The organism is Xanthomonas sp. NCPPB 1132 (assembly GCF_056629235.1).
This window is the reverse complement of the sequence record NZ_CM152819.1, coordinates 360,731-416,872: the sequence shown is the minus strand read 5'-3', so window position 1 is coordinate 416,872 and position 56,142 is coordinate 360,731. Positions and strand designations below refer to the sequence as shown.

Annotated in this window: 50 protein-coding genes, 1 tRNA gene and 2 riboswitches (1 of these 53 running past the window's edge); of the genes, 16 read left to right on the top strand and 35 right to left on the bottom strand. The window is 69.5% G+C overall.

The features are described from left to right. Positions 1-501, top strand: the 3' portion of a protein-coding gene (locus AC1G9L_RS01790; protein ID WP_481070145.1) for a cytochrome b. The gene continues 69 nt to the left of window position 1, outside the view; only the last 501 of its 570 coding nucleotides appear in the window; its start codon lies off the left edge, out of view; its stop codon occupies positions 499-501. A gap of 383 nt (positions 502-884) precedes the next feature. After that, the gene (gene fhuE, locus AC1G9L_RS01785) at positions 885-3,050 is read left to right on the top strand and encodes a ferric-rhodotorulic acid/ferric-coprogen receptor FhuE (RefSeq protein ID WP_481070144.1); all 2,166 of its coding nucleotides are present in this window, start codon (positions 885-887) and stop codon (positions 3,048-3,050) included. Between the two features lie 61 nt (positions 3,051-3,111). On the opposite strand, the gene AC1G9L_RS01780 is transcribed toward fhuE, so the two are convergent. The 5 genes from AC1G9L_RS01780 to AC1G9L_RS01760 all read right to left on the bottom strand — a co-directional run bounded on the left by AC1G9L_RS01780 (position 3,112) and on the right by AC1G9L_RS01760 (position 8,552). Continuing rightward, on the bottom strand, positions 3,112-4,806 hold the full coding sequence (locus tag AC1G9L_RS01780) for a diguanylate cyclase (RefSeq protein ID WP_481070142.1): 1,695 nt from the start codon (positions 4,804-4,806) through the stop codon (positions 3,112-3,114). A 103-nt stretch (positions 4,807-4,909) separates the two neighbouring features. Then, on the bottom strand, positions 4,910-5,512 hold the full coding sequence (locus AC1G9L_RS01775; protein ID WP_209244973.1) for a response regulator: 603 nt from the start codon (positions 5,510-5,512) through the stop codon (positions 4,910-4,912). Positions 5,513-5,564: 52 nt separating this feature from the next. Next, positions 5,565-6,767, bottom strand: a complete 1,203-nt coding sequence (locus AC1G9L_RS01770; protein WP_481070140.1) for a sensor histidine kinase — start codon at positions 6,765-6,767, stop codon at positions 5,565-5,567. A gap of 100 nt (positions 6,768-6,867) precedes the next feature. After that, a complete protein-coding gene (locus AC1G9L_RS01765) occupies positions 6,868-7,653 on the bottom strand; it encodes an ABC transporter permease (RefSeq protein ID WP_481070138.1) in 786 nt (261 codons plus the stop codon). After that, on the bottom strand, positions 7,650-8,552 hold the full coding sequence (locus AC1G9L_RS01760) for an ABC transporter ATP-binding protein (protein WP_481070136.1): 903 nt from the start codon (positions 8,550-8,552) through the stop codon (positions 7,650-7,652). The genes AC1G9L_RS01765 and AC1G9L_RS01760 overlap by 4 nt, the downstream gene beginning before the upstream one ends. A gap of 252 nt (positions 8,553-8,804) precedes the next feature. Between AC1G9L_RS01760 and AC1G9L_RS01755 the strand changes: the two genes are divergently transcribed. From AC1G9L_RS01755 to AC1G9L_RS01735, 5 genes are all read left to right on the top strand, one after another. Further along, positions 8,805-10,052, top strand: coding sequence for an efflux RND transporter periplasmic adaptor subunit (locus AC1G9L_RS01755; protein WP_019800780.1), 1,248 nt, complete (start codon positions 8,805-8,807; stop codon positions 10,050-10,052). A gap of 1,043 nt (positions 10,053-11,095) precedes the next feature. Next, positions 11,096-11,785 (top strand): ABC transporter ATP-binding protein, encoded by a 690-nt coding sequence (locus tag AC1G9L_RS01750; RefSeq protein WP_010340093.1) that lies wholly within the window; start codon positions 11,096-11,098, stop codon positions 11,783-11,785. 13 nt (positions 11,786-11,798) lie between these two features. Further along, positions 11,799-12,956: an ABC transporter permease gene (locus AC1G9L_RS01745; protein WP_481070134.1), complete on the top strand. Its 1,158-nt coding sequence runs from the start codon at positions 11,799-11,801 to the stop codon at positions 12,954-12,956. A 64-nt stretch (positions 12,957-13,020) separates the two neighbouring features. After that, the gene (locus tag AC1G9L_RS01740; protein ID WP_019802429.1) at positions 13,021-14,331 is read left to right on the top strand and encodes an ABC transporter permease; all 1,311 of its coding nucleotides are present in this window, start codon (positions 13,021-13,023) and stop codon (positions 14,329-14,331) included. Positions 14,332-14,481: 150 nt separating this feature from the next. Continuing rightward, on the top strand, positions 14,482-15,624 hold the full coding sequence (locus AC1G9L_RS01735) for an alpha/beta fold hydrolase (RefSeq protein ID WP_019802430.1): 1,143 nt from the start codon (positions 14,482-14,484) through the stop codon (positions 15,622-15,624). A gap of 88 nt (positions 15,625-15,712) precedes the next feature. Here the strand turns inward: AC1G9L_RS01735 and rarD are convergent, their stop codons facing one another. Both rarD and yedA read right to left on the bottom strand, forming a co-directional pair. Then, on the bottom strand, positions 15,713-16,630 hold the full coding sequence (gene rarD / locus AC1G9L_RS01730) for an EamA family transporter RarD (protein ID WP_019802431.1): 918 nt from the start codon (positions 16,628-16,630) through the stop codon (positions 15,713-15,715). Then, the gene (gene yedA / locus AC1G9L_RS01725; RefSeq protein ID WP_481070132.1) at positions 16,627-17,523 is read right to left on the bottom strand and encodes a drug/metabolite exporter YedA; all 897 of its coding nucleotides are present in this window, start codon (positions 17,521-17,523) and stop codon (positions 16,627-16,629) included. The genes rarD and yedA overlap by 4 nt, the downstream gene beginning before the upstream one ends. Before the next feature lie 123 nt (positions 17,524-17,646). On the opposite strand from yedA, the gene AC1G9L_RS01720 reads away from it, so the two are divergent. Further along, positions 17,647-18,057 carry a Rap1a/Tai family immunity protein gene (locus AC1G9L_RS01720; protein ID WP_481070130.1) on the top strand — a complete coding sequence of 137 codons (411 nt, stop codon included), beginning with the start codon at positions 17,647-17,649 and terminating at the stop codon, positions 18,055-18,057. Positions 18,058-18,488: 431 nt separating this feature from the next. Further along, positions 18,489-19,097, top strand: coding sequence for a hypothetical protein (locus tag AC1G9L_RS01715; RefSeq protein WP_019800116.1), 609 nt, complete (start codon positions 18,489-18,491; stop codon positions 19,095-19,097). 312 nt (positions 19,098-19,409) lie between these two features. On the opposite strand, the gene AC1G9L_RS01710 is transcribed toward AC1G9L_RS01715, so the two are convergent. The 3 genes from AC1G9L_RS01710 to AC1G9L_RS01700 all read right to left on the bottom strand — a co-directional run bounded on the left by AC1G9L_RS01710 (position 19,410) and on the right by AC1G9L_RS01700 (position 22,197). Then, positions 19,410-19,577 (bottom strand): peptidase, encoded by a 168-nt coding sequence (locus tag AC1G9L_RS01710; protein WP_481070982.1) that lies wholly within the window; start codon positions 19,575-19,577, stop codon positions 19,410-19,412. A gap of 107 nt (positions 19,578-19,684) precedes the next feature. Next, positions 19,685-20,617 carry an MBL fold metallo-hydrolase gene (locus AC1G9L_RS01705; protein ID WP_019800118.1) on the bottom strand — a complete coding sequence of 311 codons (933 nt, stop codon included), beginning with the start codon at positions 20,615-20,617 and terminating at the stop codon, positions 19,685-19,687. Positions 20,618-20,904: 287 nt separating this feature from the next. Beyond that, positions 20,905-22,197, bottom strand: coding sequence for a tryptophan--tRNA ligase (locus AC1G9L_RS01700; RefSeq protein ID WP_019801418.1), 1,293 nt, complete (start codon positions 22,195-22,197; stop codon positions 20,905-20,907). Between the two features lie 108 nt (positions 22,198-22,305). Between AC1G9L_RS01700 and AC1G9L_RS01695 the strand changes: the two genes are divergently transcribed. Continuing rightward, entirely contained in the window at positions 22,306-23,226 is a 921-nt protein-coding gene (locus AC1G9L_RS01695; protein ID WP_481070128.1) for a hypothetical protein, read from the top strand. Positions 23,227-23,295: 69 nt separating this feature from the next. On the opposite strand, the gene AC1G9L_RS01690 is transcribed toward AC1G9L_RS01695, so the two are convergent. The 4 genes from AC1G9L_RS01690 to rocF all read right to left on the bottom strand — a co-directional run bounded on the left by AC1G9L_RS01690 (position 23,296) and on the right by rocF (position 25,102). Then, the gene (locus AC1G9L_RS01690; RefSeq protein WP_010341025.1) at positions 23,296-23,511 is read right to left on the bottom strand and encodes a CsbD family protein; all 216 of its coding nucleotides are present in this window, start codon (positions 23,509-23,511) and stop codon (positions 23,296-23,298) included. Between the two features lie 184 nt (positions 23,512-23,695). Beyond that, positions 23,696-23,830 (bottom strand): entericidin A/B family lipoprotein, encoded by a 135-nt coding sequence (locus AC1G9L_RS01685; protein WP_010341024.1) that lies wholly within the window; start codon positions 23,828-23,830, stop codon positions 23,696-23,698. Positions 23,831-23,883: 53 nt separating this feature from the next. Beyond that, the gene (locus tag AC1G9L_RS01680) at positions 23,884-24,036 is read right to left on the bottom strand and encodes an entericidin A/B family lipoprotein (protein WP_010341023.1); all 153 of its coding nucleotides are present in this window, start codon (positions 24,034-24,036) and stop codon (positions 23,884-23,886) included. A 142-nt stretch (positions 24,037-24,178) separates the two neighbouring features. Then, positions 24,179-25,102, bottom strand: coding sequence for an arginase (rocF, locus tag AC1G9L_RS01675; RefSeq protein ID WP_371180573.1), 924 nt, complete (start codon positions 25,100-25,102; stop codon positions 24,179-24,181). A 161-nt stretch (positions 25,103-25,263) separates the two neighbouring features. Here rocF and AC1G9L_RS01670 point away from each other — a divergent pair, with 161 nt between their 5' ends. Then, a complete protein-coding gene (locus tag AC1G9L_RS01670) occupies positions 25,264-25,611 on the top strand; it encodes a hypothetical protein (protein WP_481070981.1) in 348 nt (115 codons plus the stop codon). Positions 25,612-25,834: 223 nt separating this feature from the next. Here the strand turns inward: AC1G9L_RS01670 and AC1G9L_RS01665 are convergent. The 4 genes from AC1G9L_RS01665 to birA all read right to left on the bottom strand — a co-directional run bounded on the left by AC1G9L_RS01665 (position 25,835) and on the right by birA (position 28,703). After that, a tRNA-Thr gene (locus AC1G9L_RS01665) sits at positions 25,835-25,910 on the bottom strand. A gap of 102 nt (positions 25,911-26,012) precedes the next feature. Then, complete coding sequence (locus tag AC1G9L_RS01660; protein WP_481070127.1) at positions 26,013-26,867, bottom strand: SPOR domain-containing protein; 855 nt, start codon at positions 26,865-26,867, stop codon at positions 26,013-26,015. A 136-nt stretch (positions 26,868-27,003) separates the two neighbouring features. Next, positions 27,004-27,741 carry a type III pantothenate kinase gene (locus AC1G9L_RS01655; protein ID WP_481070125.1) on the bottom strand — a complete coding sequence of 246 codons (738 nt, stop codon included), beginning with the start codon at positions 27,739-27,741 and terminating at the stop codon, positions 27,004-27,006. Next, positions 27,738-28,703: a bifunctional biotin--[acetyl-CoA-carboxylase] ligase/biotin operon repressor BirA gene (birA, locus tag AC1G9L_RS01650; protein WP_481070979.1), complete on the bottom strand. Its 966-nt coding sequence runs from the start codon at positions 28,701-28,703 to the stop codon at positions 27,738-27,740. The genes AC1G9L_RS01655 and birA overlap by 4 nt, the downstream gene beginning before the upstream one ends. A gap of 155 nt (positions 28,704-28,858) precedes the next feature. Here birA and AC1G9L_RS01645 point away from each other — a divergent pair, with 155 nt between their 5' ends. Together AC1G9L_RS01645 and AC1G9L_RS01640 are read left to right on the top strand one after the other, a co-directional pair. Next, the gene (locus AC1G9L_RS01645) at positions 28,859-29,140 is read left to right on the top strand and encodes a hypothetical protein (RefSeq protein ID WP_029561834.1); all 282 of its coding nucleotides are present in this window, start codon (positions 28,859-28,861) and stop codon (positions 29,138-29,140) included. After that, positions 29,107-29,895: a M90 family metallopeptidase gene (locus AC1G9L_RS01640; protein ID WP_481070123.1), complete on the top strand. Its 789-nt coding sequence runs from the start codon at positions 29,107-29,109 to the stop codon at positions 29,893-29,895. Before AC1G9L_RS01645 ends, AC1G9L_RS01640 begins: the two co-directional genes overlap by 34 nt. A gap of 180 nt (positions 29,896-30,075) precedes the next feature. Here AC1G9L_RS01640 and AC1G9L_RS01635 read toward each other — a convergent pair whose 3' ends face one another. The 6 genes from AC1G9L_RS01635 to dusA all read right to left on the bottom strand — a co-directional run bounded on the left by AC1G9L_RS01635 (position 30,076) and on the right by dusA (position 37,115). Next, entirely contained in the window at positions 30,076-31,266 is a 1,191-nt protein-coding gene (locus tag AC1G9L_RS01635) for a DUF1501 domain-containing protein (protein ID WP_019801662.1), read from the bottom strand. Between the two features lie 29 nt (positions 31,267-31,295). Further along, positions 31,296-32,879, bottom strand: a complete 1,584-nt coding sequence (locus AC1G9L_RS01630; RefSeq protein WP_481070121.1) for a DUF1800 domain-containing protein — start codon at positions 32,877-32,879, stop codon at positions 31,296-31,298. 210 nt (positions 32,880-33,089) lie between these two features. Continuing rightward, positions 33,090-34,460 carry an ATP-binding protein gene (locus AC1G9L_RS01625; RefSeq protein WP_481070977.1) on the bottom strand — a complete coding sequence of 457 codons (1,371 nt, stop codon included), beginning with the start codon at positions 34,458-34,460 and terminating at the stop codon, positions 33,090-33,092. 82 nt (positions 34,461-34,542) lie between these two features. After that, positions 34,543-35,226 (bottom strand): response regulator transcription factor, encoded by a 684-nt coding sequence (locus AC1G9L_RS01620; RefSeq protein WP_003469280.1) that lies wholly within the window; start codon positions 35,224-35,226, stop codon positions 34,543-34,545. 72 nt (positions 35,227-35,298) lie between these two features. Next, positions 35,299-35,691 (bottom strand): PepSY domain-containing protein, encoded by a 393-nt coding sequence (locus AC1G9L_RS01615; protein ID WP_481070120.1) that lies wholly within the window; start codon positions 35,689-35,691, stop codon positions 35,299-35,301. 404 nt (positions 35,692-36,095) lie between these two features. Continuing rightward, positions 36,096-37,115, bottom strand: a complete 1,020-nt coding sequence (dusA, locus tag AC1G9L_RS01610) for a tRNA dihydrouridine(20/20a) synthase DusA (protein ID WP_481070118.1) — start codon at positions 37,113-37,115, stop codon at positions 36,096-36,098. Between the two features lie 143 nt (positions 37,116-37,258). After that, positions 37,259-37,512, top strand: a riboswitch (cobalamin riboswitch). 211 nt (positions 37,513-37,723) lie between these two features. Here dusA and metE point away from each other — a divergent pair. Then, positions 37,724-40,015: a 5-methyltetrahydropteroyltriglutamate--homocysteine S-methyltransferase gene (metE, locus tag AC1G9L_RS01605; protein WP_481070116.1), complete on the top strand. Its 2,292-nt coding sequence runs from the start codon at positions 37,724-37,726 to the stop codon at positions 40,013-40,015. A gap of 238 nt (positions 40,016-40,253) precedes the next feature. Further along, positions 40,254-42,251 carry a choice-of-anchor X domain-containing protein gene (locus AC1G9L_RS01600; RefSeq protein ID WP_481070114.1) on the top strand — a complete coding sequence of 666 codons (1,998 nt, stop codon included), beginning with the start codon at positions 40,254-40,256 and terminating at the stop codon, positions 42,249-42,251. Positions 42,252-42,510: 259 nt separating this feature from the next. Here the strand turns inward: AC1G9L_RS01600 and purU are convergent, their stop codons facing one another. The 7 genes from purU to AC1G9L_RS01565 form a co-directional block, all read right to left on the bottom strand. Further along, positions 42,511-43,362: a formyltetrahydrofolate deformylase gene (gene purU / locus AC1G9L_RS01595; RefSeq protein ID WP_019799808.1), complete on the bottom strand. Its 852-nt coding sequence runs from the start codon at positions 43,360-43,362 to the stop codon at positions 42,511-42,513. Between the two features lie 129 nt (positions 43,363-43,491). Then, positions 43,492-43,932, bottom strand: a complete 441-nt coding sequence (locus AC1G9L_RS01590) for an XVIPCD domain-containing protein (RefSeq protein ID WP_019799809.1) — start codon at positions 43,930-43,932, stop codon at positions 43,492-43,494. Between the two features lie 123 nt (positions 43,933-44,055). Then, positions 44,056-44,934 (bottom strand): NAD(P)-dependent oxidoreductase, encoded by an 879-nt coding sequence (locus tag AC1G9L_RS01585; protein ID WP_481070112.1) that lies wholly within the window; start codon positions 44,932-44,934, stop codon positions 44,056-44,058. Positions 44,935-44,988: 54 nt separating this feature from the next. Then, a complete protein-coding gene (locus tag AC1G9L_RS01580; RefSeq protein ID WP_481070110.1) occupies positions 44,989-46,086 on the bottom strand; it encodes an NADH:flavin oxidoreductase/NADH oxidase in 1,098 nt (365 codons plus the stop codon). Positions 46,087-46,173: 87 nt separating this feature from the next. Continuing rightward, a complete protein-coding gene (locus AC1G9L_RS01575) occupies positions 46,174-47,055 on the bottom strand; it encodes an NAD-dependent protein deacetylase (protein WP_019802307.1) in 882 nt (293 codons plus the stop codon). A 197-nt stretch (positions 47,056-47,252) separates the two neighbouring features. Further along, entirely contained in the window at positions 47,253-47,633 is a 381-nt protein-coding gene (locus AC1G9L_RS01570; protein WP_019802306.1) for a VOC family protein, read from the bottom strand. A gap of 32 nt (positions 47,634-47,665) precedes the next feature. After that, the gene (locus AC1G9L_RS01565; protein ID WP_019802305.1) at positions 47,666-48,919 is read right to left on the bottom strand and encodes an MFS transporter; all 1,254 of its coding nucleotides are present in this window, start codon (positions 48,917-48,919) and stop codon (positions 47,666-47,668) included. A 99-nt stretch (positions 48,920-49,018) separates the two neighbouring features. Here AC1G9L_RS01565 and AC1G9L_RS01560 point away from each other — a divergent pair, with 99 nt between their 5' ends. Next, entirely contained in the window at positions 49,019-49,924 is a 906-nt protein-coding gene (locus AC1G9L_RS01560) for a LysR family transcriptional regulator (RefSeq protein WP_152236671.1), read from the top strand. A gap of 1,042 nt (positions 49,925-50,966) precedes the next feature. On the opposite strand, the gene AC1G9L_RS01555 is transcribed toward AC1G9L_RS01560, so the two are convergent. From AC1G9L_RS01555 to AC1G9L_RS01540, 4 genes are all read right to left on the bottom strand, one after another. After that, complete coding sequence (locus tag AC1G9L_RS01555) at positions 50,967-51,299, bottom strand: thioredoxin fold domain-containing protein (RefSeq protein WP_019799884.1); 333 nt, start codon at positions 51,297-51,299, stop codon at positions 50,967-50,969. 74 nt (positions 51,300-51,373) lie between these two features. Then, a complete protein-coding gene (locus tag AC1G9L_RS01550) occupies positions 51,374-51,952 on the bottom strand; it encodes a flavodoxin (RefSeq protein WP_019799883.1) in 579 nt (192 codons plus the stop codon). 97 nt (positions 51,953-52,049) lie between these two features. Next, complete coding sequence (locus tag AC1G9L_RS01545) at positions 52,050-53,090, bottom strand: ribonucleotide-diphosphate reductase subunit beta (protein WP_010340146.1); 1,041 nt, start codon at positions 53,088-53,090, stop codon at positions 52,050-52,052. A 107-nt stretch (positions 53,091-53,197) separates the two neighbouring features. Beyond that, positions 53,198-55,612: a ribonucleoside-diphosphate reductase subunit alpha gene (locus AC1G9L_RS01540; RefSeq protein ID WP_017908331.1), complete on the bottom strand. Its 2,415-nt coding sequence runs from the start codon at positions 55,610-55,612 to the stop codon at positions 53,198-53,200. Positions 55,613-55,792: 180 nt separating this feature from the next. After that, positions 55,793-56,011: riboswitch (cobalamin riboswitch) on the bottom strand. Positions 56,012-56,142 lie beyond the last annotated feature (131 nt).

Here is a 56,142-nt window from a genome sequence, read left to right as displayed (position 1 = left end):
ATGATCCTGACCATGCTGTTCGTCGGCGTGGGCATGGTCGCCTCGGTGTCGCAGCGGCCCTGGCTGCTGAACCTGCACCGCCCGCTCGGCATCGCCATCGGGCTGCTGGTGCTGGTGCGCCTGGGCAACCGCCTGCTGCACCGGCCGCCGCCGCTGCCGGCCGACCTGCCCCGCTGGCAAAGGGCCGCCGCGCACGCCTCGCACTGGCTGCTGTACACGCTGATGCTGGCGATGCCGCTGCTGGGCTGGTCGATGCTCTCGGCCGGCGGCTACCCGATCGTGCTGTGGCCGGGCGTGCAGTTGCCGCCGATCGCCCCGCACAGCCCGGCGCTGTACGCCTGGCTGCGCAGCGCGCATGGCTGGCTGGCCTACCTGCTGTTCGCCACGGTGCTGATGCATCTGTGCGCAGCGCTGTTCCATGCCTGGGTGCGCCGCGATGGCGTGTTCTCGAGCATGGCGCGCGGCGCGACGACGCCTGCAGCGCCGCGCGACCAGGCGTAGTCCACCCCCGACACGACACGCGGGACGCAGCGCGTGCGTCCCGCGCGGCGCACGCTCGCGCCGTCACGCGCAGGTCGATCGGCCAGTGCGGTGCGGCCTGTCTTCCGGGCGACGCTACGCATTTGTGTCGCCCGCGACATGGCCCCAGCCGCGGTCCGCCGTTACACTTGTCGGCGGACGGGCGCGCTCGTCCGCCCCTGTTCTTCCCGCGCACCGGTCGTTCCCCTGGGAATCCGGCGCCGCGGCCGCGCCAGCCAGTGCCGTTGTTCCGCAGCCCGCCACGCCGGCCTGCGAGTCCGCGCGCCAAGCCAGCTCACCCTCGATCGTCGTCCGGCGCCGCATTCGCGCCGGCGATGGCCCTGCCTGCTGCCTTGGAGTCCGCGATGTCCCGTGTTGCCCCCGCCTGCCGTTTCCCACGCCGTTCGGCCCTGGCCGTCGCCTGTCTGCTGGCCGCCGCGCCGGCGTTCGCCGCGACACCGGCCGCGTCCGCCGCCGACGGCGCGGACGATGCCGAGCGCGATGTCACCACCCTCGACAAGATCAGCGTCAAGGGCGAGCGCGCCGAGGGCTACAGCGTGCGCAAGACCAGCGCCGGCACCCGCTTCGAACTGGCGCCGCGGGAGATCCCGCAGTCGGTGAGCATCATCAGCCACCAGCGCATCGAGGATCAGGGCCTGGACGACATCATCGATGTGCTGGAGAACACCACCGGCGTGTCCAGCACGCGCTCGGACAGCGAGCGCTTCGAGTTCTACGCGCGCGGCTTCTACATCGACAACTACCAGTTCGACGGCATCCCCACCACGATGGTGCAGAACTGGAGCTACGGCGATTCGGCGCTGGACCTGGCCCTGTACGACCGCGTCGAGGTGGTGCGCGGCGCCACCGGCCTGCTCACCGGCGCCGGCAATCCTTCGGCCTCGGTCAACCTGATCCGCAAGCACGCCGACAGCGCCGAACTGACCGGCAGCGTCACCGTCAGCGCCGGCAGTTGGGGCCGCACCCGCTCCACGGTCGACGTCACCACCCCGCTCAACGCCAGCGGCACGGTGCGCGCCCGGGTGATCAGCAGCTACCTGGACACCGATTCGTACGTGCAGCGCTACAGCCAGCGCAAGTCGCTGGGCTATGCGGTGATCGATGCCGACCTGACCCCGGACACGCAGCTGAGCGTGGGCTACGACTACCAGAACAAGCAGTCCGACGGCGTCACCTGGGGCGGTTTCCCGCTGTGGTACGCCGACGGCAGCCGCACCGACTATCCGCGCTGGTTCAACCCGGCGGCGGACTGGACGTTCTGGGACACCACCAGCAAGCGCGCCTTCGCCACCCTGCAGCATGCCTTCGGCAATGGCTGGCAGCTCAAGCTCAACGCCACCCACGACCAGACCGACGTCACCGACAAGCTGTTCTACCCGTACTACACCATCTACGGCTTCGACCGGCAGACCGGCGCCGGCGTGGTGCCGTACTCGGGTTACTACATCACCGGGCGCAAGGTCGACGGCCTGGACGCCTACGCCGAAGGCCCGTTCCAACTGGGCGGGCGCGAGCACGAACTGATGGCCGGCATCAGTTACAACCGCCGCCGCTACGTGAACACCGGCGCCTTCGACTTCCCCGGGCCGCTGCCGAGCTATCTCGGCTGGACCGGCGCCTATCCGGAACCGGCGTGGTCGCCGCTCAGCGAGTTCAGCCGTGGCACCGTCACCCAGAAGGCCGGCTATGCGGCGGCACGGCTGTCGCTGGCCGATCCGCTGAAGCTGATCCTGGGCGCGCGCTATACCGACTGGAAGGTGGACGGCAGCGAGAGCGGGGTGGGCTACGTGCTGCACCAGGAGAAGACCACGCCCTATGCCGGCCTGGTGTACACGCTCGACGACGTCTGGTCGGTCTACGCCAGCTACACCGACATCTTCCAGCCGCAGACCGCGCGCACCGCCAGCGGCGCCTACCTGGACCCGGTGATCGGCAAGAGCTACGAGGTTGGGGTCAAGGGCGCCTGGTTCGACGACCGCCTCAACGCCGCGCTGTCGGTGTTCCGCATCGACCAGGACAACGTCGCCCAGGCCACCAGCGGGTTCGTGCAGGGCACCACCGAGACCGCCTATGTCGCCGCGCAAGGCACGGTCAGCCGCGGTTTCGAGCTCGAACTCAACGGCGAGCTGGCGCCCGGCTGGAACGCCACCTTCGGCGCCTCGCGCTACGTGGCCAAGGACGTCGCCGGCGCCGACATCAACAGCCAGCTGCCGCAGACCACGCTCAAGCTCTACAGCAGCTACACGCCACGCAGCCTGAGCGAACTGACCTTCGGCGGCGGCGTCAATTGGCAGAACCGCATCTATTACGTCGACCCCACCTATGGTCGCTTCGCGCAGAGCGGCTACGCGCTGGTCAGCGCCTTCGCGCGCTACCGCCTGTCGCCGGCATTCTCGGTGCAGCTCAATCTCAACAACCTGCTGGACAAACGCTACTACGCGCAGATCTACGGCTACGGCGCCTGGGGCGAACCGCGCAACGGCACGCTGAGCTTCAGCTGGTCGTTCTGAACCGGCAGTCCACACCGCACGCATGCCGAGACACGGCATGCGTGGGAGGGAGACAGGCGCCTCAGGCCTCGACGATGCGCAGCGGCACGTCGTCAGCGGCGACGACGCGGTTACGGCCGCCGCGCTTTCCGCGGTACAGCGCCGCATCGGCGCTGCGCAGCAGTTCTTCGGTGCTGCGGCCGTGGTCCGGATAGGCGGCCACGCCGATCGACACGGTCACCGGCGGCAGCGCCTGGCCCTGGTGCTGCACCTGCAGCGCCGCCACCGCGGCGCGGATCTGTTCGGCACGGCGCTGCGCCACGTCGGCAGCGGCGCCGGGCAGGATCACCGTGAACTCCTCGCCGCCGTAGCGGCAGGCGATGTCCTCCGGCCGCACCGCCCCGGCCAGCAACTGGCCGAACGCCGCCAGCAAGGCATCGCCACCGGCGTGGCCGAGGCGGTCGTTGAGCGCCTTGAAGTGGTCCAGGTCCAGCATCATCAGCGCCAGCGGCTGCTCGCGCCGCTCGCAGCGCGCCAGTTCGCGCACCAGCGATTCTTCCAGGTAGCGGCGGTTGTACAGCCCGGTCAACGGATCGCGGATCGACTGCGTGCGCAGGCGCTGGCGCAACTGCAGGTTGTGCAGCGCCATCGCCAGCTGTTCGGCCACCACCTCGACCAGGGGCAGGCGCTCGAGAAGGGTCGGATCGCGGCTGGACAGATGGATCAGCCCCAGCGGCTCGCCCTGCACCACCATCGGCACGCAGGTGCCATGCCGCGCCGCGCCGGCGGCGTGGACGCAGGCCGGCGCCGCGCCGGGCCGCTGGATCTGGGTGGCGCGGCTGCGCAGACCTTCGCAGCCGCTCAGCGACAGCGCCGGCATGCACAGCGCCTCTTCGCCCCAATGCGCCACGCAGACCGCCTGCTCACCTGCCGCATCGGTGCAGTACACGCTGCAGCCGGCATCGCCGAGCAGGCGTTCCAGCGCCTGCCGCGCGACCTCCACCGCCTCGTCCTGCTGCACGCAACTCTGCAGCCCGCGGCTGCAGCGGTTGAGCGTGCGCAGATCCTGTTCGGTGCGCTGCATCTGCTGCACGGTGCCCACCAGCAGCGCATTGGCATGGTGGCCACGCAACTCGGCCTGGCTGCGCCGGCCGATCTCGCGGCGCAGCAGCAGGTACAGGCACAGCGTCATCGCACAGACGGCGGGAATGCCGACCACCGCCAGCCGGCGCAGCAGGTCGGCGTTGGCGGCGGTGGAGCGGGCGCTGCTCGCCAGCGTCGCGCGCTCGCTGCGCACCATGCTGTCGGTGTTGCGCCGGATCGCCTGCGACAGCACGCGGCCCTGGCGCGCGCGCTCCGGGTCCGGCCTGAGCATGCCCGGGCCGCCGCCGCGCTCGAAACGGGCCACGGCCCGCGCGCTGTCGCGCATGCGCGTCTGCACCTGCGCCTGGACCAGGCGCAGGCGCTGCTGCTGGGCGGGGTCGTGCCGTACCAGTGCTGCCAGCTGCTCCAGCCGCGCCGGCAGCGTCTGCTGGCAGCCGCGGAAATCGGCCAGATGCTCGCGGCTGCCCAGCAGCAGGAAACCGCGCAGGGAGGCATCGCAGTCGGCGAGGTTGAGCTGCAGGCCGTTGATGCCGGCAATCACCTGGTGGCTGCGTTGCACCTCGGCGGCATCGTCGAGGAAGCGCTCGCTGCCCACCAGCACGCCGCCGCTGATGCCCAACAGCAGCAGCAGGGCCAGCGGCACGCCATAGCGGTTGATCGTGGTGGAGGGCATGGCGTCGACGAGTGGAAGGGAGGTAGGCCGCGCGCGCCACCAACTGCGCTGCGCAGTCAAGCGCAGGGAGCCATGCAAATTCCAGGCCACACGGCGCGGCGCGTCATAGCCAGCCCTTCTGCCGGGCCAGCCGCGCCGCCTCGATGCGGTTGCCGACCCCAAGCTTGCCGATCGCCTCGGACAGGTAATTGCGCACCGTGCCCGACGACAGCCCCAGTTGCGTGGCGATGTCGCCGGCCGAGGCGCCCTCGCCGGCCAGGCGCAGCACCTGGCGCTCGCGGTCGTTGAGCGGGTCGGCTTCGGACCACGCTTCCAGCGCCAGTTCCGGATCGATCGCGCGGCCGCCGCGGTGCACCTGGCGGATCGCCTCGATCAGCCGCTGCGGCGGTGCGTCCTTGAGCAGGTAGCCGCCGACCCCGGCATCCAGCGCGCGCCGCAGGAAGCCGGGACGGGCGAAGGTGGTGACGATGATGACGCGCACCGGCAGTTGCTGCCGCTGGATGCGCTGGGCCAGCTCCAGCCCGCTGAGGCCGGGCATCTCGATATCGGTGACCAGCAGGTCGGGGGAATGCGCCTGCAGCGCGCGCCACGCGGCCTCGCCGTCGGCCGCGCTGGCGACCAAATCCAGGTCCGCTTCCAGGCCCAGCAGTGCGCCCAGCGCACCGCGCACCATCGCCTGGTCCTCCGCCAGCACTAAACGAATCACGGCACCCCCCGGTCCTTGTCGGCCCATTGTAGTGCCCGGGCCGGGCCGGCGCTCAGCCCAGCGCGGCGTCCTGGTCCGCCGGCGCGGGTACCCGCGGTGCCGCTGCGGGTTCCGGCACCACGGTCGCCTCGACCCGCGGCAACGGCGCGGCGGCGACCAGGCAGGTGCCCAGGCCGCGCTCGGAGGCGATGCGCAGGCTGCCGCCCACCGCCTCCAGCCGCTCGCGCATGCTGCTCAGCCCGGTGCCCGGCTGCAGCGCGCCGCCGCGCCCGTCGTCGCGCAGTTCCAGCAGGGCCTGGCCGCGCTCGCACCACAGCCGCAACTGCGCGTGGCTGGCACGGGCGTGGCGCTGGATGTTGGTAGCGGCCTCGCGCAGCACCAGCGCGAACACCGTCTCCAGCTGCGGGCACGGCGGCAAGGCCTCGACCTGATAGCGGAAGCTCACCCCCGACGATTCCAGCAGCAGCTTGGCGGCGGCGATCTCCGCGGCCAGCTGCGCGGCGCGGATACCGCTGACCGCGCGCCGTACCTGGCCCAGCGCCTCGCGCGCGACCTGGCCCACTTCCTCCATCTCGCGCTGCGCCGCGGCGGCGTCGTGGGCGAGCAGGCGCGTGGCCAGGTCCGACTTCAGCGCCACCAGCGACAGGGTGTGGCCGAGCAGGTCGTGCAGGTCGCGGCCGATGCGCTCGCGCTCGGCCACCGCCGCCAGGCGCCGCACTTCCTCGTGGCTCAGGCGCAGTTGCGCCTCGCCGCGCGCACGGCGCTCGAAGCTGATGTTCATCAGCCCCACCGACAGGCCGACCACCACCGCGCTGACCATGTACAGCGGCGACCAGCCGCGCAGCGTCCAGGCCAGCGCGAACAGGGCCAGCACCAGCAGCATCGCCGCCACCGCCCGCACCGGCGACAGGCAGAACGCCAGGAAGGCGCAGGCATAGATGATGTAGCACTGCGCGCCCGGGTTGTACGGCAGCAGCACGAACGCCAGCGCGGCCATGCCCGCCACGCACCACGGCAGGTAGCGCCGGTGGAGGTAATAGGCCACGTAGTACAGGGCCAGAAACACCAGGTAGCTGGCCAGCGTCGGCGGGAACCAGTTGCGGAAGTAGTACGGCTCGTACAGCGGAGTGACGAACAGCCAGATCGACCACACCAGCGACAGCCACACGAACCAGTGGGTGCTGGACTTGGCCGAGCTCCAGCCGATGCGGCGGGCGATCAGCGAGTCGGGCGAGGCGTGCAGCAAGGCGATCACGTCGGGCTCCCAGGGCGGCACGGCCGCCGCGGCGCATAGCTTAGCGAAGGCGCCGGCGCGCGGAACCGCGCGGCGACGCCGGGATCGGCGCGGCGCGCCATCAGCCGCGGCGCAGGCGCCGCTGCGCCAGTGCGTAGAACGCCACGGTCACCGCCAGCAGCGCGGCGACATGGCCGGCACTGCCGTGGCCGTCGCCCTGGCCGACCACGCGCAGCGCCAGCTGGCCCAGGTGATAGGACGGCCACAGCGGCGCCAACGTGGTCAGCCATGCCGGCAGCAACTGCAGCGGGATCCACAGCCCGGACAGGAACGCCATCGGCAGATAGATCAGGTTGACCAGCGCCGGCGCGCCGTTGCCGCCGGCATAGGCGCCCAGCGCCAGCCCGATCGCGCAGAACGGCAGCGTGCCCAGCACGTCGACCAGCAGCAACCCGATACGCTGCGCCGGCGTCAGCATCACCCCGCCGAGCACGGCGGCCAGCGCCTGCAGCAATACGCCGATCGCCAGCGCGAACGCCATCGCCAGCGCAGTGCGCGCCAGCAGCAGCGCCAGCGGCGGCACCGGCATCGCCCGCTTCAGTGCCAGCAGGCCGCGCTCGCGGTCCAGGGCCAGGCCGACGCCGAACCCGAACAGCGCCGGCGCCATCACCCCGAACACGCTGTAGCTGGCCATCAGGTACACCGCCGCGTCGTGGCGTCCATGATTGAGCAGCACGCCGAACAGCAGATAGAACAGCGGCGGGAACAGCAGCGTCGGCAAGGCGAACGACGGCGTGCGCAGCCAGCGCAGCACCTCGTAGCGGATCTCGCGCAGCAGCAGCGCGCCCTGGTCGCGCACCGACCAGGCGGCTGCCGGCGAAGCAACGGAAAGATCGATCGGGTTCATGTGGCCTCCGCACGGGTGATGGCGAGAAAGGCGTCGGCGAGGCCGGCGCGGCGGACTTCCAGCGCCGTCAGCGCCGGATCGCTGGCGAGCAGCCGCGCCACCACCGGCTCGGCAGGCTCGGCGACCACCTCTAGCACACCGTCGCGGCTCTCGGCGTGGCGCACCTGCGGCCACAGCGCCACCTGCGCCGCCGGCAGCGCGCTGCGGCAGCGGATGGTGCATTGTTCGAAGCGCGCACGCAGTTCGGCGACGCTGCCCTCGGCGATCAGCGTGCCGCGCTGCAGCACCGCCACCCGGTCGGCCAGCGCCTCGGCCTCTTCCAGATAGTGCGTGGTCAGCAGCACCGCGCAGCCGTCGGCGACCAGCTCGCGGATCGCCCGCCACAGGCCCTGCCGCGCCTCGATGTCCAGGCCGGTGCTGGGCTCGTCCAGGAACAGCACCCGCGGCCGCCCGCAGATCGCCATCGCGAACTGCACGCGCCGCTGCTGGCCGCCGGACAACTGGCCGTAGCGGCGCGCCATCAACCCGTCCAGCCCGGCCAGCGCCACGCAGTCGGCGACGCTGCGCGGCTGCGGGTAGTAGCCGCGCGCCTGCAGCAGCAGTTCGCCCACGCGCAGCGTCTCCGGCAGTCCGGCGGTCTGCAGCATCGCGCCGGCCTGGCGGCGCGCGGCCAGCGCCCGCGGATCCTGCCCACACAGGCGCACGCTGCCGGCGTCGGGCGTCTGCAGCCCGAGCAGCAGGCCCACCGCGGTGCTCTTGCCGGCACCGTTGGCGCCCAGCAACGCCAGCAACCGGCCGCGGCGCAACTGCAGGTCGACGCCGTCGAGCGCGACCAGCGCCCCATAGCGCTTGTGGACACCGCTGAGCTGCGCCAGCGGCAACGCATCATGGTCAGGCATGGACAATTCCAGTGGTGGCAGGGAGTGCCTAGGCTGCGCCGTGGCGGGGAGGCCGCCCAGTGCGGCGCGTCAACTGCATCGAATGACATCTGTCACTGGCAGCCCCGGCACGATTGCCGCATGCTGCGATCCACGCCGAGGGGCGGCGTTTCTTCCCGTTGCAGCGCACCGCAGAAAGTGACTTCCGGCCATGCCCACGGCGGCCGGTGGCTCGCACACTGCAGCGCGCCGACCGTTTCGTTCAAGGACACGATGAGTACTTCCTCCGACCTGCTCAAGGAACTCCGTATCGACCGCAAGGCGCCGCCGAGCGAGCCGCCGTCGCGGCGCGGGCTGTGGATCGCGTTGGTGCTGCTGGTGGTGCTGCTCGCCCTGGGCGCCGGCGGCTGGTGGCTGTTCGGCCGCAGCAAGCCGCTGGAGGTGCGTACCGCCGCGGTGGTGGCGATCGCCCCCGGCAGCAGCAGCGCCTCGGTGCTGGACGCCAGTGGCTACGTGGTGGCGCGGCGCATGGCCACGGTGTCGGCCAAGATCACCGGCAAGGTCCGCGAGGTGCGCATCGAGGAAGGCATGCGCGTGGAGGCAGGCCAGGTGATGGCGACGCTGGACCCGATCGACGCCAATGCGCAGCGGGTGCTGTCGGCCTCGCAACTGGACGCGGCACGCAGCCTGGTCGCCAACATGCAGGCGCAGGTGCGCCAGGCCGATGCCGACGCGCAGCGGCTGCAGACCCTGGCCGGCCAGCAACTGGTCTCGCGGTCGCAGTACGAGCAGGCGGTGGCGCAGCGCGACGCCCTGCGCGCGCAGTTGCAGAACGCACAGCGCAACGTGGCGGTGGCCGGCAACCAGTTGTCGATCTCCGATCTCAACGTCGACAACACCATCGTGCGTGCGCCGTTCTCCGGCGTGGTCACCGCCAAGGCGGCGCAGCCGGGCGAGATCGTCTCGCCGCTGTCGGCCGGCGGCGGCTTCACCCGCACCGGCATCGGCACCATCGTCGACATGGATTCGCTGGAGATCGAGGTCGAGGTGGGCGAGTCCTACATCGGCCGGGTCAAACCGGGCATGCCGGTGGAGGCCACGCTCAACGCGTATCCGGACTGGAAGATCCCGGCCGAGGTGATCGCGATCATCCCCTCCGCCGACCGCGGCAAGGCGACGGTGAAGGTGCGCGTGGCGCTGAAGCAAAAGGACGCGCGGATCGTGCCGGAGATGGGCGTACGGGTCAGTTTCCTCGAGGCACCGCAACCGCAGGCGCAGCACACGCCGCAGGGCGTGCGGGTACCGGGCGCGGCGATCGTCAAGCGCGCCGGCCAGGACGTGGCGTTCGCGGTCAAGGACGACAACACGGTCGAGCAGCGCGCGCTGAAGACCGGCATCGCCCTGGGCGACGACCGCCAGGTGCTGTCCGGCCTGGCCGCGGGCGACACGGTGGTGCTGGATCCGCCGGAGGCCTTGCATGCGGGCATGCAGGTGAAGACCGCGGAGGCCGCTGCGCAGTAGTGCACGACGGTGTACTGCGCACTGCGCCAGCGCCTCGACGTCGCAGCTGTCCGATGTAGTCAGTTTCAGCTGCGCCTGCCGCAGCCGAATCGCTCAAGCTCCAGTTTTTACATTTGTTGTTGCAGTGCTTGCTTCTGCTTTTCCGATCCCCTCGGTGCAGTTGCATGGGGGAACAAGTGCCAAAGTGACGCTGTTGCTTCTGCTGTTGCTTCCGCCGTTGCTTCACCGCCGTTGCTGTTGTTTTTGCTTTTGACTTACCGGGTTCCCTTCCGCAGCGGCGGATGGACCGGGGAAAAACCCGAAGGGCGGCGCACATGGATGTGCGCCGTTCGCGGCAGGGGCAGGATGCCCCTTCCGCGAATCCCCGGTGCATCCGCGGACCCGGAGCGCGCAGCGCGGAGGGCGCAAGGCAGGGCGCGCTTTCTTTTGGTTACCTTTTCTTTGCGCGAGCAAAGAAAAGTAACTCGCCCGAAAGGGCGAAAGCCTTTGCTGTTGCTTCAATCTTGAGTGTCAAACGAGAAGATCTGTAGGAGCGGCGTTAGCCGCGACAAACGTAATTGGTCATGGCTGTCGCGGCTGAAGCCGCTCCTACAATCCAGCGGTCGTCACCGTAGCAGCAAGTGCAAGAGCAAAGCTTTCGCCTTGCGGCGAGTTACTTTTCTTTGCTTGTGCAAAGAAAAGTAACCAAAAGAAAGCACACCCTGCCTACGCGCCCTCCGCGCTAACGCGCTCCGGGTCCGCGTCCAGCCCGGGGATCCGCGGAAGGGGCATCCTGCCCCTGCCGCGGACGGCGTACATCCATGTACGCCGCCCTTCGGGGTTTTTCCCCGCGCTGGCCGCCGCTTCGGAAGGGAACCCGGCAAGTCAAAAGCAAGAACAACGGCAACGGCAGAAACAACAGCAAAAGCAACAACCACTGCAGCTGCACTTGCAACAGCAACAGCAACAGCAACAGAAAAAGCAAAAGCAAAAGCAACGGTAATTACATCGCCGCTATCGGCGACCGCATCGCCTCCATCTCGTCCACCGCCAGGAACACCACCATGTCCACCCTCGTCACCCTGCGCAACGTCACCAAGACCTACCAGCGCGGCCCCGAGAAAGTCCAGGTCCTGCACGGCATCGACCTGGATATCGCCCGCGGCGACTTCGTCGCCCTGATGGGCCCGTCCGGCTCCGGCAAGACCACCCTGCTCAACCTGATCGGCGGGCTGGATTCGCCCAGCGGCGGCGAGATCGAGATCGAAGGCCAGCGCATCGACCGCATGAGCGGCGGCCAGCTCGCCACCTGGCGCAGCCACCACGTCGGCTTCGTGTTCCAGTTCTACAACCTGATGCCGATGCTCACCGCACAGAAGAACGTCGAACTGCCGCTGCTGCTGACCTCGCTCGGCGCCGCCCAGCGCAAGCGCAATGCCGAAATCGCACTGACCCTGGTCGGCCTGGCCGAGCGACGCAACCACAAGCCCAGCGAACTGTCCGGCGGCCAGCAACAGCGCGTGGCCATCGCCCGCGCCATCGTCTCCGACCCCACCTTCCTGATCTGCGACGAACCCACCGGCGACCTCGACCGGCGCTCGGCCGAGGACGTGCTGGGCCTGTTGCAGGAACTCAACCGCAGCCACGGCAAGACCATCGTCATGGTCACCCACGACCCCAAGGCCGCCGAGTACGCCACCCACACCGTGCACCTGGACAAGGGCGAGCTGGCCGACGCGCCGGCCGCGCACTGAGCGAGGCGATGCCATGAAGTATTTCTCGTTGATCTGGGCGCAACTGTTCCGCAGCAAGACGCGGACGCTGCTGACCCTGTTCTCGGTGATCGTCGCCTTCCTGCTGTTCGGCCTGCTCGACTCGGTGCGTGTGGCGTTCACCGCCGGCGGCTCGGTGGAAGGGGTCAACCGCCTGGTGGTGGCCTCGCGGCTGTCGATCACCCAGTCGCTGCCGGTGCGCCTGGAGTCGCAGATCCGCAGCGTGCCGGGCGTGCGCGACGTGACCTATGCGATGTGGTTCGGCGGCATCTACAAGGATCCCAAGGATTTCTTCCCCAACTTCTCGGTGGCGCCGAACTTCTTCGACGTGTACAGCGAATACGTGGTGCCGCCGGAGCAGCTCAAGGCCTTCCGCGACACCCGCACCGGTGCGGCGGTGGGCGAGGCGCTGGCGAAGAAGAACGGCTGGAAGGTCGGCGACGTGATCCCGCTGCAGGCCACCATCTTCCCGCGCGGCGGCAGCAACGACTGGCCGCTGGAGCTGAAGGCGATCTTCAAGGCCAAGGACCGCGCCAACGTGCAGGCCGAGAACCAGTTGATGATGAACTGGAAGTACTTCGACGAGAGCAACGACTACATCAAGGGCAAGGTCAGCTGGTACACGGTGCGGCTGGACAATCCCGAACACGCTTCGCGCGTGGCGCAGGCGATCGATGCGCTGTCGGCCAACTCCGACCACGAGACCAAGTCGCAGACCGAGTCGGCGTTCCAGCAGGCCTTCGTCAAACAGTTCGCCGACATCGGCCTGATCGTCACCTCGATCATGGGCGCGGTGTTCTTCACTCTGGTGCTGCTGACCGGCAACACCATGGCGCAGGCGGTGCGCGAGCGCATCCCGGAGCTGGCCACGCTCAAGACCCTGGGCTTCCAGGACCGCACGGTGCTGGCCCTGGTGATCGTGGAGTCGGTATTGCTGATCGTGCTCGGCGGCCTGCTCGGCATGGCGCTGGCGGCGGCGGCGATCCCGGTGCTGGCCAGCGCCAGCCGCGGCGCGCTGCCGGTGCACGCGGTGCCGGCGCAGACCTGGCTGATCGGCGCGGCGCTGATGCTGGTCATCGGCGTGGTGGTCGGCCTGCTGCCGGCGCTGCGCGCGCAGCGGCTGAAGATCGTCGACGCCCTGGCCGGGCGCTGAGCCCGCCCCCTCTCTCCAGCACAGCGATGCCACGGACGGCGACGCAGACCCGAGGAACAACGCAATGAAGATGCAATGGTTATGGAATGTCCTGGCGATCGCGGCGCTGGCGATCGGCCTGGGAATCTGGATCGCCCTGCCCTGGTTCATGGTCCTGGCGCTGGTGGCGGTACTCGCCGTGCTGCTGCTGGTCACCCGCAGCGGCCGGCTGTCGCTGGCGGCCGCGCGCATCGGCATCGCCAGCCTGCCGCAACGCTGGGGTGCCAGTTCGGTGATCGTGGTCGGCATCGCCGGCGTGGTCGGCGTGCTGGTGGCGATGCTGGCGATGGGCCAGGGCTTCCAGGCGACCCTGGACAGCACCGGCGACGACACCACCGCCATCGTCCTGCGCGGCGGCTCCCAGGCCGAGACCAACTCGGTCATCACCCGCGACCAGGTGCCGCTGATCGCCAGCCTGGCCGGCGTGGCGCGCGGCGCCGACAACCGCCCGCTGGTCTCGCCGGAACTGTCGCAGGTGGTGAACCTGCAGTCCAGGTCCGACGGCAGCGACGTCAACGCGCAGTTCCGCGGCGTCGGCGAGCAGGGCTGGGCGGTGCACGACAAGGTCAAGCTCCTGCAGGGTCGTCGCTTCAAGCCGGGCCTGCGCGAGATCGTGGTCGGCAAGGGCGCGCAGTCGCAGTTCCGCGGCCTGCAGCTCGGCCAGACCCTGACCCTGGGCAACCAGGCCTGGACCGTGGTCGGCGTGTTCGCCAGCGGCGACGCGCACGACTCGGAACTGTGGACCGACACCCAGACCCTGGCCACCACCTACAACCGCAGCGCCTACCAGTCGATCAGCGTGCGGACCCAGGGCAAGGACGGCTTCCGCCAGTTCAAGGCGGCGATGGACGCCGACCCGCGGCTGAAGCTGGACGTGTTCACCACCCGCGAGTACTACCGCAAGCAAGGCGGCAACCTCAGCAAGGTGCTGGAGGTCCTGGGCACCTTCATCGGCACCATCATGGCGATCGGTGCGGTGTTCGGCGCGCTCAACACCATGTACGCGGCGGTCGCCACCCGCGCCCGCGAGATCGCCACCATGCGTGCGCTGGGCTTCCGCGGGCTGCCGGTGGTGGTGGCGGTGATGCTGGAGACCATGCTGCTGGCGCTGCTCGGCGGCGTGCTCGGCGGGCTGATCGCCTGGGCGATCTTCAACGGCTACAGCGTCTCCACCCTGGGCAGCAACTTCAGCCAGGTGGTGTTCCAGTTCAAGGTGTCCCCGCCGCTGCTGTGGACCGGGCTGAAGTGGGCGCTGGGCATCGGCCTGGTCGGCGGCCTGTTCCCGGCGCTGCGTGCCGCGCGCCTGCCGATCACCACCGCCCTGCGCGCGCTGTAGCGCCAGGGCTGAACGCGCCGGGCCGGGCCCCCTGTCCCGGCCCGGCCCAATGGCCGCTGACGCGTCATCGTTTCGTCATCGAAACGCGGTAGAACAGCGGCCGCCGAGGCGCTAGCCTGCGCGGCCATTTGGTTCCACGCCGCCACGTCCATGTCCTCGCGCCTGCGCCTGCTGCTCGTCCTCTGCGCCAGCCTGTGGCTGAGCGCCTGCTCCTCCACCTCGCTGAGCGACCGCCTGGTCGCGCCGGGCGGCGTGTCGCCGCTGATGGACGAGGAGCGCATCCAGAGCCTGCTGGCGACCCTGCCCAACCGCAGCGGCCACGTGGTGGTGCCCGGCGGCATTCCGATCTTCTGGCGCGCCATCGACCCGGGCGACTACCACATGCGCTACCGCTACGAGCATGCCGGCCGCGATGCCAGCGGCCACGAGCACGCCGACTTCGCCATGGACGTGGCCACCCCGGCGCCGACCACGCACATGGCCCCGCGCGGCACCGTGGTGCTGCTGCACGGCTGGATGATGGACGGCGACTCGCTGCTGCCGTGGTCGCTGGACCTGGCCCAGGCCGGCTACCGCAGCATCAGCATCGACCTGCGCAACCACGGCCGCTCCGGCGGCGGCCCGGCCGGCTACGGCACCCGCGAGTCCGACGACGTGGTTGCGGTGATCCGCGCCCTGCGCGCCAGCGGCGAGGTGCAGGGCCCGGTGTACCTGTTCGGCGTGTCCTACGGCGCGGCCACCGCGCTGTTCGCCGCGCAGAAGCTCGGCGACCAGGTCGACGGCGTGGTCGCGATGGAATCCTTCGCCAACGCCGGCCGCGGCATCCGCGACATGATCCCGCACATGCTCGCCAGCCGCCCGCGCGGCTGGATGGCCAGCGCGGCGATGGACCTGGCGCGCTGGCGCTACGGCGGGCAGAACCTGGACGCGGTCATCGCCAACGCCAACCAGCGCCTGGCGCTGAACCTGGACCAGGTCGACGTCACCGCCGCCGCGCGCGCCGCACCGGCCTGCGTGCTGCTGCTGCACGGCAGTGCCGACCAGCACATCCCGGTGGCGCACGGCCGCCTGCTGGCGCTGGACGCCCCGCGCGCGCACTACCTGGAGATGCCCGGCGAGAACCACCTGAGCCTGCCGATGCGGCTGGACCTGCTGGCGCCGACCGTGGAGGACTGGTTCGCCGACCTGCAGTCGCCGAGCCACGGCGGCCGCTGCCCGCAGCCGCTGCCGCCACGCGCGGATCCCGAGCTGCAGCTGACCGGTGAGCCGGCCGCGAGCGGTAGCCGCGGATGAGCCGGGATTGGGGAGTCGGGATTGGGGATTGGTAACGGCGGGCTGCGCTGACGCCTGCGATGTTCCTGCTCTTGCGAATCCCCAATCCCTAATTCCGAATCCCCGCTCGCCGCCACACGCCCGACCGCCACAGACTCTCGCCGGCAAACAACAACAACCCGATCCAAATGGCGGCAAAGCCGATCGCCTTGCCCGCGTCGAACGGCTCGCGGAAGAACCAGACGCCCAGCAGCAGTTGCAGGCTCGGCGCGATGTATTGCAGCAGCCCCACCAGCGACAGCGGGATGCGTCGCACACCGTAGGCGAAGCCGATCAGCGGCACCGCGGTCACCACGCCGCCGAACGCCAGCAGCAGGTCGTTACGCCAGCCCCAGCCGCCGACGAAGCCGCCGCCGTGGCCGGCCTCGCCCCACAGCACGAAGCCCAGCGCCGGCAGGAACAGGTACAGGCTTTCCACGCCAAGCCCGGCCACCGCATCCACCTGCACCAGCTTGCGCAACAGGCCGTACAGCCCGAACGAGCCGGCCAGGACCAGCGCGATCCACGGCAGCGTGCCGGCATCGACGGTCAGCCAGGCCACGCCGAGCGCGGCGCAGGCCACTGCCAGCCATTGCAGCGGACGCAGCCGCTCGCGCAGCACCAGCACCCCGAGCAGCACGTTGACCAGCGGATTGATGAAGTAGCCCAGGCTGGTCTCGATCACGTGGCCGGCATTGACCGCCCAGATGTACAGGCCCCAGTTGAAGGCGATCGCCACGCTGCTCAGCGCCAGCGTGGCCAGCGCGCGCGGCTGCGCGGCAATGCGCCGCCACCACTGCAGGCGCGCGCTGTACACCAGCCAGGCCACCACCAGCAGCGTGCTCCAGACGATGCGGTGGGCGATGATGTGCGGCGACGGCACCGCCTGCAGCAGGTGCCAGTACACCGGCACCACGCCCCACAGCGCGAAGGTCGCCGCGGTGATCCACAGGCCGCGCCGGGCCTCCTGCTCGGCGGCCGCGGTCATCGCCGGGTCCTCGCCACGGTGATCACCACCACGCCGGCCAGGATCACTGCCATCGCGCCGAAATCGCTGGCGCTGAAGCGTTCGCTGCCGAGCCAACTGCCCAGCGCCACCGCGATCACCGGATTGACGTAGGCATAGCTGCCGGCCAGCGCCGGGCGCACGTTCTGCAGCAGCCACACGTAGGCAGTGAAGGCGACGATCGAGCCGAACACGCACAGGTAGGCCACCGCCAGCATGCCCTGCGCGCTCGGCAGGGTGTGCAGGCGCTCGCCGCTGAGCAGGCCGATCGCCACCAGCATCACCCCGCCGCACAGCATCTGCCCGGCGGCGGCCATGAACGGCATCGGCAGGTCGCGCCCGCGCGACCACACCGAACCGAACGCCCAGCCGACCGGCGCGATCAACAGCAGCACCAGCCCAAGCGGGCTGGCATTGAGGCTGCTGCCGGCGTTGAGCCACACCACCCCGGCGAAGCCGACCACGATGCCCAGCCATTCGCCACGGCTGGCATGGTGGCCGCGCAGCGTGCCGAACAGCGCCATCCACAGCGGCACCGAGGCCACCGCCACCGCCGCCAGCCCCGAGGACACCTGACGCTCGGCCAGCACCACCAGGCCATTGCCGCAAACCAGCATCAGCGCACCGAGCATGGCCAGCGGCCGCCACTGCGCGCGCGTGGGCGCGGCCACGCCGCGCCAGCGCAGCACCGCGTACAGCACGCTGCCGGCGATCACGAAGCGGGTGCCGGAGACCACGCTCAGCGGCGGCGCGCCGCCTTCCAGAGCGAAGCGGATCGCCAGATAGGTCGAGCCCCAGACGACATAGACCAGGAACAGGGCGAGAACGACGAAGCCGCCGCGCGCAGGCGCGGCAGCGACAGGAGCGGACGACATCGGACGGCGCCAGAGACAGCGGGGGGCGCTATTCTAGAGCACCTGCTCCGCGCTCAAGCCGCTTCACCCGCGCGTTTCGCGCCGCCGCGGCGTGCGGACCACTCGTCGAGAAAGGAGTCGTGGATGGCATCACACCGCACCTGGCTCGCGCTGCCATTGCTGGCGGCACTCAGCAGCAACAGCGCGGCACGCCCGCCTGCCGGACCCTGGGAATTGAACGGACATCAGTTGCTGGAAGCCCCGCTGGACGGCTCACTGGCCGCCGACCTGGGTCCGCAGCAACCGCAGGAACTGCGGGTCATGGTGTCCTCGCGCACGGCGGCCGCGTACATGCTCGGCATCGCGGCCGGCAGCGAGGGCGCGCGATGGTGCCGACCGGCCGGCCAGTCCGGCCCACCGGATGTCCAGGCGCTGGTCGCCGATCTCGTCGCGCTGCCCGACGCCCGCCTGGACGAACGCGCCAGCGATCTGGTCGTGCAGGCCCTGGCAAAACGGTACCCCTGCAAATCCGCGCCGCGCCGCGCCTCGCGCTGAGAGCGCCCGGCTACTGCAGGTCGCGTCGGTGCGACGAGGTCGCGATTCACCGCGGCTGGCGCGGTGTCCGCGCCGGGTGCCGAACGCGCATCCACTGTGGCATCGGCGCGACCAGGAGCGGCGCTTGCGCTCCACCAGCACTACCAAGCCGGTGTTGCAGGCCAGCATGGGCATGCCGAGTCGCTTCGGGGGCCGCTCCTGTGCGCAGCCGTGCCGCGCCGCGCTGCAGCCGAGGAAACGGGATCGGCCTCGCGCAGCGAGTGTGCTGTGCAATGCAGTTCTGGCCCTGACGTCTTCACCGATGAAGGAACGTCCATGACAGCGCGGTCGGCACCTACTGCCGCGCTCCACCGCGCCGCGAAATACCTAAGAGACGGTTCAGCCGGACGGGCGTATCTGTACGCGTACACACCCGCTCGCCGAGCACCGCCATGGCCATCGCTACCGCACTGTCGCCGCTCGGCACCGTCAATCCTTATGGCACCTCGCCCTATGGCTTCTCTGCAACGGGCACCTCGGGCGATTCGACCCCGGCCGGCAACCCCATCGTGTCCAGCAACGATCCGGCGGCGGTGCAACAGGCCGTGGAGTTGTCCGGCGACGCCTCGGTGATCCTCAGCCTCGGCGGGCTCACCGGGAGCACCGCAGCGGACACGGGCCTGACCTACAACGCCGCCGGGCTGTTCAACAGCATCGTCAGCGCCGGCCCCACCGATGCGGCCTCGACCAGCGGCACCTCTGGCTCCAGCACCGATCCTTCGACGTCGACGACCGGCACCGGCACGTCGACCTCGACGACCACCTCGCCGTATCCCACCCTCGACCAGGCCACGCAGACTTACGACCAGGGCCTGCTCGGCACCATCACCGCGCCGCCGTCGACCCCCGGCCTGTACAACGCCTCTGGCGTCTTCAGCAGCCAGGGCCTGACGCCGCAGCTGTCGTCGCTGCTGCAGTCCAATCCCGACCTCAGCGGCACGGTGACCGGCGATCTGCTCAATCAAGGCATCGTCGGCGGGCTGATCGATACCACCGCCTGAGCAGTGGCCGCCCCGCAGTACCTACTTACATCTGCCCGGTGAGCGGCACTTCTCATCACCGCCCTCGCAGGACATTGCGTCGTCCCCACGTAGGAGCGGCTTCAGCCGCGACAGGCCTTACCGGTAATGCCCGTCGCGGCTGAAGCCGCTCCTACGGGAATGGCCTTTCAGCGCGCTCGGCGATGCCTTTGTGCCGTGACACCATCGCAACCGTGCGCACCGGCCATCGCCAACAGGCGCTGATCCTGCGCAACCGACTTGGGGTGGCGGCACGTCGTGCCGCAGATCCGGCATCGTCTTCCTGCCAATCGCTCAGCCCGGCAGCGCCGGACCGCAGCCCTCCGAAGAATCGCACGCCGCCGGCAACGCATGCCGCTCCAGCGCATCCGCGTCGCTTTCGGCATCGCCGGCCAGCGCATCGTTGGCCGCCTGTGCCGCACCTCCCATGAACAGGGAAGCGGACAGCAGCAACATGCGCATCGGGTTCACGGTCACGACCTGGCAACAAGCGGGCCGAACAGTGTAGAGAATGGCGTCGCACCGAGACAGCGCTGCGTGGCGTTCGTGTGCGCCACGCGAGGCGTCGTTCAGCGCGCGGGACGCTCCAGCCAGCAGGCCAGCCCCTGCGCATTGAGCTCGATGTCCATGTGCAGCACGCGCTCCACGCCGGCATCGTCCAACGGGCAGCCATGCAGCCGCGCCCGCTCCAGATACAGCGCGGTCAGTGCGGCGACCAGACAACGATGACGGTCGGAGCGACCGTCGCAGCCACGCGCGATCGCCACCATCGCCTCCAACTGTTCCAGCAGTTCCGCCGCCAGCGCCTCGGCCCCCTCGACAGGACCGTAATGGCTGAGATACAGCGTCTGCGGCGCGTAGCCGAGCATGCGCTGGATCGAGGCCTGCATCGCCTCCGGTTCGAACTGCACCGGCGACGAGGTCGGGATCGCGAACGCGCCGCGCGCGCTGTCCAGTTCGCGGTAGGACAGGCCGAAGGTGTCGCCACTGAACCAGCTGCGGCTGCGCGCGTCCCACACGCACAGGTGATGGCGGGCGTGCCCCGGAGTGTCGATGCACAGCAGCTCACGCCCGGCCAGCGACAGGCGATGGCTGTCCTCGGCCACGACCACGCGCTCTGCCGGCACCGGCACGATGCTGCCGTAGCTGCGCGCCATCTCCGCCTCGCCATACACTGCGGTGGCGCCGGCGATCAGCCGCGCCGGATCGATCATGTGCGGCGCGCCGCGCGGATGCACCAGCAGGCGCGCATTCGGCAAGTGCTGCAGCAGCGCACCGGCGCCACCGGCATGGTCCAGATGCACGTGGGTGAGGATCAACCAGTCCACCTCGCCCGGCGCCAGACCCGCGTGCGCCAGCGCGTCCAGCAGCACCGGCACGGCATGGCTGGTGCCGCAGTCGACGAAGGCGCCGCGCCCGTTCTCCACGATCAGGTAGGCGGCATCGAACTGCGCGCGCTGGAAGCCGGTATCGACGAGATGGATACTGGGATCGCGTGGCATGGCGCAAAGGCGTGGCGGGCGAGGCTCCATTCTAGGCGGTATGGAGAACGCTGCCAGTGCTGCCGGCAAGGGCCGGACGGAGAATGGACGACAGAACCTCCCTGACGACCGCCGGAGCCCAGTGTGGGAGGGACTTCAGTCCCGACTGCATGCGGCCGGCAAACACACGCGCTTCAGATGTCGCAACAGAACGCGTCATTGTCTATAGGAGCGGCTTCAGCCGCGACGCTTCAACGGCAAAGCGTCGCGGCTGAAGCCGCTCCTACGACGGACCGCCGCGCGAGCGCTCAGCCCGCCTCGCGCAGCCGCGCCAGCGCCGCCAGCACCGTCTCGGCCGGTGCTTCCAGGGTCACCGGCGCCGCCTGCAGCGCGTCGGCCTGTGCGGCCTGCTTGAGCGCAGCGATGGTCTGCCCGGCATCGCGCGGCGAGGCGAAACCGCCGCTCTGCAACAGCAGCACGCCCTCGCCATCGAGCAGCTTGAAGTAGAACTGGCCATCGGCCTCGCGGTACTGCTTGAAGCTCGGCAGCGCCTGCTTGGCGGTCGCCGTTGCGGCGCCATTGCCGGCCTGCGCCGACAGGTCGCGCAGGCCCACCGCGTGCCGCAGCTCGGCCAGGAACGGGATCGCATAGCGCTCGCGCAGGCGCTGCGCGTTGTCGCGCAGGATCGCCTCGATGTCCTGCGGGCGCGCCATCAGCGCCTCGTAGCGCACGCGCATCGGTGCGATCTCGGCATCGATGCGCTCGAACAGCTGCTGCTTGGCCTCGCCCCAGCCGATGCCGGCGGCGAACGCCTGCGCGAACGCGGCGGTCTCCTCGGCGCTGGCGAAGGCCTGGTACAACTGGAACAGCGCCGAGCCCTCGGTCTCCTTCGGCTCGCCGGGCGCGCGCGAATCGGTGACGATGGCGAACACCCGCTTCTTCAGCTCCTCGCGCGGGGCGAACAGCGGAATAGTGTTGTCGTAGCTCTTGCTCATCTTGCGCCCGTCCAGCCCGGGCAGCGTCGCCACCTGCTCGTCGATCAGCGCATCGGGCAGCACGAAGTGCTCGCGGCCGTAGACGTGGTTGAAGCGCTGCGCGAAATCGCGCGCCATCTCGATGTGCTGGATCTGATCGCGGCCCACCGGCACCTGCTGCGCCTTGAACAGCAGGATGTCGGCGGCCATCAGCACCGGATACATGAACAACCCGGCGGTGACGCCGGCATCGTCGTCCTCTCCGTCGGCGCGGTTCTTGTCCACCGCCGCCTTGTAGGCGTGCGCGCGATTGAGGATGCCCTTGCCGGCGACGCAGGTCAGGAACCAGGTCAGTTCGTTGGTCTCCGGCACGTCCGACTGACGGTAGAACCACACCTGCGCCGGATCCAGGCCCGCGGCCAGCCACGTCGCCGCGATCTCCAGGGTCGAACGCTGGGTCCGCGCCGGGTCCTGCGCCTTGATCAGGCTGTGCAGGTCGGCCAGGAAGAAGAAACTCTCGATGCCGGGACGCCGGCTGGCCTGCAGCGCGGGGCGGATGGCGCCGACGTAGTTGCCCAGGTGCGGCGTGCCGGAGGTGGTGATGCCGGTGAGAACGCGGGTGGTCATGCGAAATGGACGGTCAGGGGGAAACCCGCCGAGTTTACCCGCTGCGCGCCAACCCCGTTCCGGCACGTGGGGCGTTCAATCCGGCGTCCCCGTCCTGGAGTCGCCGCGATGCATGCTCTTGCTCCGTCCCTGCCCCGCCGTTCCCTCGCCGTGCTCGCCTTCGCCGTGCTGTGCATCGGCGGGCTGTGCGGCTTCCGTCCATGGCCTTCGCCGCCGGCCTCGGCATCGGCCGTGCAGTTGCAGGTGATCGATCGCGATGCCGGCGACGCTCCGCTGCCCGCGCATGCCTGGCGTGGCGAGCGCTGGATCGCCGCCACGCCCGGCCACCGCTACGCGCTGCGCCTGACCAACCTGACCGGCGCACGGGTGCTGGTGGTGCTGTCGGTGGACGGGGTCAACGCGGTCAGTGGCCAGACCGCGGCCAGCGACCAGCGCGGCTATGTGCTGGCGCCGTGGCAACAGACCGAGATCGCCGGTTGGCGCAAATCGTCCGAGGACGTGGCGCAGTTCGTGTTCACCGACCTGGAGGACAGCTATGCGGCGCGCACCGGACGCCCCCGCAACGTCGGCGTGATCGGCATGGCGGTGTTCGACGAAGCGCGCGCATGGCCCGACGGTGTCGTGCGCGACGCGGACATCGACGCAAAGCGGGCAGCCGAGACACCGGCGCGCGCAAGCGCAACGCCTGCGCCGGCAGCCGCTGCGGACATCCCGCAACGCAGTGCCGCCTCACCGCTCGCGGCGGCGCCGTCGGCCGATGCACGGGCATATGCACACGAGGGCAACGCCGCCGAACGCGTGCAACAACGCCTGGGCACCGGCCACGGCGCTCGCGAATGGTCGCCCTCGCACGTCACCGACTTCCAGCGCGCCAGCGACGTGCCGATGCAACGGACCGCGTTGCGCTACGACAGCCGCGCGCGGCTGATCGCACGCGGCGTGCTGCCGCGCGCCCTGCCACCGCCGCGCGTGGCGATCGCGCCGAATGCGTTTCCCGGCGACTACGTGCCGGATCCGCCGACGCGCTGATCGGCAGGGACACAAAAAGACACGGGCCGCGATGCGGCCCGTGTCGACGACGCTGGGGCGGCGCACGCCTCAGTCGTGGTATTCCTTGCCCAGGCTGTCGCGGAAGGCATGCACTTCCTTTTCGGCGCGATCGCGCGCCCAGCCATAGCGCTCCTGCAGCTTGCCGGCCAGGTACTGGGTATTGCCTTCGGCGACGTCGAAATCGTCGTCGGTCAAGTCGCCCCACTGCGCCTTGATCTTGCCCTTGAGCTGGGTCCACTTGCCGGCAATGATGTCTTTGTTCATGGCATCTCTCGTGATGTGTAGGCGGCGCTGCATGCCGCCGGCACAGCATCGCGCCGCCTGCGTCGCGGGCCGATCAATGCAGCGTCAGCGCGGCATGAGCATCGTGAACCGTTACGCGTGGCCGGCAGCCGCGCAAAAAAAAACGGGCCGGCAAGCCGACCCGTTTTCGCAGCTGAGACGAGGCTCAGTTCTTGGCGGCGTCTTCGACCTTCTCGCCCGCCTTCTGCACGTCCTTGCCGGCACCGGCAACGGTGTTGCAGCCGGACAGCAGGCCCACCGAGAACATCGCCAGCAGCATCCACGCAAACGTACGCTTCATAGGTTTCACTCCTTTACTTGGTCATGGGACGCGGCACGCAGGCCGCGCGAAACTCAGCACTTGCCAGCGCTGCAATCCTGCGCCTTGTCTTCCACCTTCTCGCCCGCCTTCTGCATGTCCTTGCCGGCGCCGGCGACGGTGTTGCAGCCGGTCAGCACGCCAGCGCAGAACAGGGTCAGCATCAACAGGGTGGTCAGTCGCTTCATCGTGTCGTCCTCGGCAATCGCAGGTGGTCGGGGTGGGCGGCGATAGGCGTCGCCGCGCTACCGTCTGGCGGTGAATCTGCCGTCACGACTGTGGATTTCACGTGAATGAACCGGCGACCCATTCAGGCTGAGTCCGCACCGATCAGTCGCGCATCAGTGTCGATTTGCCGAACAGGCTCTCCACCAGGTCCACCGCCAGTTCTGCGGTCAGGTTGCGGTGGTCCAGCACCGGATTCAGCTCCACGATGTCCAGCGAGGCCATGCGCCCGCTGTCGGCGATCATCTCCATCACCAGCTGCGCCTCGCGATAGTTGGGGCCGCCCGGCACGGTGGTGCCGACGCCCGGGGCGATGCTGGGGTCGAGGAAATCCACGTCGAAACTGACATGCAGGTGGGTGTCGGCATCGAGCCCGTCCAGCGCCGCCTCCATGGTCCGCTTCATGCCCATCTCGTCGATGTAGCGCATGTCGTACACGTCGACGCGGTGCTGCTTGATCAACCGCTTCTCCTCGGGATCGACCGAGCGGATGCCGATCTGCCGCACCTGCTCCGGGCGCAACGCCGGCGCACTGCCGCCGAGTTCGGTCAGCGCCTGCGGGCCAAGCCCGCACAGGCAGGCCACCGGCATGCCGTGCACATTGCCCGACGGGGTGACCTCGCTGGTGTTGAAGTCCGAGTGCGCGTCCAGCCACAGCACGCGCAGCTTGCGGCCCTGCTCGCGGCAATGCCGCGCCACCGCGGTGATCGAGCCGATGCCCAGGCAATGGTCGCCACCAAGCATGATCGGCATGCGGCCATCGCGCAGTTCCGCATAGCTGGCCTCCATCAGCGCGCGGTTCCAGGCCACCACCTCATCCAGATGGCGGTAACCGTCGACCGGCGCCTGCCAGGGATTGCGCGGGCCGTCGATGTTGCCGACGTCGCGCACCTCCACGCCGCGATTGGCCAGCGCCTCGTGCAGGCCGGCGATGCGCAGCGCCTCCGGCCCCATCCGCGCACCGCGATGGCCGGCCCCGATGTCGGTGGGAACGCCGATCAGGGACACCGGCAGAAAAGACGACTTCATGCGCATACGCTCCAGCCAAAAAAGTGGCCCAGTCTAGCGGGACCGGCATGGCACGACCCGCCGCGGCGCAGCAGGCGGAGGCGTGCGGTTGGACGTCGATGGCAGTGCCTGACTAAGCTGCTCCGCCGTTTCTGGAGATCGCCTTGGAAAAGCCCTTGATCGTGACCCTGGAAGCCGCATTCGCCGGGTTGACGTTCCTTCCCTGGTTCGCGTGGGCGCACAACAGCCTCAACCCCAGGCTGATCCTGCATGCGGACCGCGTGGAATATCAAGTTCTGCGCACGCGCACCTGCCCGTACCGCGGGATCGCCAACGTGGACTATCGAACAGCGTGGGGAACCGAGAACATCGTGCTGGAATTCCAAGGCGCGACGACGTCGTTCATCGCCAATACCGGCCTGCTGCGGCGGACAAGGGAGGCCATCGCGATGTTGAAGCAACAGGGTTGTCCGCTTTCCATGCGCGCGCAGACCATGCTGATGTCGCAAAGCGTAGCGGTGCGGCAGTAGCGCGCACCGCGACTGCGCAGCGCTGCAGACGGGATTTGCTGGCGGGCTGTTGCGTCGTGCTCGCACCCCGCGTCCGTGCCATCCACCACAGCGTCCACGCAGCGCGGGGTCGCGCGCTGCTCGGAGGAATGTTCTGGAGGACACGCGACGGAGAGCAAAAAGCCGCTGCTCCAGCGGATCGACGATGCGCCGCGGATCTGCGCGATGCAGAAGAGAAGAGGGATGGTGCCGCTTATCCGAATCGAACGGATGACCTACTGTTTACAAGACAGTTGCTCTACCGACTGAGCTAAAGCGGCAAGACGAAAGACGCCCATGAGCGGGGCCGGGGCAGTCTACCTGCTGGCGCGGGCCGCGGCACGCCCGACGGCGCGGCGCCGAACACCGGCAGGCGCGGCATTCTAGCGCAGCGTGGCGCAGTCCACGCTGCGCTGGCGCGCGGCGCCGAGCTGGCGGCGCAGGGTCGCCGCCTGCGCCGCGGAGTCGGCGCGCAGGTCCAGCCACCAGCGCGACTGGCCGCTGCCGCCGCTGGGGATCAGATCGGCGTTGAAGCCGGCACGGGCCAGTTCCGCGCGGCGGCGCTCGGCGCCTTCGCGGCTGCGGTACTGGCCCAGGGCGATGGCATTGCCGGTTTCGCCCTGGCGCAAGGGGTAATAGTCGCGGATGCCGGCAGCGACGATGCGCTCGGTGGCCTGCCTGAGGCCATCCTCGCCACCGATGGTCGGCAGGATCACGCGGAAGCTGGTGGCATCGCTGTCGGCCGCCTCGCGCAGGCGCGGACGCGGCGCGTCCGGGGCCAGCGCGGCGACGGCCGCCTGGGCGGCATCGCGATCCGGGTACGGCCCCACGCTCAGACACACCGCCGCGTCGGCGGCGGGCTTCGCTGCAGGCTCGACCTGGGTCTGGGCCTGGGTTGGAGCGGGCGCAGGCACGGCAGCGGGCGGCGAGGGCGCGGTGGCCTGTGCCGCGGTCGTGGGAGCCGCCGGTGCGTCAGCCTGCGCCGGCACCGCTCCGACCGCATCGGCGGTGACGGCGCTGTCGGCCTGCGCATCGGCTGGCGCAGCGACAGGCGCGACGGCCGGCGGAGTGGGCGCAGCGGCAGGTGCCGGCGCCTCGTTGACCAGTTGCAGCGTCGCCACACCGGCCGGCACGGCCGGCATCGGCACCGACGGCGGGGTCGGCGGCTGCATCGCCCACCACACTGCGACGCCGAGGTTGAGGATGGTCAGGACGACGAGCAGGGCGCGAACGAGCATGGCCGGATTCTAGAGCGTGCGATGCAGCTTGGGAGAGACAGTGAGGTCCGGGTGGCAGATGGCTGCCTCGGCGCAACCTCCGCCTCCGCCTCCGCCACGCCGCACCGCAGTGCGGCGGCCACCAGCGCTGGCCTGCTCAGGCGGCACCGGCCGCTGCATGCGCCTGCGCCCACAGCGCCAGCCCGTCCAGGACCAGCGCCGGGCGCTGCTCGGCTGGCGGCAACGCATGCAACAGCGGTGGCACGCCGCCGCCATGCAGCAACAACCGCGGCCGTCGCCCCAGCACGGCCTCGCCCTGCTGCAGGCTGCGTTCGATCAGCGCCACCGCGGCGCCGTCGCAGCCGGAGGCCAACGCATCGGCGGTAGCGGCGGCGAACTCGTGATAATCGCCGCCCTCGGCCGGCAACTGCGCCGCCTTCTGCTGCAGGGCCTGGCGCATCACCGTGGGCGACGGCGCGATGCGGCCACCGTGATGCAGACCGTCGCGATCGAGCAGGTCCACGGTCAGCGCCGTTCCCACCCCCACCACCAGCACGTCGCCGCCGCCATGCGCGGCGAGCAGGGCCAGGAACCGGTCCACCCCGAACGCCTGCGGCCGCGCATAGGCGATGCGGACCCCGGCGCAGACGGCCTCGGTCCGCGCCACCTGCACCTGCGCGAAGCGGCTGCGCAGCGTCTCCAGCACGGTGGCGGTCAGGGCCGGCGCGGCGACGCTGGCGACATAGGCGATGTCGCCCTGCGGCAGCGCCGCCACCGCCGCCGCATCCATGGCTTCGGCCCCATGCGGCCAGGCCTGCACCGTGCCCGCCTGGCCGTTCTGCAGCGCGGCGAACTTGAAGCGCGAGTTGCCCAGGTCGAACAGCCAGTCGCTCATGCCGCCCTCACGCTGACATCGCCTGCATGCACCGGCTGCTCGCCGTCGGCGAAGGCCACGCGCAGCGCGCCATCCTCGGCCAGCCCCAGCGCCATGCCTTCGCGCACCTGGCCGCCATCGTCGATGCGCACGGCGCGTCCGGCCAGCAGATCCAGCGCGGCGTAGCGCGGCAGGAACGGCGCCAGGCCTTCGGCGTCGAACAACGCCAGCGCCGGCAGCAACTGCGCCAGCACCGTCGCGGCGATCGCATTGCGCGACACGGCGCCATCGGCGAGCCGGGTCAGGTCGGTCCAGGGCTGGTCGATGTCCGCGGCAGTGGCCGCCGGCATCGCCACGTTCAAGCCCAGGCCGATCACCGCCCGCGCCGGCCCGGCGAACTCGCCGCCGCCTTCCACCAGCAGGCCGCCCAGCTTGCGCCCGTCGGCCAGCAGGTCGTTCGGCCACTTCAGGCCGACCGTGGCGAAGCCGGCCGAACGCAGGGCTTCGGCCACGGCCACGCCGGCCGCCAGGCTCAGGCCGCCCAGCCGGCCCAGCCCGCCCTGGAAGCTGCGTGCCACCGACAGGTACAGATGCGCAGCCAGCGGCGAGGCCCAGACCCGGCCACGGCGGCCGCGCCCGCCGGTCTGGCGCTCGGCCAGCAGCACCGCGCTGCCCTGCGCCGGCGCCGGCCGCTGTAGCAGCGTCGTGTTGCTGGAGACCAGGCTCCAGGCGATCTCCAGGCCGGCCAGTTCGGTGCGCGCCGGCGCAGTCAGCCCGGCCCGGATCGCTGCGGCGTCGAGCAGTTCCAGCGGCCGCGTCAGCCCATAGCCCTCGCCGGCCCGGCCCTCGATCTCCACCCCGGCCGCGCGCAGCGCCTGAATGCGCTTCCACACCGCCGCCCGGGTCAGCCCACAGGCGCGCGCCAGGGCATCGCCGGACAGGGGGCCCTTGCTGAGCCTGGCCAACAGTTCGCGCTCGTCCAACGCCGGTTCCATCGCCTCGTTTCGCCCCCGGGCGCGCCGTTGCGCGACCTCGTAAACCGAAAAGTATGCGGCAACGCCCCCCGGGCGCCCAGGGCCGGCGCCCTGCAGCGGGTGAAAACCGCGTTAGAATCGGGGTTCACCGCCGCTCGCCCTGGATGCCGACGATGCGCCGTTCCCTGCCCTGCCTGCTCCTGTTGCTGCTGCCCCTCGCTGCCGCCCACGCGTCGAATGTGCTGGCGGAGAAGCCGCACACCGACTGCACCTACGGCGACGCGGCCGATGCCGACAACACCCCGACGCGCCCACCCGCGACGCTGCACGCGCCCTCCTCCACCAAGCCGGCCTCGACCACCACGGGCGGCGGCAGCGACAGCGACCTGGTGCCGCGCATGCGCATGCCGAAGTGGCACAGCTTCCTGCCGGGGATGTTCCGCTGATCCCACGCTGGTTGCGCGGGTTGTGGTCCAAGCCTGCTGCCATCGATGACGCCATCTGGCAGGCCGTGCGCCGCGACTGCGCCTGGGTCGCCGCCCTGGATGCGCCGCGCGAACAGCGCCTGCGTGCGCTGGCCAGTGAGTTCCTGCACCGCAAGACCATCTCGCCGCTGGGCGACCTGCAATTGGACGCCCGGCAATGCGGCCTGCTTGCCGCGCTGTGCTGCCTGCCGCTGCTGGAATACGGCGTCGGCGGCATGCGCGGCTGGTCGCAGCTGCTGGTCTACCCGGACGCGTTCCGCGTGCAGCGCAGCCATGTCGATGCGGCGGGCGTGCTGCACGAGTGGGAAGACGAACTGATCGGCGAGTCCTGGGACAGCGGCCCGCTGATCCTGTCCTGGGCCGATGTGCAGGCCGACCTGGACGATCCGCGTGCCGGCTACTGCGTGGCGGTGCACGAGATGGCGCACAAGCTCGACGTGCTCGACGGTGCCCTGGACGGCACGCCGCTGCTGCCGCGCGACTGGCAGCGGCAATGGGCCGCCGATTTCCAGCGCAGCTACGACGCCTTCTGCGCGCGCGTGGACCGCGGCCGCGCCAGCGAGATCGACGCCTACGCCGCCGAAGCGCCGGAAGAATTCTTCGCGGTGGTCAGCGAATATCACTTTTCCGCGCCAGAGCGGCTGCAACGCGAGATGCCGGAAGTGGCCGCGCATCTGGCGCGGTTCTATGGGCCGTCGCCGTTCGCTGTGGACTGAGCGGCCATCGTGTCTTGAGGCATCGCGTCAAGACGTCGCGGTGCTGAACGTGACAAAGCATGCGTTACGGGGAGTCGAGCGCATAACGCGTCGGGACCGAAGTCCCTCCCACAGTGCACCCGTCGCGGCTGAAGCCGCTCCTACAGGACATTTTCGAATCCCTTCGTCGCGAAGAACGCATCACACCAACTTCAGATCCCGCGCATGCGCCTGTGGGAACACTTTCTGCAGCTGCGTCGGCGACAGGCCCCACATGCTGCCGAGCAGGCCGGCGAACATGTCGCGGTAGTTGGTCAGTACCGGGTAGTCGCGGTCCTGGAACAGCTTGTCCTTGCTCACCGCCACCTGCTCGCCGGCGATGCGGCCGCCATTGACTCCGCCGCCCAGCACCCAGTACGTGGTGCCGTGGCCGTGGTCGGTGCCCTTGTCGCCATTCTCGCGGAAGGTGCGGCCGAACTCGGACAGCACCACCACCACGGTATTGCGCCACTCCGGCCCCAGCGCCTCGGCATAGGCCGACAGCCCCTCGGACAGGTTGGCCAGGTTGTTGGCCAGCGCGCCGTCGGTGCTGCCCTGGTTGACGTGCGTGTCCCAGCCGCCGACATCGACGAAGCCGAGCCGGTAGCGCTCGCGCATCAGCGTGGCGATGCGGCGGGTTTCGTCGGCGAAGGTCCGCGCGCTGGCGGCGCCGCGGTTGGCCTGCTGCATCTCGTCGCGCAGGGCCTGCGAGACCTGCTGGCGCAGCGCCAGGCCGTCGTGCGCGGCGCTGGCCAACTGCGTGCCGTGGTACATGCCGGCGAGGATGTCGGCCTGGCGCTGGTCGAAGGCCGGGGTCGGATTGCGCTTGAGCGAGAGATTGGGAATGTCGCCGCCGCCCTGGAAGCTCAGCGGCAGCGAATCGGTGAAGGCGATCGACGGCGTGCCGGTAGCCACCTGCGACAGCCGCGCCAGGAAGCCGGTGCGATAGTCGCTGCGCTGACCGGCCGGCTGCCCGGCCTCGATGCTGTCCTGGGTCTCGAAGTGGCTGCGCGACAGGTCGTCGGTGCCGGCAAAGGGCACGAACGCCAACTGCTTGTCGGTCCACAGCGGCATCAGGGTGTCGCGCAGCCGCGGGTTCAGGCCCCACTGGCTGTCCAGCGCAATGGTGCTGTTGGAATTGGCCGGATCCGGCCTGGCGATCGCCAGGCTTGGACGCGAGGCGTAGTAGAAGTCGCTGGCGTACGGCACCAGCAGGTTGTTGCAGTCGTAGCCGCCGCGCAGGAACACCACCAACAGGCGCGGCGACGGCGCCGGTGCGGCGAACAGGCGCCCGGCGAACGGCAGGCTGGCCGCAGCGGCGGCGGACGCGAGCAGGAAGCGGCGACGATGCATGACGGAACTCCGGGCGGCGAAGGCCGCAGTCAGCGGTAATTGAAGTCGGGGGACGCCAGCAGGTAGCCGTTCCACTCCTGCTGCGAACGTGCCTGCGCCAACGCTTGGCGCGTGGCATCGCTCAATTGCGGCTCGATCGCGTGGTAGTACAGCGGCGTGCTCAGTTGCGGGAAGCCGCCGCGCTGCTGGCCGTCGACGGTGAACAGCTGGGTGTTGCCGTTGCCGATCGCGCGCGCGATCTCGAAGCGCTGCGCCATCTGCCCGGAGCTGTTCCAGGCACTGGACTGCAGCGACCAGCCATCGGGCGTGATGCGTCCGAAACTCGGCTCGCCCATCTGGTTCAACCAGCCCAGCAGCGGCTGCGGATTGACGATGGTCTGGCCGTCGTAGGCCAGCCGCAGCGCCGAGACCAGGAACCGATAGGGGTCCTTGAACTTGTGCGGCGCGCCGGCCGCCATCTCCGGCGCGGTGAACATCACCTGCAGCACCGCGGCGATGTCGCCATCGCTGCGCTGGAAGGTGCGCGCCATCTTCTCCACCAGCGCCGGCGGCGGGTCGTCGGCGACGAAGTACTCGGCCAACTGCCGCGAGATGAAGTGCGCGCATGCCGGCTGGCGCACGATCAGTTGCACCGCACGCTCGACCTCGTCGAAGCCGCCGCCGGCGATGCGCTGGCCGAGCAAGGTCTTGTCGCCTGGTTCGTGCCGCGCCGGATTGAACTCGAACGCGCCGCGGCGCACATACTGCGCCTGCAGCGCCGGCGGCAGCTTCGGCGGACCGTCGCGGTCGACCGGCGCGATGCCGACGCCGGTCAGGATCAACGCCAGTTGCTGCACATCCTTCTGCGTGTAGCCGGCATCCACGCCGAGGGTATGCAACTCCATCAACTCGCGCGCGTAGTTCTCGTTGACCTTGCCCTTGGCGTTCTGCGCGTTGTCCAGGTACTCCAGCATCGCCGGACTCTCCAGCGTCGCCATCACCAGGTCGGAGAACTTGCCCAGGGCATGCGGACGGATCGCGTTGTCGGCGTAGTCGGCCACGGTCCAGTGCAGGCGGCCCTTGTCGGCGAACACGCTGAAATGATTGAGCCAGAACCACACCATCTGCTCGCGCAGTTGGTCCGGCGCGTAGATCGCACGCAACAGCTGCGCCTGCCGAGCCTGGTTCAACAGCAGATCGCCGCGCTGCTGCGCGGCCTTCTTCGCCGCGACCTTGGCATCCCCGTCGGGCATCGCCTTGATCGCCTGCTGCGCGGCGGCCTGCTGCTTGAGCAGTTCCTGCACCGGCGTGTGCAATGCGGCGTAGCCGTCCAGTTGCGCGCGCACCGGTGCCGGCAACGCGGCATCACCGGCGTCGGCCTGCAGTTGTTCGCGCAGGAAGCGCTTGCGGCCATCGCGCTCGAACTGCGCCACGCTGGCGCTGTCCAGGCCGATGGTCATCGACTGCAACCAGCGCGCATCGTCGCGCTTGATCACCTTGTCGGTAGCGGCGATGGCACCGACGGTGAACAGCACCAGCAGCGCGGACAACAGCAGGCGCTGGGTGTGGCGCAACACACGCCGGCCGCGCACGCGCAGACGCGTTGCTGCAGGACGATGCCGGGGTTCGGACATGCGGGGCTCCTGGACGAAAAGCGGCGTGAAGACCGGCGCAGTATCGCCAGCTGGGCGTCGGTCGCGTTAAGCCACTGTCGGAAACCTCCCGGTCATTTGCACGGGATTCACCTGCTGCTGCGGTGCAGCGCTGCCGCCTGCGTCGACCGCTGTGTCGGCCCTGTCGAACCGTGGGATACCGGTCTCAACCGGCCGGAACTGGTCCTGCGCCTACAGCCCCGGCGGCAGGGTGACGAGGAAGCGCGCCCCGCCCAGTTCCTCGGAGCGGCTCACCTGCAGCTCGCCGCGGTAGCCCTTGACCAGGTCCTGCACGATCGCCAGGCCGATGCCGTGGCCATGCACGCGCTCGTCGCCGCGCACGCCGCGCTGCAGGATGTGCGCCACTTCCTCCGGCGCGATGCCGGGGCCGTCGTCCTCCACGGCGATGATCAGGCCGGCGCGGCGGCTGCCCGCGGCCGGCTCCGGGCGCACGCTCAGCAGCACCCGCCGGCGCGCCCACTTGAACGCGTTCTCCAGCAGATTGCCGAGCAGTTCCTGCAGGTCGCCGGGCTCGCCATGGAAGCGCGCGCTCGGCTCGATGTCGAACTCGCACAGCACGCCCTTGGCCGCGTACACCTTCTCCAGGCCGCGCACGATCTCCTCGGCGTTGGGCTCGATCGGCAACGGTGCGGCGAACAGCTTGTGGCCGCTGGAGGCGGCGCGCGCGAGTTGGTAGGACACCAGGTTGTTCATGCGCCGCAACTGCACGTCCAGTTCTTCGCGCAGCTCCGCCCCCTGCGCGCCGCTGTCGAGCTGGGTGCGCAGCACCGCCAGCGGCGTCTTCAGGCTGTGCGCCAGGTCGGCCAGGGTGTTGCGCTGGCGGTCCAGGTTCTCGCGCTCGCTCTCGATGAAAGCGTTGATGCTGTCGGTCAGAGGCTCAAGCTCGCGCGGGTGGCGATCGCCCATGCGCATCGCTTCGCCGCGCTGCACCTTGGTCAGTTCGTTGATCACCCGGCGCAGCGGGCGCAGGCTCCATTGCAGGATGAAGGCCTGCAGTACCAGCAAGATCAGGCCGGCGCCGCCGAGGTTGAACCACACCCGGCCGCGGAACACGCGCAGCTGCGCACCCAGCGCGCGGGTGTCCTCCATGATGTAGATGGTGACCGGGGTTTCCTTGTCGCGGCGCACGTAGGCCAGGCCGATGCCGTAGCGGTAGACCTCGCCCTCGCTGCCGTCGATCTGGGTCATCGGCCAGGGGCCGTCGAAAGTTTCCTGGCGCGGTTCGAGCATGCCGCCGCGCGGCGGCAGCGGGCCCTCGCTGGACATCGAGATCCAGCGCTCGTTGGGCATCACGATTTGCGCGTAAAGGCCGCTGCCGGGCCGGTCGAAATGCGGGTCCGGCGGCGGCTTGTCGTTGTTGATGTACAGCGAGCCGTCGCGGGCTACGTCGATGTTGTTGGCGTAGGCGGTGGCGTAGCTCTTCAGGCGCTCGCGCAGGTTGCTCAGCGCGGTGTCGGCGAACGCCTGGTCCAGCGCATAACCTGCCGCGGCCAGGAACGCCAGCAGGCTGAGGCTGGCGGCGAGCAGCTGGCGCGCCTGCAGCGAACGCGGGCGCCAGCGCTTGTACCACCTGGGTCGTGCCGCCACGCGGTCGCTTCCTCGGTGTGCTCGCCGGCGCCTGCGATCAGCCTTCGGTACGCGGAATCGCGAACCGGTAGCCGCGACCGCGCACGGTCTCGATCGGCTTCAACTCGCCGTCCGGGTCCAGCTTCTTGCGCAGGCGGCCGATGAAGACTTCCAGCACGTTGGAGTCGCGGTCGAAATCCTGCTGGTAGATGTGCTCGGTCAGATCGGCCTTGGAGACCAGTTCGCCGGCATGCATCATCAGGTACTCGAGCACCTTGTACTCGTAGCTGGTCAGGTCGACGTTGCTGCCGCTGACGCTGACGGTCTGCGCCGCCAGGTCCAGCGCGACCGGACCGCATTCCAGCGTGGGCTTGCTCCAGCCGGCGGCGCGGCGCAGCAGCGCATTGACGCGCGCCAGCAACTCTTCGACGTGGAACGGCTTGACCAGGTAGTCGTCGGCGCCCTGCTTGAGGCCTTCGACCTTGTCCTGCCAGCTGGAACGTGCGGTGAGGATCAGCACCGGGAACTTCTTGCCTTCGTCGCGCAGCGCCTTGATCAGCTCCATGCCCGACATCTTCGGCAGGCCGAGATCGATGATGCCCACGTCGAAGGGCACTTCGCGGCCCATGTACAGGCCTTCCTCGCCGTCCTGCGCCGCATCCACCGCAAAGCCTTCGCGCTTCAGGCGAGCGGCCAGGGTCTCTCGCAGCGGGGCTTCGTCTTCGACCAGAAGGATACGCATAACTCTCCCTAGTAACTTACAGGTGGCCGGTGGCCGGGGCGGTGTGTGGAACCTGAACCGAACTATCCGGACTCACGGGTGATCGTCGCGTGGTGGCTCGGGAGGCTCGCCCGACCGCGGCGCCCGCGGCGGTACCGCACGGCCAGGTTGCGGATCGTCCATGTAGCGTACCCGCCCACGGCCGTCCATGTACTTGACGCGGTTGATGTCGCGGCCATCGAACGGCACGCGCTCGGCGCCGAGGATCTGCCCGCCGGTGGAGCGCTGCACCCGACGCACCGCGTCGGACAGCGAACTGCCGCCATAGTCCCGATTGCGCCCCGCATCGCGCTCCGGCGGCGCCATCACCCCCGGCATGGGCGGCTGCTGCGCACGGCCATGACCAGCCGCGACCGACGCCAGCGCGAGCGCGAACACAGCGGCGAAGCGGTAGTGGCGGGAAGCGGAAGAAGTCACGACGGGCATCCTAACGGACTGATCGGAAACGTTCAAAACTTGTGAAGCGCGACACCTCGCGGGGACGACGGCGACCTCGAGAAATCGAGGCAAATTCTTGATTTTTCGGGGTGAATCCGGTCTGAACTTTTCCGGGCGCCACCGGCGACATTCAGTCAAATGAACCTGTGGAAGGCCGATGCAAGGGCCGCGCCAGCGATCTGGAGAGGCCCTCGGCAGGTGCTTCAGAGCGTCTCCCAGCAGGCAGAGACTAGTCGCCAGACCCTGAACGGACTCCCTGAACGAGCAGGGGGAAAGTGGGATCCGGGTCCACCACCGAGCAGGCCACGATGTCGTCGGACGCCTCTGCGCGAAGGTGATGACGGCCCGCCACCACGCAGCAGCTGCGGTCCGAAGACGCTCCCTGGATCGGGTCAGGCCGCGGCGCGCGCCGCCCCGTCGGTGACCGCCAGCGCCTGCTCCAGCAGCGCCCAATCGGCCCCGGGGCGGTGCGCCCCTTCGCTGAGCACTTGGCGGAAGGTACGCCCGCCGGGCTGGCCGTGGAACAGCCCGAGCAGGTGCCGGGTGATGTGCTTGAGCGCCAGGCCTTCGGCCAGGCGTGCCTCGACGTAGGGACGCAGCGCGCGCAGCAGTTCCGCGCGCGGGCGCAGAGCGGCGCCGGTCAGGGCCGCGTCCAGCCGGTGCAGGACGTAGGGGTCGTGGTAGGCGGCGCGGCCCAGCATCACCCCGTCCACCGCCTGCAACTGCGCCTGCGCCGTCTCCACCGCAGCCAGGCCACCGTTGAGCACCACCTGCAGTTGCGGCCGCTCGCGCTTGAGCCGGTGCGCCCAGTCGTAGCGCAGCGGCGGCACTTCGCGGTTCTCCTTCGGCGACAGGCCCTGCAGCCAGGCGTTGCGCGCGTGCACCACGAACAGCCCGCAGCCGGCCGCGGCGACCTGGTCGACAAAGGCCAGGAACACCGCGTAGTCGTCGTCCTGATCCACGCCCAGCCGGCATTTCACCGTCACCGGGATGTCCACCGCCGCGACCATCGCCGCCACGCACTCGGCGACCAGCGCCGGCTCGCGCATCAGGCAGGCCCCAAAGCGCCCGGCCTGCACCCGGTCGGACGGGCAGCCGCAATTGAGGTTGATCTCGTCGTAGCCCCAGTCCTGGCCGATCCGCGCCGCCTGCGCCAACAGCGCCGGCTCGCTGCCGCCGAGCTGCAGGGCCAGCGGATGCTCGGACGCATCGAAATCCAGCAGCCGCGCGCGATCGCCCAGCACCACCGCATTGGCGTGCACCATCTCAGTGTACAGCCGCGCCGACGGCGCCAGCAGCCGATGGAACACCCGGCAATGGCGGTCGGTCCAGTCCATCATCGGCGCCACGGACAGCCGCAGCGAGGCGGCGTAGCGCGCGGGGAGATCGGCGGCGGGGAGCGGAAGCATCATCGGCACGGCGGACGGGCGCCGTCGGCACAAGCCGCAGCGCCAGGTCATTGGCTTAGGGATCAATAGCTTACACGTTCGCGACAAACGCTGCCGGGCCGAGCCCGCAAAACACACCTGGCCCTTGACCGCCCGCCGCATCCGGCCTATCGTGCGCTCGCCGAAGGTATTCATCGCTTCATTCGGATGAAGGGATGAATTTAAACGGGAATCCGGTGACGGCTGGCGCCGCAAGCGCCTGCCCATTCCGGAGCTGCCCCGCAGCGGTGAATGGAAACGACCTCCGTCAATGGCACTGGGCCGGCGCATGCCGGCCTGGGAAGCGACGGACAGTAGGTGCGCAGCCAACGTGGTGCGCGTGTCCATCAGCCCGAATACCGGCCCCGGCCGGAGGACCGTGCGTCCTCCGATTCGACCTGGCGCCTCCGCGGGGAGGCGGCCGGACCGCGACCCGGCCTTGCGCCGCGCCGCGCCGTCCGCCTGCCCGCGCGGTACCGGTTCGCCCGCGGGGGCGAAGGTCGCTGGCGTGGCGGGCGGTCCGTGCGAACGGGGCGCGCGGCGCGCGGTTCCTTCGTTCCTCAATGCCCTTGAACGCAATGAGGAAACGCAACATGACGATCGTGACAAACCTGGGCTTCCCGCGCATCGGTGCGCGGCGCGAGCTCAAGCAGGCGCTGGAACGCTACTGGCGCCGCGACATCGACGGCGCGCAACTGCAGGACACCGCACGCGAGCTGCGCCTGCGCCACTGGCAACTGCAACGCGACGCCGGGGTGGACGTGCCGCCCAGCAACGACTTCAGCCTGTACGACGCGATGCTCGACACCGCCTTCCTGTTCGATGCGATCCCGCAACGCTACCGCGCGCTGGCCGATGCCGATCCGCTGGCCGGCTACTTCGCGATGGCGCGCGGCACGCAGGAACACGGCCTGGACCTGCATGCGCTGGAAATGACCAAGTGGTTCGACACCAACTACCACTACCTGGTGCCGGAGCTGGCACGGCGCCAGCACTTCCGCCTGCGCGGCGACAAGCCGGTGGTGGAATTCCTGGAAGCCAAGGCGCAGGGCATCCAGACCCGGCCGGTGCTGATCGGGCCGGTGACCTTCCTGGCGCTGTCCAAGACCGTGGACGGCAGCGACCGCTGGGCGCTGCTGGACAGCCTGCTGCCTGTGTACGCCGAACTGCTGCAGCGCCTGCATGCGGCCGGCGCCGGCTGGGTGCAGCTCGACGAACCGGCGCTGGTGCTGGACCTGGACGAGGCCGCACGCGCCGCCTATCGCCGCGCGTATGACGTCCTGGCACAGGCGGTGCGGCCGAAACTGCTGCTGACCAGCTACTTCGGCGAGCTGGGCGACAACCTCGACCTGGCGATGGCGTTGCCGGTGGACGGCGTGCACGTGGACCTGGTGCGTGGCGTGGCGCAGCTGGACGCGGTGCTGCAGGCGCTGCCGGCCGGGCGCGTGCTCTCCGCTGGCCTGGTCAACGGCCGCAACGTGTGGCGTACGCCGCTGGACAACGCGCTGACCCTGGCCCGCTACGCCGCCGGCCATGTCGGCCGCGAGCGGCTGTGGCTGGCGCCCTCGTGCTCGCTGCTGCACGTGCCGGTGGATCTGCAGCAGGAGACCAGGCTGGACCGCGAACTGGTCGGCTGGCTGGCCTTCGCCAGGCAGAAGCTGCAGGAACTGCGCACCCTGGCCGATGCGCTGGACGACCAGCCGCAGGCGCAGGCCGCGCTGGATGCGGCGCGCGAAGCGCTGGCCAGCCGTCGCGCTTCGACCCGCGTGCACCGCGCCGAGGTGGCGCGGCGGGTGGACGCGCTGACCGACGACGCCGGCCGCCGGCAGTCGCCGTACGCGCAGCGCCGGCAGGCGCAGCAGGCGGCGCTGCGGCTGCCGCTGTATCCGACCACCACCATCGGCTCGTTCCCGCAGACCGAGCAGGTGCGGCAGGTGCGTGCGCAGCACAAGGCCGGCAAGCTCGACGATGCCGCGTACGACGCGTTCCTGGCCGCCGAGACCGAACGCTGCGTGCGTGCGCAGGAGCACCTGGGGCTGGACGTGCTGGTGCACGGCGAGTTCGAGCGCAACGACATGGTCGAATACTTCGGCGAGCAGTTGGACGGCTTCGCCTTCACCCGCCACGGCTGGGTGCAGAGCTACGGCTCGCGCTGCGTGAAGCCGCCGATCATCTACGGCGACGTGCAGCGCCCGGCACCGATGACGCTGCGCTGGACCACCTACGCGCAGTCGCTGACCGAGCGGCCGATGAAGGGCATGCTGACCGGGCCGGTGACGGTGCTGCAGTGGTCGTTCGTGCGCGACGACCAGGAACGGGCGCAGACCTGCCGGCAGATCGCGCTGGCGCTGCGCGACGAGGTGCGCGACCTGGAGGCGGCCGGCATCGGCGTGATCCAGATCGACGAGCCGGCGATCCGCGAAGGCCTGCCACTGCGTCGCGCCGACTGGCAGGCGTACCTGGACTGGGCGGTGCAGTGCTTCCGCATCGCCGCGGCCGGCGTGCGCGATGCCACGCAGATCCACACCCACATGTGCTACTCGGAGTTCAACGACATCATCGAGGCGGTGGCGGCGATGGACGCGGACGTGATCTCGATCGAGACCTCACGCTCGCGCATGGAACTGCTGGATGCCTTCGTGCGCTTCCGCTACCCGAACGCGATCGGGCCGGGCGTGTACGACATCCACTCGCCGCGCGTGCCGAGCACGCAGGAGATGGTGGAGTTGCTGGAGAAGGCGCGTGCTGTGCTGGATCCGCAGCAACTGTGGGTCAATCCGGATTGCGGGCTGAAGACCCGCGGCTGGGCGGAAACCCGCAACGCGCTGCAGGCGATGGTGGCGGCGGCGCAGCAGTTGCGCAGCCAGCACGCGCAGGCGGCGTGACCTGGCGATGCCCGGCGCCACGTGCGCCGGGCATCGCGATGGTTGCAGCATGTCCGGCATCCCAGTTCGGCGCGCATTGCTGCATTGCGTCTTTGTCCGGCAATGTGCGCTGGCTATAACCGGAGGCGAACGCGTGGCGAGGGGGCGCTGCGTCCTCGCCGACGTGCTGCCGGCGGCGCACTGCGTCGCGGCTCCGGCATGTACGTCTGCTTCTCAGCACCGCCAGGGAGAGCGCGTCATGCCGAAGCTGTCGAACCTGTCCGCCGTCTGCGTCCTGTGTCTCGTCGTCCCCGCCGCCGCACTGCACGCGGCCGAACTGATTCCCAAACAATTGGCCGGACCGCCCGAGGAGTTCGCGCAGATGCGCGCACCCGCCCCGGCGGAAGCGGCGATCCTGTCCAAGAGCGCGTTGCTGCCGGTGGAATTCTCCGCCGCGCGCAGCAATGGCCCGGCGCAATGGCAGACCACCCTGCCAGTGGAGAACGGCAAGCTGCGCTTCGTGGTGTTGTCCGGCGAACACGATTGGCAGCCGCGCCTGAGCGCACCGGCCACGGCCAGCGCACGCATGGGCACCGCTGCCGCCATGCCGATGCTCGCGCCCAGCGCCAAGGCCACCCAACTGGGCGCCGGCGGCGCCGCGCTGCCGGCTCGCGAGTACCACGTGGACAGCGCCGCCAACGGCGACTGGACCCTGACCCTTCAGGCCGATGGCAGCAACACGGCGCAGCGCGGCTATGTGCTGATGGAAGGCGACCCGCGCACGCAACTGGCGTCCTATCCCAGCGACCGCGCGCAACTGCAGCGCGGCCAGCGTATCGGCCTGACCGCCCTGCTCGGCGGCATCGATGCGCAGGGCAGCGTGTCGCTGGCGCGCAGCGCCGGCAGCGGCCGCATCGACACCGCGCAGCTGCGCGTGATCGCGCCGGACGGCTCCGTCAGCCAGTGGCCGATGGCCGACGACGGCCGCCACGGCGACGGCGCCGCGGGCGATGGCGTGTATGCCGGCGACTTCCCGGCGACGGCCACCGGCACCTACATCGCGCAGGTGGTGGTGCACGGCCACGACGCCGCCGGCCAGGCGTTCGTGCGCACCAGCGAGCACGTGCTGCCGGTGCTGGACACCACCTTGCGCATCACCACCGACGCGGTCGCCGCCAGCGCACAGCCCGGCACCCGGCTGACCCTGCCGATCCCGGTGCGCATCGGCGGCGGCCAGGCGCCGGCGCATTACCGCGTGCTCGGCGAACTGTGGGGGACCGGCCGCGATGGCAGCGCGGTGCCGGTGGCCTGGCTCGGCGGCATGCTGGCGCCGCAGGACGGACGCCTGCCGCTGAGCGTCGACGAACGCTGGATCGTCCGCGCCGGCGCGCGTGCGCCGTTCACCCTGCGCAACCTGCGCGTGGAGGATCCGGACAACTTCGTGCCGCTGGCCACGCGCACGACGCTGCCGCTGACCCTGCCGGCACTGCGTCGCAGCAGCGTGGCGCGCAGCACCGGCGCGATCGACGAGAGCATGCGCATGGGCGAGCGCCCGGCGCAGCTGAGCACCGCCGCCACCGACATGCAGGCGCAGGCCACCGGCAAGCGCCTGGTGCTGGTGCACGGCTATTGCTCGGGCGGGGTGTGGCCGGTGGCGCAGTTCACCAATGCCTCCGCGTTCCTGGACGTCAACCAGAACCGCAGCAACGACCAGTTCGCGCAGCGCCTGGCGCAATTCGGCAGCCAGTGGAACTCGTTCGGCACGGTGGCGCACAGCCAGGGCGGCATGGCCGCGCTGCACCTGTACGTCTACTACTGGAGCGGCCTGGACAACGCCAGCGGCGGGCGGGTGATGCAGTCGGTGGGCACGCCCTACCAGGGCACCAACCTGGCCGGCATCCTGGCCACGGTGGGTTCGTGGTTCGGCGTGGGCTGCGGTACCAACAACGACCTGACCTACGACGGCGCCAAGGCCTGGCTGGCCGGCATCCCCAACTCGGCGCGGGCGCTGGTGAACTACTACACCACCTCCTTCGCCAAGACCAACTGGTACACCAACGACTACTGCAATGCGGCCTCGGACCTGGTGCTGAGCGACCCGGAGGACGGCACGGTGGAGCAAGTCAACGGCCAACTGCCTGGCGGCGTCAATCGCGGCCACACCACCGGCGAATGCCACACCACCGGCATGCGCGACCCGGCGCAGTACCTGAACGCCAGCCGCAACGCGACGATGAACGCCAACGCGGCGCGTTGAGGGCTGGGAATGGGGAATCGGGAATGGGGAATCGGCAGAGCAAACGCCGCGCTGCGGCTGCTGATGGTCCCCTTCCCTATTCCCGGCCCCATTCCCTGCTTCATCGGAAATGCCCCCGTGCAGTGACTGGAGAGCGGGAATGATCGTCGATGCAGACGGTCGGCGCCGCGACCATGGATTAGGGCAATCGTGTGCTTAGCCGCTGTTGCTGTTGCTGTTGCTGTTGCTGTTCCCGATTCCCGAATCCCCACTCCCCGCCTCACCGAAACACGACCGTGCGATGCCCGTTGAGCAGGATGCGATGTTCGACGTGGCGGCGCACGGCGCGGGCCAGCACCTGCGACTCGGTGTCGCTGCCCAGGCGCACCAGTTCGCGCGGGGTCATGGCGTGGTCCACGCGGGCCACGTCCTGCTCGATGATCGGGCCTTCGTCCAGGTCGCCGGTGACGTAGTGCGCGGTGGCGCCGATGATCTTGACCCCGCGCGCGTGCGCCTGGTGATACGGCTGCGCGCCCTTGAAGCTGGGCAAAAAGCTGTGGTGGATGTTGATCGCGCGCCCGGCCAGGGCCGCGCAGAGGGTCGGCGACAGGATCTGCATGTAGCGGGCCAGCACCACCAGGTCGATGCGTTCGCGTTCGACCAGCGCCAGCAACTGCGCTTCCTGTTCGTCGCGATTGGCGGCGCTCACCGGCAGGTGATGGAACGGCACGCCGTAGGAGCCGGCGAGCGCGGCGAAATCGGGGTGGTTGGAGGCCACCGCGGCGATATCCACCCGCAACTGCCGGCTGTGCGCGCGGAACAGCAGGTCGTTGAGGCAGTGGCCCTGCTTGCTGACCAGCACCAGCAGGCGCGCACGGCGGCGCGCGTCGTGCAGTTGCCAGTCCATCGCGTAGTCGGCGGCCAGCGGCTCCAATTGCAGCTTCACTGCGGCGACGACGCCGTCGGCGGGCACATCGAAGTGCACGCGCAGGAAGAAGCGGCCGCTTTCCTCGTCGCCGAACTGCTGCGCATCGAGGATGTTGCAGCCGTGCTCGAACAGCAGGCCGCTGACGCGGAAGACGATGCCGGTACGGTCCGGGCAGGACAGGGTCAGGATGTAGTCGTGGCGCATTTGCGGATGATAGGGGACCCGTACCCTCACCCCAACCCCTCTCCCGGAGGCAGAGGGGCTCAGCCTTCCTTACCAGGAAACAGGGTCGCAGCTGACGCCTCGCCTGGGACGTTGTTCACTCGCCTGCACTCACTCCGGACGCAAGCGCAGCGCCAAACGGCGGTTGACCTTTTCCAGGCGCGCCAGCGAATCCTCCACCGACATGCCGACCGCTTCGTGGGTGGTGATGTGCGCGCGCAGGTGCGCCGGATCGTCCAGGTCGCCGCGCACCAGAAACACGTTCTCGCCATCCTCCACCTCGCCGATCTCGCGGCTGAGCACCACGTGGTCGACCTGGTCGAAGCCGTATTCTTTGGCCAGCGGCAGCAGCCGCGCCACCATGCGCTCGCTGATCGCATCCGGCACGCGGCCGCAGGCCGCGTCCAGCGCGTGCACGCCCTCGCGGATCTGCGCGTACAACAGGTGGTCCGGATGGTCCGGATGATCGGGCCCGGGCACGGCCTCGCGCACGACCGCGCGCGGCGGCTGGATCGGCGCTCTGTCGCCGGGATCGGACGAATTCGGGCTCATGGCATCCTCCTGTGATGCGCCAACAAATCGCCGCACCTTAGCGGCAAGCGCGCGCCAGGCTCAAGCGGGCACGCAGTGTGCCGCATGCGCCGCCAAGGTCCGCTGAAGATCGTCCCGCGTCGCTCAGGCCTGGCCGGCGCGGCGCGCGGCGACCTTGGCCAGCGCCGCCCAGTCCAGCTCGCCGTCGCCGTGCGCGATCGCTTCGATGAAGGCATCGCGCAGCACCCCCGCCAGCGGCATCGGCACGTGCCGGGTCTCGCCGGCGTTCAGCGCCAGGCGCACGTCCTTCAGGCCCAGCGTGGCCTTGAAGCCAGCCGGGCTGTAGCGCTGTTCGGCGATCATGCCACCATAGGTCTGGTAGGCCGGTGCGGCGAACACGGTACTGGTGAGCATGTCGAGGAAATCGGCCGCTTCCACGCCGTGCCCGCGCACCAGCGCCGACGCCTCGGCCATGGTGCCGATGGCGCTGGCCAGGCACAGATTGGCGGCGAGCTTGACCGCGTTGGCCTGTTCCGGCGCGGCGCCGAAATACCAGGTCTTGCGTCCGATGACATCGAGCAACGGCTGCACCCGCGCCAGCGCCGCGGCATCGCCGGCGGCCAGCAGGTTGAGCTGGCCGGCCGCGGCCACCTCCACCCGCCCCAGCACCGGCATCGCCAGGTAGGCGACGCCGCGCTCGGCATGCAGCGCGTGCAGTTCGCGCGCCAATGCCACCGAGATGGTGGCCATGTTGACGTGCACGCTACCGGCAGTGAGCGCGTCCAGCGCGCCACGATCGAGCAGGGTCTCGCGCACCGCGGTGTCGTCGGCCAGCATCGAGAACAGCACCGGCCCGCGCACCGCGTCGGCCGGTTGCGCGGCCAGTTGCGCGCCGGCCTCGAGCAGGGGCTGCGCCGCCGCGGGGCTGCGGTTCCAGACCGTCAACGCATGGCCGGCACGCAGCAGGTTGAGCGCGATCGGCTGGCCCATCGTGCCCAGGCCGAGAAATCCAATCGTCGTCATTGCATGCTCCCTGAAGAAATCGAAGTGGAGGCCGCCAACCGTGCGGCGCGTCGGTCAGGCGTCGAACACGCCGCGCGCCGCGTGCGGCTCGCAGCGCAGGTATTGCGGCGACGGCCGCAACCGCGCGCCCAGCGCGGCGGCCGCGTGCCAGGGCCAGCGCGGATCGTAGAGGATGCCGCGGGCCAGCGCGATGGCGTCGGCACGGTCCTCGGCGAGGATGGCCTCGGCCTGCTGCGGCTCGGTGATCAGGCCCACCGCGATCACCGGCATGCGCAGCGCGCGGTGCAGCGCCTCGGCCAGCGGCACCTGGTAGCCGGGCGCCACCGGAATGCGCTGGCGCCGGTCCAAGCCACCACTGGACACGTGCAGGTAATCGCAGCCCTGCGCCTGCAATGCCTGCGCCAGCGCTTCGCTCTGCACCAGGTCCCAGCCGCCGTCGACCCAATCGGTCGCGGAGATGCGCACGCCCACTGCGATGCTCGGCGCCACCGCGGCGCGCACCGCCGCATGCACGCTCAGCAACAGGCGCATGCGGTTCTCGAGGCTGCCGCCATAGGCATCGGCGCGCTGATTGCTCAGCGGCGACAGGAACTGGTGCAGCAGGTAGCCGTGTGCGGCATGCAGTTCGATCAGCTCGAAGCCGAGGCGCTCGGCGCGCCGCGCCGACGCCACGAACGCCTCGACGATGGCGTCGATGCCGGCCAGGTCCAGCGCCTGCGGCGGCACGCCATCCTGGTCGAACGCCTGCGCCGACGGCGCCACGGTCTGCCAGCCATTCGGCTGGTCAGGCGCGATCGCGCCGCCGCCGTCCCAGGGCTTGCGCGTGGACGCCTTGCGCCCGGCATGCGCGAGCTGGATGCCCAACGGCATCGGCGACCAGCGCCGCACTGCGCGCAACACCGTGTCCAGCGCCGCTTCGGTGGCATCGTCCCACAGACCCAGGTCGGCATAGCTGATGCGTCCACGCGGCTCCACCGCCGTCGCCTCCAGGATCAGCAGGCCGGCGCCGGACTGCGCCAGTTGGCCCAGATGCTGCACATGCCAGTCGCTGGCGCGGCCGTCCTCGGCCGAGTACTGGCACATCGGTGCGATCACGATGCGGTTGGACAACGACAGCGGCCCCAGTGCCAGGGGCGAGAACAACTGGCTCACGATGCGGATCCATGGAAACGCCGAGCGCGGCGCGGTAAGCGGCCATTGCACTCCTGCCGTACAGCGCGATCAACCACTGCCGGTGGATCAGTTCGTGCCGGGATTCGGAACGCGCGCCGCTGCCGGCAGCAGGAAGGCCAGCGCCTGCGCGCACGATTGCTCCACTTTCAGGCTCAGCAGATCGTCGCCGCGGGTGCGGCCCAGGTTGACCGCGGCGATCGGCAGGCCGGCCTTGGCCGCGGCCTGCACGAAGCGGAAGCCGGAATAGACCATCAGCGACGAGCCCACCACTAGTACCGCGTCGGCGCGCTGCAGATGCGCGAAGGCACTGGCCACGCGCTCGCGCGGCACGTTCTCGCCGAAGAACACCACATCCGGCTTCAGCACGCCGCCGCAGTGCGCGCAGGGCGGCACGACGAAGCTGGCGAAATCCTCGCCCTCCAGGTCGGCATCGCCGTCCGGCGCCGGCGCGGCCTGCAGCGTTGCCCACTGCGGGTTGTGCTGCAGCAGGTGCTGCTGGAACGCCTCGCGCGGCATGCGCCGCTCGCAACCCATGCAGCGCACCACGTCCAGGCGCCCGTGCAGGTCGATGGTGGCACGGCTACCGGCGGCCTGGTGCAGGCCGTCCACGTTCTGGGTCAGCAGCAGTTCGACCTGGCCGCGCGCTTCCAGCTGCGCCAGCGCGGCGTGGGTGGCATTGGGCCGCGCATGGCCGAAGCGCGGCCAGCCGAGCAGGCTGCGCGCCCAGTAGCGCTGCCGCGTCGCCAGCTCGCCCATGAAGGCTTGGTAGGTCACCGGCTGCGCACGCTTCCAGTCGCCGGCGGCATCGCGGTAGTCGGGAATGCCCGAGTCGGTGCTGCAGCCGGCGCCGGTCAGCACGAACAGGCGCCGGTGGCGCTCGACGAACGCCTCCAGCGCGGACGCCGCTGGCTGTGCGGACGCGGGGTGATCCTGCAGCAACTGCGACATCAGGCGGCTCCGGTCGGTATGAAAGCGCGCGCAACGGAGGCGGCCGTCCCGCTGTATGTAGTGCGTGCGGGCCGGTAGCACAAGGGCCTGGCATTGCCCGCACATGAGGGATGGCACCCGGCGGAGCGGCGAGACGGCGGCAAGCGCGGGTTAGGCAGCGCGCGAACAGCACACGTCCAATGCCAACGCGGCTCCCATCACACCGGGTTGGCGACCTCGATCAGGTTGCCGTCGGGATCGCGGATGTACAGCGACAGGATCGGCCCGCGGGCGCCGGTGCGTTGGACCGGCCCCTCCTCGATCGGCACGGCCGCGGCCTGCAGTTCCTCCGCCACCTGCGCCAGCGGCGTGGCGGTGAGAAAGCACAGGTCGGCCGAACCTGGCGTGGGCGCCCGCGCCTTCGGCTCGAACTCGTGGCCATGCCGATGCAGGTTGATCTTCTGCGCGCCGAACGCCAGCGCCTTGCGGCCTTCGCCGAAGGTCACCACGCGCATACCCAGCACCTGCGCATAGAACGCGCAGCTGGCGTCGATGTCGGCGACGGTGAGGACCAGATGGTCGAGATGGTCGATCTGCATCGCGGAACTCCCGTTGGCTGAGGGCGCGCGGCTCACTCGCCGCGCGGCGGATGCGGCCCGAAGCGGCCATAGGGGCGGCTGTCGTCGGCACCGCGGCGCAGCACCTGCGCGGCGACCAGGCCGATGCCCAGCAACACCAGGCAGCACGCGACCAGCGCGTTCCAGCCTCCGTGCTGCCAGGCCGCGCCGCTGAGCGAGCCGATCACGCTGGCGCCGGCGTAATAGGCCAGCAGGTACAGCGAGGCGGCATGGCCCTTGAACTCCCCGCCCAGGCGCCCGACCCAGGCGCTGGCCGCCGAGTGCGCGACGAAGAAGCCGATGGTCAGCAGCACGATGCCGGCGATGACCGGCACCAGCGCATGCGCCAGGGTCATCGCCACGCCCAGCGCCGCGGTGGCGATGCCGGCCAGCACCACCGGGCCGCGGCCGAACCGGTCGGAGGCGGCGCCGGCGACCGAGGACGACACGATGCCGAACACGTAGGCACTGAAGATCAGGCCGAGCTGGCTCTGGCTCAGCCCGAACTCCGGTCCGCCCAGGCGGAAGCCGGCGTAGTTGTAGACGCTGACGAACACGCCCATCGCCAGGAACGGGATCGCGAACAGCCACGGCAGATGGCGATCGCGCAGATGCCCGCCCCAGGCGCGCAGGTGGAAGCGCAGGTTCACGCCCTGGCGGCGCACGAAATGCCGCGACGGCGGCAGCAGCCACACGAAGCCGATCGCGGCCAGCAGGTCCACCGTGCTCAGCGTGGCCAGCGCGGTGCGCCAGTCGAAGTGATCGGTGAGCACGCTCATGCCGATCCGGCCGACCATGCCGCCGAAGGCATTGCCGGCCACGTACAGCCCGGTGGCCGCGCCAAGCCGGCTCGCCGGCAGTTCCTCGGCCAGGTACACCATCGCCACCGCCGGGACGCCGCCCAGGGCGATGCCGGACAGCGCGCGCACCGCCACCAGCGCGCCCCAGTGTGGCAGGTAGGCCGCGAGCAGGTTGAGCAGCGCCGCCAACGCGATCGACACGAACATCAGCCCGCGCCGGCCCAGCGTCTCCGACACCGCGCCAGCGCAGAAGATCGCGATCGCCAGGCCGCCGGTGGCCAGCGACAGCGGCAATGAGCTGGCCGCCGCGCTGAGCCCGAACTCGCGGGCGAATTCGGGCAGCAGCGGCTGCACGCTGTACAGCAGCGAGAAGGTGGCGAAGCCGGCCAGGAACAGCGCCAGGCGGATGCGCAGCAGCGGCGCATCGTCCACGGCGTGCGCCGGCGGGCATTGGCTGGAGGCGTTCACGGGATGGGTCGCGGCGGGAAACGGAAGGCCAGTATTCGCCTGACCGACCCCGGCGTCCAATATATGATCGGCCCGTTCTCCATATGTGTTGGATATGACATGGAACTGCGCCACCTGCGCTATTTCCTGGCCGTGGCCGAGGCCGGGCACTTCACCCGCGCCGCGGCGCAACTGGGCATCCAGCAACCGCCGCTGAGCCAGCAGATCCGCGCACTGGAGGAGGAACTGGGCACGCCGCTGTTCGTGCGCACACCGCGCGGCGCCGAGCTCACCGATGCCGGCCGCGCCTTCCGCACCGAAGCCCGGCGCGTGCTCGCCGACCTGGAACGCGCCGGCGATGCCGCACGCCGCGCCGCACGCGGCGAAAGCGGCGTGCTGCGGCTCGGCTTCACCGCCTCGGCCGCGTTCAACCCGATCGTGCCGACCCTGGTGCGCGGCTTCCGCCGCGGCTGGCCGGCGGTGACGCTGGCGCTGGAAGAGACCAACACCGCCGGCCTGCTCGCTGCGCTGCTACAGGGACGGCTGGATGCGGCCTTCATCCGCTACAGCGTGGCCACGCCCTCGGAACTGCAGTTGCTCAAGCTGCCCGACGAACCGATGAAGATCGCGGTACCGGCGGCGCACCGCCTGGCCAAGCGCCGCCGCGCCCCGCTGTCGGCGCTGGCCGGCGAACCCTTCATCCTGTTCCCGCGCAGCTTCGGCACCAGCCTGTACGACGAGATCCTCGACGCCTGCCGCCAGGCCGGCTTCGAGCTGAAGATCGAACAGGAAGCGCCGCAGATGTCCTCCATCGTCAACCTGGTGGCCGCGGAACTGGGCGTGTCGGTGGTCCCCGCCTCGACTGCGCAGGTGCAGTTGCCCGGCGTGCGCTACCTGGACATCGACGGCCGCGTGCCGATGGCGCGGCTGGCCCTGGCCGCGCTGCCGGCCACCGCACAAGCGATGCCGATCGTGCGCCATCTGTGGCAGTTGGCGCAGGGGCATGCGGCGGGCAGGCGTGGGTAGGGGTGGCAGTGCATGGCTGCGCTCCCTTGGCAGGAATGTAGGACCGGCTTTAGCCGCGAGCTTTCACCGATAGACGAGAGCAAAGGCTTTCGCCCTTTCGGGCGAGTTACTTTGATCAGCCTTCGGCTGCTGAGAAGCGCTTCTTTGCTCGCGCAAAGAAAAGGTAACCAAAAGAAAGCGCGCCCTGCCTTGCGCCCTCCGCGCTGCGCGCTCCGGGTCCGCGGATGCACCGGGGATTCGCGGAAGGGGCATCCTGCCCCTGCCGCAAACGGCGCACATCCATGTGCGCCGCCCTTCGGGTGTTTCCCCGGTCCATCCGCCGCTGCGGAAGGGAACCCAGTAAGTCAAAAGCCAATGCACCATCAATAGCAAAAGCAGAAACTATTGCGGATACAGCGCATACATACGCCACTGTAATGGCGATGCGCCTGACCTGGGCGCATGCCGGCACAGCCACCTCTACGCCACGCACAACTGCGCCTGCAGCTTCTTCGAAAACCAGCATCGTTTTGCGCGTTCAACATGATCGATAAGCAACGTGGGCCGCCACGCGCAGCGCATTCGCTTACGAACGCTGCAATGATGCGGGCGGGCGCTGCAGCGGCAGCCGCTTCGGCCGTTGCTGTTGCCGTTACTGTTGCTTGGGCTGTTGCTGTTGCTTCGGCTTTTGACTTACCGGGTTCCCTTCCGTAGCGGCGGCCATCGCGGGGAAACACCCGAAGGGCGGCGCACATGGATGTGCGCCGTCCGCGGCAGGGGCAGGATGCCCCTTCCGCGGATCCCCGTGATGGACGCGGACCCGGAGCGCGCAGCGCGGAGGGCGCGTAGGCAGGGCGCGCTTTCTTTTGGTTACCTTTTCTTTGCGCGAGCAAAGAAAAGTGACTCGCCCGCAAGGGCGAAAGCCTTTGCTGTTCGCTTCCAAGCTTTCGTGTCGGACAAGAAGAACCGTAGGAGCGGCTTCAGCCGCGACAGACGTTATGGGAAAGCCCGTCGCGGCTGAAGCCGCTCCTACGAGATACGAGGTGCGAGGAACGCGGCGCGCTCAGCCCAGATGCGTGCGCACCGCTTCGTCGATCTTCGCCGGCGGCACGAAGCCGGGCACCCGCGCCACTTCCTCGCCCTGGCGGAACAGCATCAGCGTCGGCGTCTGCCGCAGGCCCTGCGCGCGGAAGAACTCCTCGCCCACGTCTTCCATCTTCACCTTGAGCAGGGTCACGCCCTGCGCCGTGTCGCTCTCGGCGAAACGCTCCAGCGACTTGTCGAGCATGCGGCAGCCCGGGCAGTTGTCCTTGTTGAAATCGGCCAGCACGCGCGGGTGCGCGGCAAGCGCATCGACGAACTGTTCGGCGCTGGAAACGGTGATGGTGGTAAGCATGGAACGGACCTCGTCTGGAACGTGACGCCCGGCGCGGCGATGGTCGGCGCCCGGGGCGGAAAAAGGAAAAAGGATCAGCCGCTGCCGACAGGCAACGGCACTGCGGCCTGGACGGCATCGGTTCCGGCCGTGCCAACCATGTCCTGCGACACCGCCACCGCATTCGCTGCATCCACTGCATCCGGCTGCAGGGCTCGCGCCGCGCGCAACGCCAGCACCTGCGCGCACCAGGCGTCGATGGCCGCGTTGTCGCGGTCGCCGTGCGGCATCTGCTCGATCTCCAGCCGCGGATAGGCGCTGTCGAAGAACCGCGCGATGCGCTTGACCGCACCGCAGTAGTACTCCAGCCCCCACTGCGTCTCGCCGGTGCCGAACGCCGCCACTTCGATCGTCTTGCCTGTCGCCTCGATCAACTCGGCGATATAGCGCTTCATCTCCGCCGGCGTGCGCCCGGCGTTGTCGCTCCAACTGCCGAGCAGATGCAGATCGAAGTCCGCCGCGCGCGCGGCATCGCCGAGCGCGCCCTGCAACGTCTGCAGATCGGTATGGATCCAGGTCACCGCGTGCCCCGCCGCCTCGCACTGCGCATGCACGCGGCGGGCGACGTCGCGGGTGTTGCCGCTGAGCGAAGCGTAGGCGAGCAGGATATGCATGGGGCGGGGATTCGGGATTCGGGATTGGGGATTCGTAAAAGCGGGATTCGACCTTGCTGTTGCGAATCCCGAATGCCGAATCCCCAATCCCGGCTCTTCAAAGATCGTCGAAGCCGTTGTCCGAGTTGGTCTTCTTGTAGCTGGCGTTGCGCATCTCGAAGAAGTCGGTCTTGGTCTCGGTGAAGTTGTCGGCGTAGGCCTTGATCCACGGCATCACGTTGTCGCTGGCGCCGCTGTACAGCTTCTCGATGCCGAGCATGCCGGACATCTTGTTGGCGCGGTACTTCACGTACTGGATCATCTCGTCCACGTCGATGCCCTCGATGCCGTCGAGCACTTCCGAGGACCACTCGGTCTCCAGGCGGATCGCATGCTCGAAGGCCTGGTGCACGTAGTCGGTCAGCTCGTTGGTCTGCAGTTCGGCGTTCTCGCCGATGATGGCGCGGATCAGCTCGCTGATGAACTTGGTGTGGGCCAGCTCGTCGCGGTTGATGAAGCTGATGATCTTGCCGGTACCGGTCATGCGGTTCTGCCGGACCAGGTTGTAGAAATACGCGAAGCCGGAATAGAAGTTGATGCCTTCCAGGATCGAGGACTGGATCAGCGAGCGCAGCAGGGTCTCTGCGGTCTTCTCGCGCATGAAGTCGTCGTAGGCCTGCATGATCGGCTGGTTGCGCGCGATGATGGTCGGATGCGTGCGCGCGATCTCGAACACGCGGTTCTGGTCGGCCAGGCCGGCGATCGAGGCCAGCACGTACGAGTAGCTCTCGTTGTGGATCACTTCCTGCTGGCCGATGATCGCGGCATTGGCGTGCGCGGCCGGGTCGGTGATGTATTCGGCGACGTTGTAGATGAAGCGCGTCTGCGGCGAATCCAGCGTGGCCAGCAGGCCGATGATCGAGTCGTAGGCGTTCTTCTCGCGCGCCGACAGCTCCCCGTACTGCTTGGCATCGCCCTTCATGTCCACTTCGTCGGGGATCCAGAAGTTGGTCGACAGCTCCTTGTACGCCCGGTAGAAGGACGGGTACGGGATGTCGTTCCAGTTGAGGATGCCGCTGGTGGTGCCGTTGATGATGCCGGTGGAACGGTTGGGGTGCAGCGGTTCGAGGATCTTGATGCGGTCGAGCGCGATGGCCATGGATGTGCTTTGGTAGTCGGTGAACGGCGCCGGCGGTCGGCGCGGGAATACGGAACGCGCGCGGCAGGACAGGCCTGCCGCGCGGCGCGGGCGTCAGACGCCGGCGATCAGCTCGAGCACCACTCGCACTCGCTGATGTCGATGTCGTTGGAACGCACGTAGTACGTGGTCTTCAGGCCTTCCTTCCACGCGGTCATGTGCAGGTCCAGCAGGGTGCTGGCGCGGATGCCGCTGGGCACGTAGAAGTTGAAGCTGATCGACTGGTCGACGTGACGCTGGCGGCGCGCGTTCTGGCGCACGCTGGCGAATTGGTCGACCTTGTAGGCGCCCTTCTCGTAGTACGGATAGGTGTCCACGGTCAGCCCCGGCGCCACCACCGGACGGCGGAAGTCCTTCTTCTCTTCGTAGTAGAACGCGCTGTAGATCGGGTCGATCGACGCGGTGGAGCCGGCGATCTGCGCGGTGCTCATGTTCGGCGCCACCGCCACCATCCAGGCGTTGCGCACGCCGTGCACGCTCACCTGCGCGGCCAGTTCCTGCCACTCGGCGCTGTCGTAGCCGCGCTTGGTGAAGTACTCGCCGTTCTGCCAGTCGCTGCCCTTGAACACCTTGTACGCGCCCTTCTCCTTGGCCAGCGCCAGGCTCGCCTGGATGGTCAGGTAGTTGATGCGCTCGTACAGCGAATCGCTGTAGGCCTCGGCGTCCGGCGAATTCCAGTCGATGCCCTTCTGCGCCAGCAGGTGGTGCCAGCCGAAGGTGCCCAGGCCGATCGCGCGGTACTTCTGGTTGGTGATGGTGGCCTGCGGCACCGGCAGCTCGTTGAGGTCGATGACGTTGTCGAGCATGCGCACCTGGACGCGGATCAGCCGCTCCAGGATGTCCGGCGACAGCAGGTCCGGCTGCGCGGTGACCGCGCGGCCCAGGTTCACCGAGGACAGGTTGCACACGACGAAGTCGCCGGCCTGCTTGGTGGTGACGATCTGGTCGCCGCTGATCATCTCCTGGATGACCCGCGTCGGGCTCATGTTCTGCAGGATCTCGGTGCACAGGTTGCTGGAATACACCATGCCCTGGTGCTTGTTCGGGTTCATGCGATTGACTTCGTCGCGATAGAACATGAACGGGTTGCCGGTCTCCAGCTGGCTGACCATGATCCGCTTGAACATGTCGATGGCCTTGACCACCTTGCGGCCGATGCGCTCGTCGGCCACCACTTCCTCGTAGCGGGCGCGGAAGCTGCCTTCGCCGCGCTTCTCGTCGAAGAAGTCCTGCAGGTACCAGCCCTTGACCTCCTTCACCTCGTGCGGGTCGAACAGGTACCACTCGCCGCGGCGCTCCACCGCTTCCATGAAGATGTCCGGCACGCACACCGCGGTGAACACGTCGTGCGCGCGCAGGCGCTGGTCGCCGTTGTTCAGGCGCAGGTCCAGGAACGCCTCGATGTCGCGGTGCCAGATGTCCAGGTACACGGCGATGGCGCCCTTGCGCTGGCCGAGCTGGTCCACCGACACGGCGGTGTTGTTGAGCTGCTTGATCCACGGCACCACGCCGCCGCTGGAGTTCTTCACCCCGCGGATCGCCGAGCCGGACGAACGCACGTAGCCCAGGTAGGCGCCGACGCCGCCGCCGTGCTTGGACACGCGCGCCACGTCGGTGTTGGAGTCGTAGATGCCCTGCAGGCTGTCGTCGACGGTGTCGATGAAGCAGCTCGACAACTGCCCGCCGATCTTGCCGGCGTTGGCCAGGGTCGGCGTGGCCACGGTCATGTACAGGTTGGACAGCGCCCAGTAGGCCTCGCCGACCAACTGCATGCGGCGCTCGCGCGGCTTCTCGTCCTGCATCAGGTACAGGGCGATGGTCAGCCAGCGCTCCTGCGGCAGTTCGTACACCTTGCGCGAGTTGTCGGTGGCCAGGTAGCGCGTGGCCAGCAGGTACAGGCCGTTGTAGGCGAACAGCTTGTCGCGCTCCGGATCGATCATGCGGCCGGCTTCGGCCAGCTCGTCCTTGGAGTAGTTCTTGAGGATGTCGATCGAGTACACGCCACGGTCGGCCAGGCTTTCCTGCAGGCCGACGTAGGAGCCGTACTTCTCGCCGGCATCGTAGAAACGGTTCTTGCTGGCGCGCTTGTACAGGCGGTCCAGGTACAGGCGCGCGGCGAAGTACTCCCACTCCGGCGTGGCGATGTCCACGCGCGACTCGGCCTCGCGGATCAGGTAGTCGACCATGTCGTCGGCCGACAGGCTTTCCTTCTTCTCGATGAAGGCGAAGGCCTTGCGCTCGTAGTCGCTCACGTCCAGCTGCGGGAACTCGGCGTGGATCCGGTCCAGGGTGCGCTGCAGGCGCGAGCGGTCGAAGGCCATGCGGCGGTTGCCGCCGTCCTTGACGATCCAGGTCACGGCGCGCTGGTCGTTGCTCGGCTCGCTGCTGGCCGTCGGCTCCGGCTGGGCAGTGGCGGCAGCGGTCGTGGGGTCGACGGCGGCGTCGACGGACGCGGTGGCCGGCAGGCTGTGGGTCTGGCTCATGAAGGTCTCCAAGCGTGGTGCACGCGGCCGCCCGACCCTCGCAGGCAGCGGTCCGACCGGGTTCGCAGGTGGCGGGCGGTGTCGCGAAGACTGCAAACGGCGCAGGCACCGGGCCTGCGGGCGGTCATCGCTGCACCGACCCTCTCCCCCCGGAGAGCGCGCGGTCGGCGCCGCGCGGTGTGCTTCGCGCGGCTGTCGGCAGGTCTTCGGGCTGATGGGCAACGGCCGTGGCCGGTTCCTAGCCCGTCGCTTCCCAAGGCGGGCGCCTCAGTGCGGATGACGGGTTCGTTCCCAATTACCGCTGCGGGGCAGCGCCGGAGTTGGCGTTGGCACGCCGCACCGGCTTCCCTTTTGATCCCGCGGCTTGTGGCCGCCGGAACCGACCACCCCAAGATAGTGGGGTCGGTCGGCCACGTCAACGCTAAATATGGGTGGAATTACGAAAACCTAAGCCTGGCAACGGTTTGCCGCGGGCGGCCGATTCCGGCCCGGCCGCGACGGCCGTTCGCGGCCGTGACGGGGTCGTGAAG

Coding starts and splice junctions, on each gene's coding strand:
- fhuE (WP_481070144.1), top strand. CDS start 885: ATGTCCCGTGTTGCCCCCGCCTGCCGTTTCCCACGCCGTTCGGCCCTG.
- AC1G9L_RS01780 (WP_481070142.1), bottom strand. CDS start 4,806: ATGCCCTCCACCACGATCAACCGCTATGGCGTGCCGCTGGCCCTGCTG.
- AC1G9L_RS01765 (WP_481070138.1), bottom strand. CDS start 7,653: ATGAACCCGATCGATCTTTCCGTTGCTTCGCCGGCAGCCGCCTGGTCG.
- AC1G9L_RS01760 (WP_481070136.1), bottom strand. CDS start 8,552: ATGCCTGACCATGATGCGTTGCCGCTGGCGCAGCTCAGCGGTGTCCAC.
- AC1G9L_RS01755 (WP_019800780.1), top strand. CDS start 8,805: ATGAGTACTTCCTCCGACCTGCTCAAGGAACTCCGTATCGACCGCAAG.
- AC1G9L_RS01750 (WP_010340093.1), top strand. CDS start 11,096: ATGTCCACCCTCGTCACCCTGCGCAACGTCACCAAGACCTACCAGCGC.
- AC1G9L_RS01745 (WP_481070134.1), top strand. CDS start 11,799: ATGAAGTATTTCTCGTTGATCTGGGCGCAACTGTTCCGCAGCAAGACG.
- AC1G9L_RS01740 (WP_019802429.1), top strand. CDS start 13,021: ATGAAGATGCAATGGTTATGGAATGTCCTGGCGATCGCGGCGCTGGCG.
- AC1G9L_RS01735 (WP_019802430.1), top strand. CDS start 14,482: ATGTCCTCGCGCCTGCGCCTGCTGCTCGTCCTCTGCGCCAGCCTGTGG.
- rarD (WP_019802431.1), bottom strand. CDS start 16,630: ATGACCGCGGCCGCCGAGCAGGAGGCCCGGCGCGGCCTGTGGATCACC.
- yedA (WP_481070132.1), bottom strand. CDS start 17,523: ATGTCGTCCGCTCCTGTCGCTGCCGCGCCTGCGCGCGGCGGCTTCGTC.
- AC1G9L_RS01720 (WP_481070130.1), top strand. CDS start 17,647: ATGGCATCACACCGCACCTGGCTCGCGCTGCCATTGCTGGCGGCACTC.
- AC1G9L_RS01715 (WP_019800116.1), top strand. CDS start 18,489: ATGGCCATCGCTACCGCACTGTCGCCGCTCGGCACCGTCAATCCTTAT.
- AC1G9L_RS01710 (WP_481070982.1), bottom strand. CDS start 19,577: ATGCGCATGTTGCTGCTGTCCGCTTCCCTGTTCATGGGAGGTGCGGCA.
- AC1G9L_RS01705 (WP_019800118.1), bottom strand. CDS start 20,617: ATGCCACGCGATCCCAGTATCCATCTCGTCGATACCGGCTTCCAGCGC.
- AC1G9L_RS01700 (WP_019801418.1), bottom strand. CDS start 22,197: ATGACCACCCGCGTTCTCACCGGCATCACCACCTCCGGCACGCCGCAC.
- AC1G9L_RS01695 (WP_481070128.1), top strand. CDS start 22,306: ATGCATGCTCTTGCTCCGTCCCTGCCCCGCCGTTCCCTCGCCGTGCTC.
- AC1G9L_RS01690 (WP_010341025.1), bottom strand. CDS start 23,511: ATGAACAAAGACATCATTGCCGGCAAGTGGACCCAGCTCAAGGGCAAG.
- AC1G9L_RS01685 (WP_010341024.1), bottom strand. CDS start 23,830: ATGAAGCGTACGTTTGCGTGGATGCTGCTGGCGATGTTCTCGGTGGGC.
- AC1G9L_RS01680 (WP_010341023.1), bottom strand. CDS start 24,036: ATGAAGCGACTGACCACCCTGTTGATGCTGACCCTGTTCTGCGCTGGC.
- rocF (WP_371180573.1), bottom strand. CDS start 25,102: ATGAAGTCGTCTTTTCTGCCGGTGTCCCTGATCGGCGTTCCCACCGAC.
- AC1G9L_RS01660 (WP_481070127.1), bottom strand. CDS start 26,867: ATGCTCGTTCGCGCCCTGCTCGTCGTCCTGACCATCCTCAACCTCGGC.
- AC1G9L_RS01655 (WP_481070125.1), bottom strand. CDS start 27,741: ATGAGCGACTGGCTGTTCGACCTGGGCAACTCGCGCTTCAAGTTCGCC.
- AC1G9L_RS01645 (WP_029561834.1), top strand. CDS start 28,859: ATGCCGACGATGCGCCGTTCCCTGCCCTGCCTGCTCCTGTTGCTGCTG.
- AC1G9L_RS01635 (WP_019801662.1), bottom strand. CDS start 31,266: ATGCATCGTCGCCGCTTCCTGCTCGCGTCCGCCGCCGCTGCGGCCAGC.
- AC1G9L_RS01630 (WP_481070121.1), bottom strand. CDS start 32,879: ATGTCCGAACCCCGGCATCGTCCTGCAGCAACGCGTCTGCGCGTGCGC.
- AC1G9L_RS01620 (WP_003469280.1), bottom strand. CDS start 35,226: ATGCGTATCCTTCTGGTCGAAGACGAAGCCCCGCTGCGAGAGACCCTG.
- AC1G9L_RS01615 (WP_481070120.1), bottom strand. CDS start 35,691: ATGCCCGTCGTGACTTCTTCCGCTTCCCGCCACTACCGCTTCGCCGCT.
- dusA (WP_481070118.1), bottom strand. CDS start 37,115: ATGATGCTTCCGCTCCCCGCCGCCGATCTCCCCGCGCGCTACGCCGCC.
- metE (WP_481070116.1), top strand. CDS start 37,724: ATGACGATCGTGACAAACCTGGGCTTCCCGCGCATCGGTGCGCGGCGC.
- AC1G9L_RS01600 (WP_481070114.1), top strand. CDS start 40,254: ATGCCGAAGCTGTCGAACCTGTCCGCCGTCTGCGTCCTGTGTCTCGTC.
- purU (WP_019799808.1), bottom strand. CDS start 43,362: ATGCGCCACGACTACATCCTGACCCTGTCCTGCCCGGACCGTACCGGC.
- AC1G9L_RS01590 (WP_019799809.1), bottom strand. CDS start 43,932: ATGAGCCCGAATTCGTCCGATCCCGGCGACAGAGCGCCGATCCAGCCG.
- AC1G9L_RS01585 (WP_481070112.1), bottom strand. CDS start 44,934: ATGACGACGATTGGATTTCTCGGCCTGGGCACGATGGGCCAGCCGATC.
- AC1G9L_RS01575 (WP_019802307.1), bottom strand. CDS start 47,055: ATGTCGCAGTTGCTGCAGGATCACCCCGCGTCCGCACAGCCAGCGGCG.
- AC1G9L_RS01570 (WP_019802306.1), bottom strand. CDS start 47,633: ATGCAGATCGACCATCTCGACCATCTGGTCCTCACCGTCGCCGACATC.
- AC1G9L_RS01560 (WP_152236671.1), top strand. CDS start 49,019: ATGGAACTGCGCCACCTGCGCTATTTCCTGGCCGTGGCCGAGGCCGGG.
- AC1G9L_RS01555 (WP_019799884.1), bottom strand. CDS start 51,299: ATGCTTACCACCATCACCGTTTCCAGCGCCGAACAGTTCGTCGATGCG.
- AC1G9L_RS01550 (WP_019799883.1), bottom strand. CDS start 51,952: ATGCATATCCTGCTCGCCTACGCTTCGCTCAGCGGCAACACCCGCGAC.
- AC1G9L_RS01545 (WP_010340146.1), bottom strand. CDS start 53,090: ATGGCCATCGCGCTCGACCGCATCAAGATCCTCGAACCGCTGCACCCC.
- AC1G9L_RS01540 (WP_017908331.1), bottom strand. CDS start 55,612: ATGAGCCAGACCCACAGCCTGCCGGCCACCGCGTCCGTCGACGCCGCC.